This is a genomic window from Natrinema sp. 1APR25-10V2, assembly GCF_031626495.1.
Taxonomy (GTDB): Archaea; Halobacteriota; Halobacteria; order Halobacteriales; family Natrialbaceae; genus Natrinema.
In genome coordinates, this window is the sequence record NZ_JAMQOJ010000010.1 from 55,979 (window position 1) to 113,649 (window position 57,671).

Consider the following 57,671-nt stretch of genomic DNA (forward strand, 5'->3'; position numbering starts at 1 on the left):
CAGGCCCCGTAGACGCTGGCCGCGCCGATGGCTTCGATGGATCTGCCACGAAGCAGATCCTCGTTCTGGGCGCTCCGGAAGAGCTGGCACGCCTGGTCACGGACCGAATCAGAGAGCTCGAGCGCACTCGCCAACCGGCGAACCTCGCCCAGTCCATGGGCGAGATTCCGTTCTGCTTTCGACCGCCAGCGACCGCGGGTCTGTTCACGGCGCATCCGCGCGAGTCGCCGTCGCTTCTGCCCGGAGATCTCGTTCCCCTTCGCGTCGGTGCCGCGACCGATTTCCGTCGACAGGCCGCGATCGTGGCGAGCGGCAGTGAGCGGGGCGCCCGTTCGTTCGCACTCCTCGTCGTCATACGCCCGCCACTCCGGCCCGTGATCGATTCGCTGTTCGTCGATGACCAGCCCACAGTCCTCGCAGACCGTTTCGACCGCGTTCGTCGTTACCCGGCCGTTGCACTCAGGGCATTGGTTCGCGCTCGACTCAGCTCGGGCGTCTTCGTCGAAGCCAGTTTCGTAGATGTCTCTGGTTGCCATCGTTCTCACCGTGATCGAGGAACTCGTCAGTACAGCGAGCCCCTCGCCCATTGAGGGGCCGATAGAAACGGATGGTATCGGTACTCCAGTCAACTAGAACACAATCCAGCTGATGTTCTACATATAATGGTAGTAATGGATGTCCAGACTGGTGTTTTGAGCTTCAGCTTCAGCCAGAATGTTCCCAACGGCATCTGAGATTCCGATTGTAACCGGAAGCTTCGTGCAGAAATCCGAAGTGTTCCAGTCCAGTTTCGTGAACGCCAGCATTTCTCGGCACAGCTTCTGTGGCGATGAGTCACTGACCTCTGGATCCGGCTTGACCACGATCGGCTCCGGGATGTTCGAGGCCGGATACGTCGACAAGGCCGGGATGTACCCCTTCGTGTACAGGTAGTGCTCCTCGTTGTTCGGTGCGGAGACCATCGTGCCTCGAAGCGCCGGATAAATCCCGGAACTCAAGGCCCGGACTGGGTGCCGCTCTCGGACCGTGACGAAGTCCATCAACTCGATGTTCCCGGCACCTTTGATGAACCCCTCTCGCTCCTCTTCCCAGAACTCCGACCGCTTGTGAAGCACCAGTCGTCGCGGCTCAGTCTTTTTGTGGCTACGGTAGTGCCTGAGAATCTTCTTTACCAGTTGCTTGGCGTCGTCTTCTGCGAGGTGGTTGTTCCCTGGGCCGTGCTTCTCTCCTTCGACGGGGTCGCCTCGAAGGATGAAGTTCTCCCCTGTCTCCAGGAAGACTTGGGCCATAGCTGTCCGTGTCCGGGATTGGTCTCCGCCTCGCTCTTTGTAGAAGGATATCCCGGCGAAGCACGTTCCGTCCTCCAGCTCGGTTAGTTTCCAGGGATGGCCGCGTTGCGCCTTGTACAGTGTTCCGACCGCGATGTTCCATGCGATCTCGGACTTGTCCTGGACGCCCTCACCGCGGAGGGTCTTCGGCTGCATCAGCTGCGTCGGCAACCCGACTTCCATCCCTAGCAGCTTGATCCGGTTGTGGAAGTCGCTGGTCTCTGACTGCATCCGGGCATGGTCCTGGTGGGATGGAGTGCATGCGTCCCACATCGCTTCTGGAATCGCGATGAACACGACGTCAGGCGGCGTTTCCTTGGCGTACAGGACTTCAAGGTTGATCTTGATGATCTCGACCGCTTCTTCCAACCGGTCTTTCCGGCTGCGGATCTGTTTCAGGTCCCGGATCTCGCCTCGAGTAATCGTCTGCCGCCACCGCTTCTGCGTGTTGAACGTGAAGTTCAGCGGCGACCGTTCGCCGAGGCCGGGGAACGGTGGTTTCCACCGCTTCGACTTGTCCTCGTCGGCGGTGATAGCCAGCTCCATGTCCTTGAACAGTTTCTCGAGGCCGCCGAGAGACCGGCCAGACCCGATGTATCCGATGTTGATTACCTGGTGTTCGGATTTGCCGGATGGAGTTCTTGGTCCGTATTTCATCAATCCGACTCGGGGGTCGATGGATTCCTCGCCGTCGGCGAACATCAAGCCGGGTTCGTCGAGGACTTCGGCGGTGAACTCGTTCATTGGAAATCTCCTATCCACTTGTTCTGCATGGTACCGTCCCGTTCGTCGGTGTCTTTGGGCGGCCTTTTGTTGACTTCGAGCATCACGGGTTCTGTCCCGATGTCCAGATTGTCCTGTTTGGGGTCGCCGTAGTCCAGGATTTTCCACCAGTGGTTGATCCGGCTCCGTGTTTTCCGGTTGTTTCCGTGTCGGCTGGGGCTGAACCTGTCGTGTAACGGTTTGGCTTGTTCCCCGGTGATCCGGTTTTCTTTCCCGTTGGTGGTGAACAGGATAGCTGGTTTCAGGGTGAGGAAGTACTGTCCCGAGTATTCGAGGATGCCGATACGGAGTGAGTGGTGGCGGAAGAAGGGTGATTCGGCCTCATCGTAGTGTTTTGTGACCTGTCGCCCCTCTTCTTTCCGGACCTCCGCTTCGGGGTCTTCGTGTGGGAAGTAGAGGTGGTAGTCGCTACGGTAGTTTATCGCGATGCAGCCACGGTCTTCACCCTTGGAGAGGACAACGGCCCGGATCAGCCGTTTACCAATATCGGCGTTCCCTTGGTCGGCTTCTACCCACGACCGGAACCCGGTCTCCTCGACCGTGTCCGGATCAATGAACTGTTTGACCGCTCTCGGCATTTCCTCCGGCGGCAACAGGCTATACACCTTGTTCGACTTGAACCACGTCGGTACCGTGAATGGGCGTAGCTTGAATGCTACCTCTTGTGTCGCGCCCTCCACCTGGTCTCCGATGTACAGATTTTCAGGGTACTCTGTTATCTCGACGAGGTTGGTGGTCAGCTCTGACCTGTCGGTGATGGGTTCGGCTTCGCGCTGGAAGAAGTCGGGTTTGAACCGGTCGTCTTTCTCGAACTCCTCGATCTTCATCAAGAGCGAGTCGTAGTCGGCTTGGTAGACGTGGGTGTCACTCAGGAACTCCTCGAAATCGTCCATCGAATAGCTCTTAATCTTCCTTCGATGGTCGTCCGAGAGTTTGTCGTTCTCGCAGACCCGGTCGTAGAACTCCTGGATTGCCTCGTCGGTCTGCTTGGTGACGTCGAAGATCTTCCGCCACTCTTTGAAGTTCTCGAGGTTCCGCCCGAAGATGGCCACGTCGAACCGTTTCTCAGGAGACCGGTCCATGTAGTGGAGGAAGTACTTCCCCATCTCCTCGAGGAATTTCTTCCCGTGACGGCGCTGGTCTGTCCACTTGAGCTCGACCCAGACCTCTCGGTCACCCCTGATCTCTGGGAGTTCATATTTCTGGTCGACAAGCCCGCCATGGGTGGGCGATGTTTCCGTGATGTAGTATCCCATCGCCTCCATGTACTCCTGGACCTTGTCACCGTAGATCTCCGAGTTTTTAGCGAGGGCCTCGCGTTCGCCTAGGAGGTTGGTGAGCGCCACGTTATGCCGAACCTCACAATGGAGTACCTAAATCATTTCGTCGCAGTGAACGGTCCCGGACTCAGGCCGAGAATTGGATGTCAGGCCACGGTATTGGGGGTTCCTGATTCAGATTCACTGTTTTCAATACAGTAATTAGAGGTGGTGCTGTTAGCCTCGAATAAGCATGACCTCTACACTGAGCGTAGGGGAGGTAACGGCCCTTCTCTTGGACGAGAGATTCTACTCGAACCCGTTACGCCCTAAAACCTTCTATAAACTGCTCTACTTCGCAGACAAGGAACTCAACGATGTCGGATTGGACACGGATATCCAGCACTTCTGGTACAAGTTCGGAACCATGGCGAAGACCGGTGGATCCCCGGTCACGGTAGACTGGAGTGACGATAGCCGAGAAGTCCGTTGTAGCCTTTCAGCTTCTCAGGTCAGCCTCCCCCGGGAGGAAGAAACAAAGGCTCGACTCGCACTCTCCCGAGCACTCAACCGTCTGTACGAACAAAATACGGAGGGGCTGACCGATGACATGTACGAGGACGCGCCTTACGACGTCCAACGCCACTACCGACGACTCGACAAACAGCTCAGTGACGCTATCGACGACAAACCAGATTACCCAGAAGTAGACTCCAGCAGGGAAGCAGTCATCAACACGGTCTTCGATATCATCGATACCTTCCCGGTCGACGACTACCCGTGGCTGGTGCAAGACCTGGATCTCTGGTACTCGGTCGTAAGTGCTGAACTTGATGCCGAAGAGTACCGGTCGCAGAAGGCCCTGAAGGTCTCTGAATTGTTCTGGACCATCTTCTGCATCGACCTCGCCCAACGCGAAAACACCGGGTTGACCCCCGAAGAGATCGCCGAGGAACTAGACACGCAGGACCTCGAAGGCCGACAAGAGGATATCCGGAAGGAACTCGAACTGATAGAGCGAGAACGCTCCCGGCTACACACAGACCTGGAAGAGAACCAAGTAGTGTCCGAAGCCGCTGACGGAGTCGCAATCGCCCTCCTCGGTCTCTCACCCGCCCCCTAACCAACCCCCTCCATGACCCGGTACTTCGTAGACACCAACTGCCTGCTCGGACTCACCTTCATCAATGACCGGTGGTACCCTGACGCCAAACGATTGTTCGACACCGACAACACGATCTACACCGGGAAGAACGCCGTCTACGAGTACTGCTCCAGCACCGGGGACAACAGTCGGCGTTCCGCCGACATCCGGTTAGACCGGGACGAAGGCCTGTACGGGGAGAAACGGGCGAAGCTCCGGTTGAAGCTGAGGCAGTTCGGGAAGATGCTGCAAACCTACAGTGACGACGAGCTCGATATTGAGACGGTGATGGACGAGTACGTCGAGCGGTTCGACATGAAGGAGTCCGAGGAGAAGGAGGTGCGGCCTCGGCTCCAGAAGTACTTTGAGTGGTACTTCGAGAAGGAGGGCGAGCTCACTCGGCGGACAGCTCGGGAGGCTGCTCGGAAGCTGAAGGACGTCTTGATGGAGCGGTCGATCAAGCATAAGGACCAGATCGAGGCCCGTGTCTATCTGGAACCGATGCGGGACCGCGAGTATCCCGACGTCGAGAAGCGGTTGAAGGAATGGCCAGTCCACATGAAGAACAACGCGGATATCGCGTTGATCTGTGACGCCGTGTTCCTGAAGGAGGAAATCGGTATCAGCCACTTCGTGACCGGCGACTTCACGGACATCTACTCGAATCAGGACTGGATCCATGAGAACCTCGGGTTTAGCGTGCTGTACTTGCTGGAGACGTTCGCGGGCGAAGAGAAGTCTACAGCAGGACTGGACTTGGACGACTAGTCTGTATAGGCTGAAAAGGACTCAAGCGAACGGGTCTGCTTCACAGTCTTCGGTGAGATGAGTCTGTACATCCATCGTCACTTCGCCACAAAGCTCGCACTCGATGGGGCCGTGGCCAGCCTCTTCATCGATGACCTGGAGACGAAGAGAGTGCTCGATATGCCAGAATCCGGACTCCCCAATGGAGTAATTGACCAGAATGTCCGGTGGCTGGGTTCTGTCGTCCCTGATTGATAGAGCATCAATGAAGGGTTCGACATCGTCCACATCCTCCTGCAATTCCTGAACTAGCTCGTCGAAGGATCCTGAATACCCTTCGAGACCGAGGGTGAACTCGTCGCCTTCTTCACCCCACTCCCGTTCGAACTCTTCAGCCATCTCGTCGCTCTCGAATTCGAACCCGAAATCGAACGCACCCCAGATACTCCCTACCAGCTCGGACTCTAACTTGTCTCCCGCTCGGGTAACACGGTCAACGTAGACTCCAGTGACGACGGCGTCCTCCCCGATTTCACGGAGATTTTCAACAGCTTCTATCGCATCATCCCGTTCGAGATCCGCCTCAATTGCTTCCCGGATAACTTCGGCGTGGGACTCAGCCATTTCGAGAGGTACCGGGATTTTCGTGCCTGTGATCAGCTGAAGGTAGTACAGCTGTTCAATGAGCTCCCGTTCAAACGGGTCATAAAGGGAGGGAATGTTGAACGAGGTTGGTGAGCCGACTTCGAATTCTTCCCCTCGATCCTTATCGTGAAGCTCTGTGTTGTCGACACCCTCTCCTTGCTGGAGATCCTCCAGTTCGAGGAGTTCGTAGTACTGCTGGACATCGATCTCGTTCAGAGTGAACGTGAAGTTGAGACCGAAGAGCGGCTGAGGAGTCAGTCCCTGAACCCCCTGCTGTGCCAGCGTTACCATCACCGGATACTCTGGAGAGATAGAATCCTCGTTTTCAGTGATTATCTGGAGGGTCCTCCCGTCCAAACTGAGCCGACTGGCGACGGTACGTTCAGATGTGGATTCCGCCAGTAGCTCCGCGATCTCCTCTGTCCGCGGAAGAATTAGGACGCTGTGTGGATTCCAGACTTTCACCCATCTCTGCGGCGATTCCTCACCGTCTGAGGGACCGTAGAACGGAACGCTGAACTCGCGTTCCTCTTCTATCGCTGCCTTTGCTATTCGCCGGAGATACGTGAAGAGGTCATGAACGCGTTCAGCTATGTCCAGCGAGTGCTCAATGAGGTGGTCAACCGGGATTCCGGTCAAATAGGCCTTGCCCCCGTGCTTGCAAAGGAAGAGTGCGAAGTCGAGGTCAACCGCGACATCTACATCTTCTTCCCCATCTCTTGAGATTTGGAACTCGTTGTCTGTCTGGGGGATTATCCGATTCCCGTGTTTGACTGCGTTATACGCGTTCTCGAACTCTAGATAGAAGTTCCCGATATCCTGTATCTGGCCGTCCAGTATCTCGGCTGACTGCTCAACGAGGTCTTCAATCGAGTCTGCCGATAACTCGTCGAGATCTATCTGTTCTAACTGCTCTTCGTCTGCGTCCTCTGTGATGAATCGGTAGCCAAACAGCGATTCTAGGAGGTCTCGGTAATCGGCCTCGATATCATGGTCGTCCAAGTACTCCGCAACTTCTCCATCGTTGAGTTTGGTGTAGAACGTCTTCACCTCGCTTGGGTAGGTGGATATGAGATACTTCACTAAGCCCTCTCGTCCCTTGATGTAGGCGAGATAGTAGATACTGAATGCTTCCACGTACTGCATCACAGACTGGAAGATCTCGACCTTCGAGTGGACGAGTACTTCATCGTCTTTCCCGTCGGTATCTACCTCGACTCCCCGGTTGAGTTTCTGTTTGGAGTCCTGGATATGGTAATAGAGGATATCAGGATCGTGGGTTAGGTCGATGAATTCCTCGGGGGTTCGGTCGTCTGATTCTGACGAGAACTCTATACTCCCAAGAAAGTCCTCTGGCATATTTGACGAGACGAGGAGGTTTGTTTAAATAGTTCCGCAAGGATGGAGTGACGCGTTGTCGAGACCAGTTCGTTCGTGTGCTTCTGGTCGTTCTTCAGACATTGATGCTTGGGGACATGTTTTGGTGTGACCTCCGCCCCTCCAGGGGGCAAATGAACAGACTGCGTCGCGACAGCGGTCTTGTTTCTGGGTACACCACTCCCAAAGCTGTGACTCCGGTTGTGGCTGCCGGCCGACCGGAGGGAGGCCGGCAGCGGAGGGTGGGGCGGTGGGGTCTGGGTCGGTTCGGCACACAGAAAAAAAGAGGGTTACCCCGACTGCTACTCTTCCCACCACCGACCGCGCTCCGGGAACTCGATCCGTGACCACCCGGTCAGCGCGATTGAACACCGGCCTTCGTACCAGTTCTTGGCTACTGCCCGGAACCGCACCTTTTGACCTTCACGCACCACGGTTTGATTGCTCTTCTCCCAGCAGGTGAACTTGATTTTCCCGCTGTCATCCGCTATCAGCCCGACTTGCTGGATGCTCGTTGAGGAAGGCTCCCAGAGCGTCTCGATGGTCCCTTCGACCGTCACCTCACCGACCGGGACGTCCGGCACGTCCGCGATAGGCACGATCGCCCCCGGCGCCGCCTTCAGTTCTTCGAGGGTCTCCAGCACCGCCTTCGTGACGTCCCGCCCGCGCTGCACCTTCTCGGCCAGCTGCTTCGCGACGACCGCTCTCGACCAGCCGCCCTGCACTTCGTCGCTGATTCGCATCGCCTGCTCGTTGACCTCCGCGAGTTCCTCTTGCGTCAGCATCTCTCGGGGATCCGTGCGCTCCGCCGGCGCCGGCTCGTCACGGCCACACTGCTCGCTGACGACCTCTCGCGTGCGCTGCTCGCGACCGTCCTGCTTTCCCAGCTCGGCCTGGGCACTGATGCGCTCCAGTTCGGCTTCCCGCGCCCGAATGCGCTCCTCCTGTTCGAGGGTGACACCGTGAATCCGGTCCTGGCTCGTGTCCGCGATCCCGTCCGGGTGGTTCGCATCCACCTTCGCCTGCGTCTCCTGTTCGACCGCGGCCTCGAACTCCGGCGTCTCGTCGACGACCGGGAAGCCGTCTTCATCGACCGCCTGAACGCCCGCTTTCTCGAATGCCTGTTCATCGACCGAAACGACCTTTCCGCTAGCGTTGTTACTAGACATTGGAATCACACCAGATTCCGAAGGCGCTCACGCGCCGACGCCGCGATGCTACTACATCGCGGTTTTCCGACGACAACGACCGACAGAACCATCTGCGCGCTCTCGCTCGCGCCTTCGCGAGCGCCCTACCGGGCGCGAGCGAGAGCGCGCCTGCATGAGGTGGCCCCAACCAGCACCGCGCGCCGACCCGCCCGGAGCGAGCAGCCAGCGGAGTAAGCGTGGGGGGTGAGCAGCTACGCAGCGCAACCCCTCGCGCTTACCCGCTGGCGTCGAGACCAGATTCATTTTAGCCCGGAACGGGCGCGGGCGGTGCGGAGAGCGCCCGCACGCCCGGAATGGTCGGTCGCGAGCGACGCGGAGGGCGGCAGCAGCGAGCGGGGCGGGCCGCTACGTACACACCTGTTCAGCCGGCTACGTCGCTCGGTGAGGCATCTACAGTCCTGGCGGACTCAGAAAGGGCGAGGCCGCCTCGGCCGTCCCCCGACCCCGCAAGCACCGCAGGCACGAGGCGCGCAGCGGCGGTCGCGGGCGTCGAGCGGCCGAGGGCTTTCAGGTGTCATCCCTGATGTTGACCGCGATCTAGCTACTGCTACGTAGAATTCGAGTCTTCGTCGTCGATCAGGACGTCGACGCTTTCTGGTGTCACCGCAAGGCGGATTCCTTCCACGGTGAACTGGACTTCCACGTTCCCACTCGATGAGTTCAAGATCTGCTCGAGTGCTTCGACGTCGACAGCGTCGTACAACTGGTACTCGTCCCGATCCAACCCACATGCTTCGAGCGTCTCGATAATCTCGACGACGAGGTCCGGCGATGCCCCGGGTCCCGTCCTTGAAGAGCAATTCATCTCAACGCTCGAACCTTAGGACGGCCGGCAGTTAAAGACTAATGAGTCAATTGCAGTTGCTCGACGCGTTTCTGGTTGACTTAGCGCGTTCGGGATAGCGTCGGCGCAACCACAAGCGATTATGCGCTTTGACGCCGACTGGATGTCCCGCGCTGATGACCGCATTCTAGAGCATCTTGCTGAAGCCGGCCCCGATACCCCAAAGGAGATGGCGGACAGCGATCGAGTTCGCTTCTCCCGCCAACACATCAATGCCCGCTGCAAGACGCTGGTCGAATACGGCCTTCTCGTCCACCTCGGAAACGGCGTCTACGATATCACACGAACGGGAGAGCAGTATCTCGCCGGCGACCTCGACGCTCGTGAACTCGAAGCTGACTGAACCTACTCCTCCAGAAGCGCCACTAACTGGGCGACGTACGGGCTGTTGTCCCAGCTCCTGTGGGGGCTGATCACGCTAAATAGCGTTCGCGCCTCCTCGTGGGTCATATGGCCGTTCCGGGCGTAGTCACAGATAAGCCGCGGTGTCGGGACGATACGCGGCCCTTGGAGCACAGCGTGAATCAGTGGGAAGTTCGTCCCACCAAACTCGTCGGTGAGAAAGCCGTTGACGTCGAGTGCGTTCGCGAGGACGATGCCATCAGTTTCGCCGTCATCGAGGCCGAACGTCGGTCGCGCGTCCGGGGTGTCGTCGCGCGCATACGGATCTTCGACCGTGTAGTGGCCACGGGCCGCGAGGACGTTACTCGCGGCTGCGGCGTGGATGTCCTGATACTGCGTGATGTCGCGGAGTTCTGCGACTACTTCCGGAGGGACGACCACATCACAGGAGGTGAGCAGGTATTGGAACGGATCGGGAACATCGGTACCGATGGCTGCATCCGCACGGGGCACCGCGAGGCTGACGAGCGCACTCGTGTCGGCGACGACTGTTCGCAGTCGCGGACCGCTCATCGATCGTCGTCGACCGCGGTGTCGACCGTCGTCACATCCCCATCGTAGACGTCGACGTCATCGGGGGCAGCGAGATCGAGTGGTTCGTCCTCGAGATCTGCTTTGAGGAGGCGGAGTCGCTGAGCGGTCTCGGCGCCCACTAGTTGCTTCACCGTCTCGAACTCGAGTTGGTCGTCGTAGTACTTTGTCGCAACTAATTCCTGGAACGTCTCGCTGTCGGCAGTGTCTTCGATGTACTCCCGGATAGCATCGACGAGGAGATCCGTCCGGTCTTTGTCGAAGAGCTCGGCGATGGCATCGAGCCGGTCGACGAGATACTCCGGCGACTGGAAGTGAACCCGTCGCGGATCGTCGCTTGCGCTCATTGTATGTGCAAGTTTTGCACACAGACGGATAACGGTTTCGGCGTATGCACAGAGCTTGCACATTAACGCCCGTGGAACAAGAAGAGTTTACGCCGCTCAGCCGTCGTCCTGTGCGTTCAGTTCGTCGAGGAACTGGCCAGCGGTCGTCCCGATACGAACACCGTCGACATTGCGTACCTCGAGGTCCTGGGTGGCGGTCCGGAAGGGCGTGCCGTCGACAAGGACACGGTGAATGACGGTCCGGACAGGGGCGGTACCGTATCTGTCGACGACAGTCGCCATCAGTTCGTCGAGATGCCCGTCGTGATGATTCGTACGGGGATGCTGCGCGCGCTCGAATACGAGTTCGACCACATCGTCGACCGATGCGTGCTCGGGATTCCCGGTTCGCTCACGAACGTCGTAGAGGGCCTCGAAATCAGACATCACCACTCACCCTGGGGTGTCCGCCCCAGTGTCAGTGGTCGATGGCTCCAGTCGTCGGTGCTGGCGAATCCCAGCAAGGGAATCTTCGAGCGTAATCGAGGACCTGCAGCGGGGCAGTCCATATCATTCTGGATGTCGTCCCCGGTGTTCAACGTACTGGGACTGCGTAAGTCCGTTACATCCGAGAGTGTAGGAGGCGACCACAGGTAGTGCTACGCTAGAACATTGCCTCAACAGTCGGCGACGAGATGTTCCTCGAGGTCACGCGTCCAGTATATCGCGAGCCCGTCCGGGCTACACTGTTCGCACAGCTGCAACGGGCCTTCCAGATGCCTGAGTTCGACCCGGAACCGGGTCAGTGCCGCGAGCGTGTCGACGACCAGTCCACATCCGTCACAGGCGACGTGATCGCACTCGTCGGGATCCGGCTCCGTCTGAATCGCGCAGTCGACGCAGATCGGGTGGGTGACCCGCTCGTCCTGTCCCTAGGTGTGGGCCTCGCCAGTCTCGGTGCCGGGCGGGGCATCGCAGAACGTACAGCCGACGAGGGTCTGCTGTATCACTCACCCTCCGCGTCGGCGTTGCATGCGGCCGTCCAGCCACGATGGAAGACGGCCAGCTGCGTCGATGAGTCGAACGTGGTGCCGCTGGGCTCGTGAACCAGTATCTGGTCCTCCGGAACCGGAGTGACGACGTCCGCGTCGACGAGGTTATTGACCAGGCTCTGGGCTGTCGCGTCGTCGACGTCCGCCGTGTCGATGCCGGCGGCGTCGCGGTCCTGGGCGAGTTGCGCTTTCTCGAACTGTTCGTAGTCGCGACTCGTGTCGTCGTGAGGATCGGGACCAGGCATGGTGAGTCAGGCAGCGCACGCTGTCGCGCGCTGCACGCCTCCCGGCGCCGACAAACAAGCCGTGACGTGTAGATTCAGTACCTCTTGCTCACCCGTATCTGTCAGGATACTGAGAAAACTGAATAGTCGCGCGAAATTCGCTACTTGTGCCAGTGCGAAGCCGTCACCGGTACAGTAGCTACTCGATATACTGTGATTCCCACGCTCGTCGGTCCTTGATAGCTTCTTCGCCGTCTTCCGTGATTGTGTAATAGTTTGTTCGCCTATCGAGCTGCCCTTTTTCGACGAGGCCCTTGTTGACGACGGTATCGAGATTCGGATACAGCCGGCCGTGATTGATCTCGTCACTGTAGTACTGCTCGATCTCTTCTTTCACGTCCTGACCAGACGGTTGGTTAGCACCAGCGATCACGTATAGCAGGTCTCGTTGGAACCCTGTGAGATCATCCATGTTGTGGCAATTCAATTGTTCTAATGTTTGTTATCAGATCCGTATATGGCTGTATGTCAACGCTAGAGGCCATCTCTTTACAAGTTTCCTAGAGGGACTCACAGAGTGTCCAGCCTGTATGTTTGTCTATATGTTATATATCGGTCTCTCATGTGGACTCCTAACTTCCGAATGTATATCCAAGAACTCATAGCACCTCCAACAGGGAATACAATTAAGCAGTATCGTATAGCATTACATATGCGGATGAAGTGATACATGTATCTGGCCGATGACCCTCGTCCCCCGCTCCCCGAGTGGATCATTGAGACGTACGCTGTCCTTTCTGCTGAGATATCGAACTCGAACACCGAAGACAGCAACCAGCAGGCCCCGTCAATCGATCGATATCGGGCGATCGATATCCTTTGCACAACTGACCAACTGACACTCGAGTCAGCGGATGCAGAGCATGCAATCACACGGCTCCTCGAGCGCGGGTATTTTTACGAAGTCGGCGCTGAACTCCGCGTGACTCTCCCATCTGCGGAGTGAAGATGTTGCTCCGTCACTTGGGTCCGGAGAGGAAGCCGCTCACGTACTGGTCTTCCCACTTGCGACGGGCTTCGAGTTCACGGTGGCCGCGGGCCGTGATCGTATAGTAGTTCGTTCGGCGGTCGAGTTCACCTTTCTCGACGAGGCCTTTGTTGACGATCTCGTCGAGGTTTGGGTAGAGCCGCCCGTGGTGTATCTCCTTCTCATAGTACTTCTCGAGTTCGTCTTTAATCGCGAGACCATGTGGCTCGTCCTGATCGGCGATCGCGTACAAGAGGTCACGCTGAAACGCAGTGAGATCGTACATATATGAATGTGTGTATATTGGCTGATGAAGGTTCTGGGATCATCCTTTGGATCTGTTGGTTCGTATCTGTTGCCCTTCTGCAGAACTGCAAAAGAGGACATAAACTCGGGAGAGACAGGGATCTACCACCGACGAGCGGCTACGCTACAGACGGTGACTTAATCCCCACCATTGCGGTGCTCAGAATCGAGCCGAGCATACGCGTCTGTAGTGGCGCGTAGTTCAGTGAGTGACCTGTTGAGCGCCAGTGGCTCGGGAAGTTGTTCGTCGATCTTTCTTAGCGTCTGTTCGGCCTCAAGGAGTGCCTCATGCAGATCGTCGACGGGAATCTGACCGCCATCCTCGGCGCCACGTTCTGGGTGATGCCTCTGATCACCGTACACCGGGTCAAGAACCAGATCGTCGACACCGAGAGCTCGGTCGAACTCAGGGACGTCCTGAGGATCAGGATCATCTGGCGTCATCGGTCGAGCACCTCGACGTCAGGATTCGCACCGGCTGGACCAGCGACTGCTTTCGCACGCTCGCGTTCGCGGCGCTCTCGCTGGGTCTGCCGTTCGAGGGCGTCTGCCCGACGACAGTGGTCGATTCTCTCATCTTCGACGTCATCGATCGTAAAACGCTTACCACGGTGGTCGATCTGTTCGAGCATCAGGATGAAGCCTCCTGAGCCGCGTCTCGAGCGTCCGCCTGCAGGTGGTCGTATTGGACCGCACAGCTGTCCGAGCAGAACCGGCCAGCGTATCCTGCCTGACCGCGAGTGAGTGCTGACCAGTTCGGCATTCGGCATGCGTTGCGGTTGGTCATCTGGCGATACCTCGCTTCTGGAATTGAGTCGTCTCCGCGTCTGGCGACGCTGTGGCTATATCAGTTACTCGCATGGGATTCTGCGGCAGGCTTCAGGCGAGCCCCCGCACCCCTCTTGGGGACGATAAACCATCTCAAGCGAACTGCCAGTTCAACTCATAGTTTATCTGTAGATAGTCGCACTGTTTCTTTATTTAGAAGGATTCCTGAAACCGAATCAGGGCGATTCAGTAACTACAGTTGCTCACTGAACGGGTAGACACGACTGATGTGCTGTCCGTTTAAATCCATTAAGTCAAATACGTGATAACTGTTAGCGATGCCAGCTACAAAGGAAATCTCCCTGCTAATGCGTTAGTTGGTGTCATGCCCTTTCGTGGATTGAACCAGACCGTTTTCGAGGCGATAGAGTGAGTTATACGATGATGTACTATCGAAAACCGGTCCTTGTGCTCGCAATAATTACAACGCTGATGGCCAGCGCAGTCGTCCCGGTTACAGCCCATGAAAGTCAAAATGTCGAAGGTTACGATATTACCTTCGGCGGAGCAGAAGAGCCCGTAATCACCGGCGAACGGATGTGGCTACAATTCGAGATTGTCGATAACCAGACGGGAGAGCCGGTTGCAAACCAATCCGAAAATCTAATCGTATCCGTCCAGACCGAAGGAAGCAATAAAACGGCTCTCGAATTGAGTGAGAAGCACGGTGATCCCGGCGTGTATGAGGCGCCAGTGATCTTTACGGAACCTGGAAACTATACCGTCCACCTCGAGGGCAGTCTCGAAAATACCGAGGTCCATACCCACTTCGAAAAGGAAGTTCACGATCACACTGAGCTCGAATATCCCGGCGACAAATCTCAGACCTCAGACGACGGTACCGGATCCTCAACCGAGGATACACAGACCGAGGAAGCCGGTTTCGGCTCCTTGAGCGTTGCCATCGCTGCAATGGGAACCATGGCGGCTATCGGTGCATTCCTCTTGCGTCGGCAACGGTAATCCGCCTTATCAGCATTTCCTTCGCCTGTACTTATCGCGAGTTTCCTGACCAACTCTGAATAAAGAAATCGGATTGCCAACTACTGTTATCGATTGTCCCATCTGGGCCGGTGGTGATCCCAGTTTGGATTTCGAGATCAACACATCTGAGATGTTTGCAGCCACCGGCAGGCTGGCGTTGTTCACAATCCGGGCAGGTACACGTCTCTGCCTCGGCATCGACCATATAGGTGTTCCCGCTCTCGCTGACAACCTTGTAGATGGAACCCACTCTGGCGAACCGGATGTCCATCTCTTCGCTCAATGCACGCCGGGTTTGCGGATCCTCAATCGAGTAGCCACGGCCTCGAGCGGAGTCGGTGGGTCTGGTGTCGCACAGTGGTCGATGAACTCGCTACGACGATTTCGTTCTTGACCGCAGTTCCGGCAGTGCCAGTACCGCGTGCGGTACTCACAACCATCGGTGAGGTCGATCTCGTACGGTGTTGGCTCCGTGCCTGGCAGCCACTCGTCGATGGCGACGAGTTCGTGCCCGTTCAGTCGAGCAATGTCGCCGGAATAGCGTCGCTCTCAGTTACTGGTATCGTTGCAGTCATGGTGGTGGTCCTGGTGTTGCTCGCGAGGGATCGGTCGATCTGTACTCATAGATACTCTCGAGGCACACATCGTCGCGCCTCACCCATCAGGCGCAAAAAACGGCTTCGAGAGCGGGTTGTCGGTGGAGGAGAGTAGTTTCTGACTGGAACGAGCGATCTCCGTTCCTTCAGATTCTTTCCTCGAGCAAGATCAGGTCCAGACGGCAAGTCCTTCGTCGAGGACTCGAGTAGGGGACACCCAGACGATGACGATCGACGCGCCGGAAGCGGCGGGTTTCGAATCGGTGACACATTCCATCTAGAATTGGCGGCTATCGTTCGCCGCCTACCAGGACGATCGCTGGCGTATCGAACTCGCAGAAGAGTAGCTATCCGATCTCGGCGGGATTTGGATGGGTCAGTGGGACGGTTCCGACACACTTGGAATCGGAGCAGGGTTGATATAGGACAAGACGAACATATTCACTGTCGCGTTCCCACCGCGCGACACGATCCAATCAGCACCCAACCCTACTGATCTAGTTTCCATGCCGCCAGGCGGCCATCCCCTTGTGCCTATCCGGGCGGCATTTTGAGGTCTTTCGAGGCGATCAAACGCCGAGCGATAGCTATCCCATCTCGAGTGCGTCGACGGCCTCGGCGGGCTCGATGTCGTGATCGACGAGGCGGCTCGCTGCGAGCTGCCATGCGTGTTTCGCGAGCTCGGGATTAGCTTGATCGTAGTGGACGCTAAACTCGGTCAGTGCGACGGCGATCAGGAGGTCTTTCTGTGGATCAGTGAAAGGCATCGCCGGCGTTAGCCGCGGCTTTGTACAAAAACTCACGTATCACAGAAACGCCGACAGGGGATGTCAGCGTTAGAGCCCCCATCCCCTTTGTGAGTGCCTCTGAGGGTGGGTCCGAGATCGGTGTGCTTGACAAGTTGGCTATTGACTTGACGTCGGAACATGATCCGATCCCGGAAGGCGAGGTACTGATGTCACGGAATGGACTGGTTGTGGGTAAACGACCTAGTCCTCTCCCCTCGCCATCATCATTTCGAGTCCGTTCTTTAATAACTATACTGTCTATATAAGTTGGTATCAATGATGTTACCGGCGGGTGAGCGGAGGAGAAGTCCGTTTATTCGCTGGCTGATCCGTCGCTGTCGTCCTCGCCCAGATACCGTTCTTCCTAGGCGGCGTCGGTAACCGGCCAGCCTTCCCGTAGATACTCTCTGGAGTGTTCAATGCTGACGTGCTTGAGGAGCGCGGCTGCGCCACCGGCCGTAAAGTCGCAGTCGTCAGGCGATGGATACTTGTGGATCCGAATGATAGAATGGCTGCCAGAGTCAGTCATCCTCCAAAGTTCGTCGCAGGCCTGCTTGAGCTCCTGGAACTACTCAGACGTCTCACCGATCTCAGGGCGGCCCTTACGGTCCCGTAGAATCGGACGTGAAACTGACACGTCCAATTCGATCTCTACAGATGTGAACTGAGCATACCCGTGAAAAATAGAGGTTCGTCTGGATGGAATTGAGTGGAGTTCTACGCTGAGGCCATCTCTCGACAGGAATCGGCGCACTCACGAAGCACGTCGGCACAGACCTGACAGTGTTCATCGTCATGCTGTTCACACTCGTCTGCGCACTCCTCACAGGCATCGGCACACGTCTCTGCGAGATCGCTGCTGTAACTGGAATTACGCGCCATAAAGCGGGCGTGCATCGTTGTGAGATCGGCGACATCCCGACAGAGGCGAAGACACTTGGCCATTTCTTCTCCCTCTTCGGCGCACTCGTCGGCGCACCACTCACACGCTTGGGCGGCTTCGAAACAGTTGTCGATGCACTCTGCCATCTGGTCGTTCTCGTCTACGTGGTCAATTTGAGTTACTACCATCACTCACTGTTAGACCAACCTACGGCGTAAAACAGGGGCCGGAATAAACAACCGTTCAGTGAACTATCTGTACTGAGCGATTGGTGGTGTAGAAACTATCAAAGTTAAGGATTCCAACAAAGCCAATCTATGGATTCGTGAGGATCCGTACACCGGACTGCGTGACGAGGACACGAAACTCTCCGATCGAGAATCTAACCTCGAGATCATCGTTCGCCGAGTCCACGAGGTGCTTGAGTGCTTCAACATCGATCACTCGTTGCAGTTGGTACTCGTTACACCCGAGCCCCTCCGTTTCGAGCGCGTCGACGATTTCGAAGAGGAGGTGTCGATCACTCAACTGTGATCACCTCGTCAACGACATCGATAATCTCCGCAGCGGTCGAACTGATCCGCTCGAGTCGATCGAGGATGGCCTCCGACTCTTCGCACTCCCATGCAGCGAGGTAGAACGCCGACCCACTCGTGTCCAGCCCGAAATACCGACCGACGATGTAGCCGACGGCTTCCGCCTCGAGTTCGCGTTTCGAGCGTTCGGTCTCGTCATCGACATCACCGTGCAAGAGTGCGTGAGCGTACTCGTGGACGGTCGTTACGGCAAGGTCGGCGCTGTTCTCACGATCGCAGACCTCGATTAGTGGTCGCTCCGCAGGAGAACGGTACTGACACACACCTCTGGCATCGCCGTGAGGCCACTCCGCTGGAGAAACGACCTCGACTCCCACTTCAAGCATCGAAGCCCCTTCGAGGAGCGCTGGCACCAGCTCGTCGGCCTCCCCGGTCGCCTCGGTCTCGAGTTCGGGCAGTGGCTCTCCCTCTGTCTGAGAAATGTCGAAGACTGGCGCTGGCCGAAAGCCGATGAGTCCTTTCGACCACTCTTCTGGTGACGTCTCGTCGTACTCACAGTCGCTTCGATCGTGGTACGACGGCGAGTTTTCGCACTCGGGGCACTGCTTTGCGATGATCGGTGCCCAGATCCAGATTGCACTCTCGCCTTCTTTCACATGCCGATCGAACTCGTTTTGCCAGGTTCGATAGCCGGAAACGCGAGTCGCGTTCGGACACTGACGAGTGATCAGCAGCGTATTTCGGTAGGAGTAGTCGTGGAAGTGACTCTGGACATCGAGCCACTCCTGGAACTGCTTACTCGAGACTGCGTCATCAACCTCGTCGACGAGGTCGTCGACCCAGGTTTCCATTGTACTGTGCATCTCGTCACGTCTGGTGTCCGAATCATCGAAGGACACCTGTCTACAGTCGCTCGTAGTCATTGTTCTCGACGATGGACGCTCACTTCGGAGAACGCCCTCACCCCTCAGGGGGAGAAAAAACGAACTCAAGTCAGCGTTTGAGTAGATCTCATCGCGTTTCCCTCACTGGTTATCTGCTAGAAATACAGACTTCGATCCAGAGTAGTTCGTCTCGACGGCTGCGAAGAATATTCGGCGAGGTTCCTGCGACATCAGCGATCTGCTTCGTAGGATCGCTAGACGAAGCTCGATTTCGGCGTACTCACTAACTCAGCCACTAGTCAGAAACCGAGAGACGACGGTCACTTCTACGGATATCTAACCGTCCGACGAAGATTGTAGACAGCAGATTTCAGCACCGGCTCCCGGAATTCGAGGTACCAGCTTCGCGCACGCTCGGCTCTGCCGTGCGTGCGCTTGATGCTTGAAAAAACGGTTCAACCATCACTGGCGGTTTGTACCAGCGACGATTCAGCCGGGCGTTGTGCGCTTTATCCAGCGGGGAATAGATCCGATGCTTGATCAACGGGCGGATGCCATCGGCACAGAGTTCGTCGCAGAACGGCTTCCCGTCGTAGATATGTATATCGATATTGCGTGCTTTTAAGGATCGAGTTACTACCCGTTAACAATGAGATCATCAGACGATGGTGGTTCTACAGTCATCTCTACCGCTACTCGATTTCTGCATTACCGTGCTCCTCGATTGGTGATGCGATTATGATGCCATGGGGGCATCTCGCCTTCGGCTATGTTCTGTATTCACTTGGTCATCGTTTTGTGACACGTAAGCCACCAGCTGGATTTGGAGTCGTTCTCGCAATAGTAGTCGGCACTCAGTTGCCGGATGTCGTAGATAAAACGCTCTCATGGGGACTCCATCTCTTTCCACAAGGCTATTCTATCGCTCACTCCATACTCGTTGCTGTCCCCGTTGGGCTACTTATTCTCGGTGTAACAGCTTTCAGAAGCCGAGATATCGGTATCGCATTTGTCCTGGCATACTGGTCGCATCTCGTTGGTGATGCGATGCTCGCCGTTCCAAAACGTGGTGTTTCGCCGGGCGATCGGCTTCTTTGGCCAATCGTTACGCTTCCGCCATACCGAGGCGAACCAACATTGTTTGGGCAAATCGAGAGAATCTTCAGTACATTCTTCAACGAGATGCTGACTACCGAACATTTTCTCTTTCTCGCTATTTACACAGTACCGTATCTACTGGTATTCTCGCTCTGGGTAATTGATGGCTCACCTGGCATCGCGTTTCTTTGGCGAAAAGAGAACCACAAGTGAGCGTATCAGCGCATCATTCGCACACCCCCGAAGAGATCAAAGTGGGATCGAGTGACTCTGCGCTACCGCTTCAATTGTTTCGAACGAACAGGGGATTCATCTCATAGATACTGCTGGCAAAGTACATCGGTGCGCCAGAGTAACTCGTCGACCACGTGTAGCGAGAACAGAGAGTGAGGGCTTCGGTTTTCGGATATCCAAGAACAGGATCTTTCAGGGTGCTGCTGAACCGATACTCCCATTCGATTCTGCAAACAAGATGTCAATTTCAAGACTGTCATAGGCCAGTTTCGGTTTCTTTGCCTGACCAGGTCTGTCGTTTTTCAACTCAATGATGCCAATGTCTTCGAGCTCGGAAAGGTTCCGATGGACCTGCTTGTAGTCTCGCTCCACCAGGTCAGCGGCTTCGCGGATGCTCTCGGGCTCGTGTTTGGAGACTGTCACCAACAGTTATAGGTTTTTCGGGCTAAGCAGGCGACTAAGTTCTGCATACGATCCGAAGTTCAACACTGGCTGGGCATCGTCAAGGTCTTTACCCGCTTGGGCAGCCTTGATGTGGCTATGCGTGCGCTGATTGAGACGATTACGTTCACCGACGGTAACTTTGAACGTGGGCATGATGTATACTTCCTGGAGACGTCCTACCCCGACCAGTTCCATGAGACAGGCGACATCTCTTAGGTTTCGCGTTTAAAGCGATTATAGAGCGTCAACATTCCGGGGAACTCGATGGTTCAAATACCGTGACAAATACAGGTGAAATACATATCGCCTAGGTCAGTAGTTTCACCTGCCGTTGTGGATTTAGAACTCGCCCATTTCTTATACCAATAATTCTCCAGCCAACTTCCCCATCTTATGAAATACAGTAGGTGGTAGTAGTGACAAGCATGTTCTCTCGATTCCCATCCGACAGGAACGGCCCTCACCACTATCCATGAGAGGTTTATACGCTAATATGTATTATGAACGAGCGTAGCGAGGTGCTTGGAACAGGTGTCTCACGCCGTAAACTTCTCTTGGCAACCAGTGCGACAAGTATCTCGGCTATTGCAGGCTGTTCAGCACCGAGCTCAACGGAGGAACCAATACCAACTACTGTATCAGAGCATTCGTCGCCAGACCTCGAAAAATGGGTCGACCAAGTTCCACGCCCAGGAGTTATAGAGCCAACTGGGACGAAAAACGGACAACCTTATTACGAAATTGGGATGCGTGAGGTTGAACAGAAACTCCACAACGATCTTCCCTTGACGACAGTCTGGGGATACGACGGCCAGTATCCAGGGCCGACTATCGAAGCCCAACAGGGCGAACCAATCTATGTGCGGTGGCAAAACGAATTACCAGACGATCACCTCTTACCCGAAGATACGACGATCCATAGCGATCTTATACCGTACGATACGCTAGGCGTACGCGTCGTAACGCACCTTCATGGTGGGAACGTCGAATCCGAGAGCGATGGTCATGCTCAGGCGTGGTTCACTCGGGACTTTCAGGAGACGGGACCGAAATTCGAGAAAAATGACTATTACTATGTGAACGATCAGCCTCCAACGACTCTGTGGTACCACGACCACTCTCTCGGCATCACACGACTAAACGTGTATGCCGGTCTGGCGGGCTTCTATCTCCTTCGAAACGAACACGAACAGGAACTCGGGCTACCAGAGGGCGAGTACGAGATCCCACTCGTTCTTCAGGATCGAAGCTTCAATGATGACGGATCGTTGTTCTATCCGACAGCCGTCTCGGATGATCAGATACGTGGAGATGATCCACAACCGGAGCCAAGCATCGTTCCACAGTTCTACGGAGATACGTCAATCGTTAACGGGAAAGCCTGGCCTCGACTGCCTGTCGAACCTAGAAGATACCGGTTGCGGCTTCTCAACGGGGCAAATAGTCGATACTACAATCTTACACTCCTTGAGTACGACGAAACCTCCGGCGAGACCGCTGCCGATGGTCCCTCATTCATCCAGATCGGGAACGATGGTGGTCTCCTCTCAGAACCGGTCGAGATCACTGATCGCCTCGAACTTGGATCGAGTCAACGTGCCGACGTCGTCGTTGACTTTTCCGACTACGCTGGCCAAACGCTGCTCCTCCACAACAATGCACCATCACTGTACCGAGGCACGCTAGAGAGAAGCGAGGAGACGAAGCCACTTCCGGAGGTTATGCTCATCGACGTTGACGACGCAGGAAATGTTCAAGATTCAAGCCAGGTCCCGAACGAACTAACGACAGTTCCGAAACTCCCTGCTGACACGGTTGACAGACACAGAAAGCTCTGGCTCTCTACGCGAACCGATGACTATGGACGGAGGCTCCACCTACTCGGGACACAGGATCAAATACGAGGGTACAAACTGACTGATCCCGTCACCGAAAATCCAATGCTCGGTGATACCGAGATCTGGAGTATCGCTAATAACACCGGGATGTCGCACCCAATACATATCCACCTTATCCACTTTCAGGTATTGGGCCGACAGTCGCTGGCCGACTACGACGCGACCGCGGAGACCATCGATACGGACACATTCCAGTCACCAAGACCCTTCGAATTGGGCTGGAAAGACGTAGTGACTGTTGATCCTGGTGAGGTGGTTCACGTGATTGCACACTTTGGAGAGTACAAAGGGTTGTTCAACGACCAGACTGGCGAATACATGTGGCATTGTCACATGATTGAACACGAGGATCACGACATGATGCGTCCCCTCAGAGTAGGGACGGATTCTGATGACTAACTGGACTTAAACTGTTGTCATTCAGTTCGCAGACTTACTTACCGAATTGGGTGCCTCTATTATCAGTCGCTCTAAGTTGAAGAAACCCTTTTCTCAACGAGTTACTTGGAACTACCTCCAAATAATCGTCCCCACAGAGAGGATGTCTCTGAAGCGGTGTCACAGTCGGACATCGTCTCGGCTTGTCCTTCTCGAGTCTGCTTGATCTCTCGGTTACGCTCCGCAAGTTCGGTTTTGAGATCCTCGATCGTTGCCTCGAGGCGATCAATACGCTCATCTTTCTGTTCGAGCGTGGCCTCAAGTTCGTCGACACGGACAGTCAACAGTCGATTCTTCTCGACTAGATACGCACGATTCTGATTCTGCTCCAATTCGTCACGGCTAGCAGTGGTGGACGACTTGCTTGTTCTTGGAATAGATTCAGTTGACGTATCTCGAGTGTCCGGGTCGTAGAACTCGGAGGAACTCGCAATCGCTCGTTCGATGGTCTTCTCGCCATACGTAGAGCCGTCTGCGTAGTGGACCTCATCCCACTTGTTTCGGAACAGCCCTGATTGGCGGAAGAGCCGATCTATCTGCTGCTGGTCACCACCAGTCCAGAACGCCAGCAAACAACACAGCGCCATGTCCGCCTCTGACTGACTCTCGTAACCAGCAGTCGAACCACGCCACAACCGTTCGAACTTCTCACCGTTCGATGCGTTCTGCGCTCGCTCGAGCAGCTCCTGATCCTTGAGATCAACGCCAGTATGAGCTGCACTGCCTGTCGTTTCGGTCTCGTCCCTATTGCGATGGTTCCCAGATTCGTGCTCTGAACGTGGGTCAGAGTCTTGGACGTACTCACGATGGATTGCTACTAGTGCGTCCTGCCGGCGTGCAACGCGAGGTGGCGTGTCCTCGAGGCGGTCGCCGGTCACGGTGAAAAACCGGGCAGTGTCGTACAGTTCGATACTGCCACGGCGGTTCCGCCCATCTGGGAGTTCTCCCTCAATGAGTACGTGGAACCCAGTACCCGAGGGAGAGATCTCCGTATAGGAATCGAGTCGCTCGATGATGTCCAGCGCTATGCCGTCGACGTCGTCGCTTGCGGGATCTCGACAGTCATCCAGATCCACACCGACGATGGGATCGTCGTCGGTAAAGACGAAGCCAATGCCATCGGTGTTCCCTGTGTCAGCGTACTCGAGTGCTGTCTTGAACGACGCCCATGTTTCGGGATCCGTTGACGACGCGAACGCACCACTGCCTGGCGTCACGGGTATCTTTGTCGTCTTCCCATCTCGAGGCTCTTCTTTCCAGCAGACCCACTGGTCGCGCTCACGTAGTTCTTCGGGGAATACCGAGACCGCACTCTCAGACATCATCGATCGACCTCGTAATATGCGTCCAGTTGGACATCGTGCATCCACTATCACGGTGCTGACAAACACACCGAAATCCAGTGGGCTGTTCGCTACCCTGTCCAACGGGGGCTACCCCTTCTATACTAGTTGGTTTTGACCCTCGACTTGCCATGAACATCGCTTCCGTCCTGCGGTTTTGCCCTGAACATTTTTCAGACCTTTGACCTGAATAATTAATTTGCCCTGAACAAATAGTGGTGTAAACAGGAAATTGGCGTGTGACTGGCCTGATGAGCAGAGATCGGAATACTAGTGCTAGTGCAGAGGTATCCAATGTTTTATTCTCTTTAAATATAGACATATTTATGATATGAATCTCATTCAAGGAGCTTTGATCCATCGCTGGTCAGGTCAATTCCAGTGTAGACTGTTACCAGATTATCGCTGTCTCTGATACGGTCATCTTCATACTCAACGACGTTCGCAAGCTTCCGACCGAACCAGCTCGCGTTTGTCCCATCAATGTCCTGCTGATCAGTCCATCTCGAGTACGCCTGAAACAATTCTTCCTTCGGTATCTGCACACCATCTGCCTCTCTGATGTACATCGCTGCGAACGCCTCGATGCCATCACTATCTGGTTCGATCTGTACAGATTGCTCTCCTGTGGAGCATGATTCTGCCGGCTGGGACGGCTCCACAGCCTTGGAGTGTTCAGCAGAAGAAGCATCTGGCCATAGCTCCTCGTTATCCGGCGATTCAGACAGCTCGTACGTGTCGCCCTGCTGGAAGAGCAGGGGACTCCCGTCTGTCGGGTGTATCAGGATGAGATAGCTCTCACGCGAATAGTTCGCGTCTGGCAGGTCAACGTCGGGAAGGAACGGCCGTTTGATCGGCGTCCACTCTGTCTCGAACTCGCTTTTCGAGTTGTAAGTCAGTGTCTCACCGGGTTGGTGGACGGTGTACTGACCGGACTCATGATCATAACTGTAGTAGGCCGGCACATCATCTTTCGAGGTCGGACCATCATCCGGCACACGGGTAAATTCTGTCTCACCATCTGACAGCACACGCTCTCCGTTGTCACGTACCCAGACAGTCCGATTTGCATCCGTCGTCTGTGGACGAACCGCAGTGACGCCACCATGAGCTGTCGCGCCACCACCGAAGGTCACAATCTCATCACAGTTGTAGAACTGCTCAGTGCCATCCGATCGTTCGTGCAGTGGCTTTGAAAGGATATTCTCGACTCGTGATGCCACCTGTGTCTCAGATTCTCCAGGTCGAACAACGAAGATCGGAATGCGGTCTTCCTCGTGAGCGCGTTTGAGATTCTGCAGAACCTTCGCCGGTCGGTCGGGCGTTGTTGTCTCAGCCTCGATGTTAAACACCACATCGCGATCTGGGTGCGTGGCAACTGCGTCAGGTTGCTCGCTCCCATCTTGCTCGAGGATCTCGACACTAAACCCGCATTCAGTGAGCGATACCTCAGCATCCAGGAGCACTGCATCGTGGCTAGTTCCACCAGCTGAGCCGACAGTGCCCGTCTTGGGCCGGACTAGCTCTTCACCCTTGTCAGTGAGGCGAGCGACGATCTCGTCGTTCTGCAGGTCGACCTCGATCAACTGCGAGGTATCACGCACGTCCGGCAGGTCTTCGTATGCATAATCAATCTCAGGCTCGGTCTTCTCAAGACGGGCCATGAGTTCCTCGTCAACAGCCGTGACGTCGACCCAGCCGTTTTCCGCCCGCACACCTTCTCGGATCTGGACTGTACGTAGCGCTTCTGCCATGGTCTCATCCAGTATCTTCGTCGGATTGGCGGCTTCATTGGCGTCGCTGTAGATGAGGTTCTGGAGGATCTCCGCGTCAGTCAACGGCTTAGTACCATAGCGCTCTAAGCTCTGTTCGATAACATCATCAACGTCGTCTGTGCCACGGAGAGGCGGATACGGCGGAAACGTCCGAATCAAGACGGGTTCGGAGTATCGTCCTCCAGAGAGGGGAAGCCGCGTCCACACTTTGAACTGGTCGGTCGTGATGAGGTCTTCTGCTGTGTAGTCGCGGAACCGTTTCATCAATAACTTAGCGTCATCACTGTCGTTGACCGAGAACGTGAGGAGGTTGTCGCAGTTGTTCTGCATCGCTTTCAACGTATCCTCGTCAAACTGCGAGGGATACTGTGAGGCAAGGGTCACGGAGAGCCGCATCGACCGGGCTCGAGCCAACATTGACTCGATATCGAGATTATCGCTGGCGATATCATCGAACTCATCACAGAGGACGAAGTAGGGATCCGGCGTCGTATCTATCTCGTACGACCGCCGCTGGATAGCACTCCAGAGATTGCGCATTACGCCGAGCGTGACCATCTTCTTGATGTCTGTGTTCTCGACGGGCGTTCGGACAATGACAATTCGGTCGTTATCAATGATGTCTCGGAAATCGATCGTACTCTCACGATGGGCAATGATCCGACGAATCACCGAATTCTCGACCCACGACTTGATCCGTTTCAGGAGCGGGCGGATCGTCTCCTCTTCCATGTTCGCGATCTCGAGGCAGAACTCTCTGATATAGGGGTCCTCAACGTCGAGTGCGAAGTCTTCGCGCCGCTCGGCGTTGAGTAAGGTGAAGTACATATCGATGATCGAGAACGGCTTCTCCGATTTCATCATCGCTCGCGCCATCGATTCGGTGATCGCCTCCATGTTGATACCCCAGTAATCGGAAGTATCGAAGACCGCTTTCAGGTTCTCAACTCGGTTTTCGATCTCGTTCTCGAGTTCCTCGGTAGTCTCACACTCGGGCACCTCGAGGAAGTTCATCCCGATCGTCTTCTCGTGGGTGGTCGAGCCAGGTTCGATCCAAACCACGTCCTTGAGACGATGTTTGGGGAGCATCCGGAGCAACTCTCGAGAGTCACGACCCTTGGGGTCGAAGTACGTGAAGCCATAGCCGGAGTAGGCCCACTGAACCATCATATTCAGGAGTTCGGTTGTCTTTCCGTAGCCAGTTGTTCCAGCGATCCAGGTGTGGCGAAAGAGCGACTCGAAACGGAACGGCGCCTCACGAAAACCAGTCTGGGGATCCTCTGAGTAGCCAATCCAGAGTGGGGCTGGTGCGTTGTACATCCCAGCTTCGAACATTTCTCGAACGAACGAGCCTGCAACTGTTCCCTCGTCGACTGTTTCCGTGATAACCGGCTTCCCACCAATACGAGTCGTGTTCTGTTCCACGATATTATATTGGTCACCGTCATCGAGATCGGGTTGCTGATGAGTGGACGATTCTGAGATCGTGTTCTCTTCTGTCTGTTCATCGCCTCTAGCAACTCGCTCCTCATGTCGGTCGTCGCTGGAAGCCTCGTTGCCGGGTCCGAAGAAGCGATCAAGCACCATCGAATCCCTCCTGCTCTCGAGTGGGCTCTTCAAAGCTGACTGCTGTCTCGTTCGGAATGCTAGGGGTCTGCCCATCTACCGGTGATTCGTCAGCTGCGTATCGGCTTCCATCTGCTGGCAACCGATCACCACGCTGTGTATATCGCCAGTCAATCTTTGGTGTCTCAATCTCCGAATTGGGGATGTGTGCGACACCGGCAAGTTCGTCGACGGTCATAATCATGTGCTGATTGATCCACTCGCGGTCACGCATTCGCTCGACAAACTGCCGAAGCCGCGTTGCGCGTTTGCTCTCTCGGCGATGCCAGACGGGCTTGTCGTCGAGGCCCTGCTCAGTGATCGCGTTGTAGTACTTCCTGAACATTCCCGCGACGCCACGAGCACGGGCCTCGGCTTCGTCTTGTTCGCTCGAGGCAGCGAGGACGCGAATGTTCACGTGGAACGCCTGCTGACCACGCTGCTGTTCGATGGTTTTCGCGGCCTGTTTGTCCTTCTCGCTTGGCGGTCGCGTACGAGGGTTGAGCCAGCCGACGGACGTCCCTTGCCGAAGCGCGTGAGCGAGTTCGTCGACGCTATTATGTTTGAACCGGTCGCCGTCGGTCCACGACTGTTTTGCAGGCCGGAAGACGACCTGCGTAACGACGGTACTCTCATCGAGCGACAGCATCTCGCTCGTAACCTCGCCGTAGGGATCCGTCTCGAACCCCTCGCTATTGTGATGGCGAATCGGGTAGTAGGGGATCTTCTCCATCTCGAGCCACGCACCAGCGACGTACTCGTCAGAGTTGATAATGGGGAACGCATAGCCCTCTTCAACCGGGAAAACCTCGCTGTTGGCGTAGTTGTTCCCAACACGACGACGGAACTTGTCGACAGCTGCCTCAGTGGCAGCGTGCATGTAGAACTTGATCTTCCCTTTGTCGAACCAGACCTCAAACGAGTGGTGGTCGCTCGTATTCTTTCCGCGGAAGTTCGTCGTCACATCGTGGACTGACTGGAGAACCCCAGCCCCGTCCGCTATACCGTTGTTCTCTTTGTAGGGGCGGATCCGCAGCAGCGTACCTGGCGTATCCGCTTGCTGTTGGACGAACGAATCGTGTTCACCGAAGTCGAGTTGTGTCGCCTCGTACTGTGGCGACGAATCCAAGATCGTCTTGATTCGCTTGAGCCTAGTCATGGTCTTAGGTATCACACGTAGTTTCAGTCGTCTCCTCTGCAGTAACTGACTCTCCTGATTCTCCACCATCAGGCCGGACAGCCGACTTCTCACTGTCTGTCTCGAGGGAATACTTGACGAGCGCATCGAGAACCTCCTCTTTCGTGAGATTTACCTCAAGAAGCCGACCGGCCGCGTCTGCGCTGAGATCGAGACGCGTTGCAAGCGCGTTGCGCTGGGCTTCGTTCTCGACAAACTCTTCGAAGGCGAGCAACTCCGCTGGCTCTTCACGAATTGCCTGCTCGATGAAGGCCTGGTCCTCTGGGTCGTAGTTGATGACGCGCTTCTCGAAGTCGTCGGCGACGAGATGCAGCGGATACGTTCCATGTTCTTCGACGCGAACAAGCGATTGACTGTATCCGAGGTCTTCCTTCCCTGCATCAGCCCGTCGAACGTACCGACGTTGTTCCTCTGTGAGGCCGATTTTGTCGGCTGTCTCGTCGCCTAGGTCGGGCAATTTGTGAAAGACCTTGATCGGACACATCCCGATGATCTTCTCGGCCTGCTCGGTCTCATAGAACTCCTGGGCAGTCTGCGAGAGGAGAACCATTCGAAGGCCGGCGTGGCGCTGGTGACGGAATGCCGTCTCGAGGAAATCAAGGTTCGCCTGGTCCTCGAAGAGGTAGTGCGCTTCGTCGATCGCGAGTTCGACGTTCCGTTGGGTGTTCTTCGCCTGCTGATAGATCGTCGAGAGCAAGAGTTGCATCAGGAACGTCTGGCGGTCGATTCCTGATGCGCTGCCCTCGATCTGCCCGAGATCGATGTAGACGACCTTGTTGTCGCCCTCGAGGATATTGATCTCCGAGCGGTGTGAGAGATTTTCGTAGGCACCGCCCTCTCGGAAGGGCTGAAACGCGATTGCAAGTTCGTCTGCATATTGTGCGGCACGCTCGCGAGCGGATTCGGATGCCGCAATATTGTGCTCATCTGGATTCTCGGCGATATCACAGAGAATCCGATGGACGTCCTGGATCGTCGGTGAGTTCTTCGAGGTATGCGTCGAGACATCATCCTCGACGATCCCTGCTTGTCGGTAGGCCTCGTCAATGACGTACGAGAGGACACCCGTCTCGGCACCGAGTTCGATATCACGAGCGTCGAGGAAGTTCTCGAGAATGGCGTAGACCTCGTCTTTCTTCGCCGAGAGAGGTGAGATACCATCGTTGGACTTGAGGACGTGCCGTGGCGTCTCTCGGATCTCGAGCGGGTTCAGTTTCGTGTCGCCCCCGACGGTGATCGTCTTCGCGTTCAAAGCATCCGCGATACCACGGAAGCCGCCGACTGGATCGACGAGGACGAGCATCGTGTCGTTGCGCCGCTTCATCATCCGCAGGTGGCGCATGATATCACCGAACGTTTTCCCAGCACCCGGCATCCCGACGACGAGTTCGCTGTGCCCGGTCTCGAGTTCCCACGGGTTGATTCGGATGGGAGAACCGTTGTGGCCGTGATAGCCGTACTCGATACCGTCGTCCATCATCTGGTAGTTCGACGAGAACGGGAACATCGCGCCGATCGCCTGATTCGTCAGTGTGGACATCCGATCGCGACCGAGTTCGTTCGTCCCGAGCGGTGACACCGTTGCGAGGCCACGTTCTTGCCACCGGCTCGCGACCTTGAGCGTACAGTTCGCCGGGGCATCCTTGACGATCGACCGCAAGCGAGTCGTCTGATTGTCGAGCGCTTGCTCGCTGTCAGCGGCGAGGCGAATGAACACGCCACCGCGGTAGAACGACGCTTTGTTCGCACGAACGAGCGACCGCATGTATTTCGCCTGATCGATATCGTCCTGAAGATCCTCGGATTGGAGGCTGTTCGAGTCGTGCTGATTGATCTTCAAATCCGAGATCCAGTCCGCCATCATGTCTTGGGCCGACTGGCTGTCGAACGGGTCGAGGTGGATGCTGATATCCGTCTGAAGGTCGGTCTCGAGCAATAGACGCTCGAGGAGGCCATCCGAGGGTTCCTCGGGGAACTGTTCGATCCAGAACGTACGGACGTACGTCTCGTCGTTGATCACGGCGTAGGTCGTCTCCCAATCGACCGTCGTCGGGGCGATAACCGACTGGTGCATCGTCGACGTATCTGGCAACCAATCGCCGGATGGAATCGAGAGACCCTCGTCGATATTCTCTTCAGTACGATCGTCCGAGGCTGATTCCGACGTACTGGTCTGTTCGTCCATTGCATCGAGGACGTCATCGGGATCGGGCGTTGCTGGAACACCATCGCTAATCCCGTGGGCGACGACTGGGAACGTACCCAGTGTATCCGTGATATCAGCGTACTCCTCGGACTGACACGACCAGTACTCCTTCGTGATCCGAGCAAGGTCGTATGCGTCAACCGGGCCAACTGAACACTGGTAGAGCGACGAGCCGCCGCGTCGAAGCTGTGTGAGTCGTGACTCGAGTTGCTCTGCTTTGAGTCGCTCACGCTCAGGGTCAGTTAGCTCATCGGTCTGGAACCGGTCGAAGAATCGACCTACCATAGGCATCTCTGCGAGATAGGCGAGGACGCTGTCACCCGTCTCATCGAATTGTTCGACATCGTCATCGTTCACTGCAGTGATGAGGTAGTACTCGCGAATCGTTGTCGTCTCTGAGTCGATGTCTCCGCTTTCGGTCGTATTCGCGGTGACGTATTTTTCGAGAAGCCGCTTCAAGACCGGCCGTGACCGAACATCAGCGTCACCGAGTCGGTCTTGGTGTGCACGGACGACATCGTCATCGTCGACCTCTCGGCTGGTGATATAGATCTTCACTGGGAAGTCCACAGTCGAGTTAACGAACTCAGAAAGCGACTGGACAGCCTTCGCCCATGCATCGTCGTCCTCGAGGGCCATGTTCGCTGGCTCGACTTGCATCGCTCCGACGAGTGCACCATCCGTTCGTTCGACAGCGTGGGGGTACACCCGTTGTAAGCGAGTCAGATACCGAACCTCGCTGTTGTCCTCACCACCGTGGGCATACTCCTTGTTCTGGATCGCCCAGCCGAAGCGGGCAGCGAGCCACTCGGTGAGCCAGAGGTATCTGGGCTTCACCTTATGGAGCAAGAACAGGAGGATCGTGAGCATGATTCCGAATCCCAGTACCGGGATCGTCAGTGCAGCAGGGACGAACGTCGCTGCGATGACAGTGACGAACGCCACTGAGAGAAACAGCATGAGTTCGCCGATCGTGTACCCTCGAAAGAACGCCGTAGTGCCGCCCAGTGATTGATGGATCTTTCTCGTACTATACTCGCTATCAGCTGTATTCGTACTCATACGAAATTACCACCGTGAGACCTTCTGTTTCGTGTTCTTGAGCCCGCGCTTTGCTCGAGTCGATGTCTTCTGTGTGGCTTTACGAGCGTCATCGGCGGCTTTGTCTCGCATACGGCCCGTCTTCGACTTCCGAAGATTATTGTACCGACCAGCGTGAGCCTTCGTCGAGCGGGCTGATGATCCGAGCTGGTAGGCTTTCGAGTTGCCACCCCCGAGCGTCGTCTGGCCACTCTTCGTGACTGCGCCAACCTGATTGTTCGCATATCCTCGATGGACGTTTCGGGCCCCCCGGACAGCCTTTCCAGAAGTACGTTTTGCCTTCGCAGCCCCGGATGCGGCTGCTGTAGGATTCGTTGCCGAGACGCCCTTCTGTGCGACGGTCCGTATTGCCGGGCTGCTCCAGTACACCGTCATGATCATCGTGATAATCGCTGCAGGAATCAGCGTTAATCCGATGAACAACGAAAAGAGGCCCTTAACAGATGTTTCGAGACCGCCAACCTCCCAGCCGATTCGGAAGAGAATAGCTGGCGGAATCCCAGCGAGCACTAAGCCTGGATAGATCCCTGAAGCTCGGCGTGCCATGTTTGCCGCAGGACTAAACGGCCAGACTTCCATCGACCAGAGGACGCCTAGTAGCGGCATGATCGGCGTCAAGACGCAGAGTGCAATCCATCGGAGAGCGACGACAAACCCTGCGATAACTAAGAAGAAGTTCGATATGACGACCATCGCAAGGATGGTGAACACGCCCCCAAGCGAGGATTGGATGAGGCCACCGAGTCCTGCCGACATCTCGTCGATTGGGGCAATCGTCATACCTACTGCGTCGATGAACTGTAACGGAATCGATACAAGTGGAAACCAAACAAAAGTCCCCATAAATACGAGACCAAGTCGTCGCAGGAGCTGTTTTCGTCGGTACTCACTCATCGAACCTGCCCGGAGTCCAACAAACGCAAAGGCGATAACCGACAGCATGATCGCCAGCGGCATGATGTATGAGAGGTATACGTCCTGATACAGACTCTCCCATGGCGCATTGTCCGGGGTTCCGACAACCATATACCCCGAATCTGATTTGGGGGTTGGAACACCGACGATTGGACCTAAGATCGCTTCATAAATGTCATTGACAAGGCCGAGAAGCGCATCGGTGAAATCCTCGATGACGTTCTCAATTGCAGTCTCAACTTCGTTTTGAAGCCATCCCATTCAACTCTCACCCTCGCTAAATGAACCTCTAGTAGAGTCGCTATTGACGATGGTAAGACTACACGATTGATCGCCCCCATATTCAATATCCTGAGTATATGATGGATCTGGTCCGACTTGAACGACGGCCGTGACAGTCATCGGTTCTGTCTCGAGATCGCTACAGTTCAGCGAGTGAACTGCACCATCTGTAGCATAGACCGACCCCTTAGAATAAACAGTAGTCTCCCCCGGCGGTAAGCGTGCCTCGTGGTAGTATGACTGCGATTTTTTCGACTGCAGTCGAGCAACCGGAGCTCCTTCCCACTCGAGTTCAGTGAGCAACGATGGAATCGTCCCCGTGTTCTCAATAACGACTGCCGCATATGTCTCCCAAGTAGGCGAGTTTTTGTCCCACCCCATGTCGGGATTCTCTGCCGCCCACAGGACATCTGTGATTGTACAGTTAGCCTCGAGCGTGAGCGTCGTTGTATCGACCTGATCGTCTCCATCGAGGGCGACTAGCTCGTATTTTCCAGTGGGGAAGTCATCTTCATATCGGCCAAGAATTTCGAACGATGTCTCAGTCTCGCCGTTCTCGAGACGCTGTTGATCATACAGCTCTCCACTCGGATCAACGAGATTGATGAACTCAACCGACGTATCATCAGCAACTTCGATCTCGAGGCTCTCCTCCGCTATCTCGACGGACGTGAAGACATCACTATCTCCAGCACTGATTCCGTTTCCATTTGTACTATTGTTCGATGGGTCTGACCCTGACGCACAGCCAGCAAGAGTGGCTGTACTAACGCCGAGGGTAGCAAGAACTGACCTGCGAGCGATACGACTGCCATCCGTATTGGAATTTTCTGTCATTGTTGATCTGTAAGTCCGAGGAACGTGCCTCCGGACAGGTAGTCGAAACCGTAGACAGCCAGAGCGACCGGCAGAAACCAGAGCAGTGTTACGAGAATCAACTGAACGATCTTCTGGAAACCGGGATATTTCGGTGGGATCTTCGCCCGGTCCTCCGCTGCGGAGTACAGTTGATTCGCGCGCCACCACTCCGTTGGAATGTACTGCCCATCAACGACTACAGACGGCCGATTCTCGAGTTCGAGAACGGCCATTCCACTAGCGTTGACAGTAGTGGACTGATTCCCAACTTCGACCCGGCCGGTTGTGATCGGATCACCGGTCGCCTTCTCTGTGACAGTTGCCTGAACGCGGGCCCCTGACGAGTTCGCTTCGAGGACCGTCAATTCGAGGTTCGTTTCGCGAACGGTTCCGTTGTCATCAATCGAGATGGATTGCGACTGGCCACGGACGATGCCGTGAACGGTCACCTCGTCAAAGGTCGCTGCTGGAAGCGTCTCCGATTGGACGGCGACTGACGTTGCGTTCACGTAGCGATCGACAGTCGCAATATCGATCTCGTTCGGGAGGGAGGGACCGTCTTGTTCACTCCCCCAGGCTTCTTCGATAACCAACGGTGGCTCAGCAGTATCCGTCGCCTCGCTTGGCATATCTGGCCGTTTCTGCGCCGGTACGGCGTGAATTTGCGCTGGGCGGACGGATGAGTTCTTCCGGGTCGTGTCCCCTTCCGTTTGGGACACCATCGTGCGCCAGCCGTCTACTCCTGCAGAGTAGAACCGCCAATTTCCACGAAGACGAGCGGTACTGTCAACATCGATTGCTGTCCACCTAGTGCCCGGGTGCACGACGACGCCAGTGCGATTCTCGTTACTCTCGAACGTCACGCGCTTCCCGGCACTATTGTCGATCCGAGTAACGACCGTCTGACGGGATTCGGTTGCCGTTACCCGCTCGCTCACATTCTCGGTTTCAGTCTCCCACGACTCATCACAGGAGTCTGCCTCACTGTCGTAATCATCGCACGTTCGTATTTCATGGCGAAGACGAACGGAGATGGCAACGTCCACGGAGAGGTTCTGTGTCCCTGACAGTCCACTGAACTCGAGAGTGGAGCGATGATCGTCACCGGAGTCGAGTACCTGACCGTCTGCGCGTAGTTCGACACTGTCAATATCTGTCTCAGCAATCGACCACTGATTGCGGACCGAGCCAGTGGTATCGTCATCTGGAACACGGACTCGGTAATCGGTTATCGCGAGGATCTCACCGTCTGGAGCGATGTACTGTGTCGAGTTGTTTCCTGAATGCAACACCGTCGACGGCTGTACTACAAAGATGCTCGCGTACGCATCCCTGATGTAGCGCCCGTCCTCAAGCTGTGCTCTCTCGGGATGAACTGACGTCTTCTCATTTCCAGGGGTGAAATCCTGGACGTCACCACTGTTCCAGGTTTCGACGTCTTCAACCGGTTCTTCGAACGGAACATCCGTCGACCCTGCGAGCCGAGCGGAAAACTCCGCGTCGGAAGAAACGGTATTCGTGAACTCCTCACTTGAGCGGTCCTCCCTATCGATGTCTTCCGACCACAACAGCGGGAACCGCGTTTCGTTTACACCGTAATCCGGTCCGTCAGCAGGAATCGCCGTACTCGAGTTTGGGGCAGCTGCAGCGACACCTACAGTCAGACTCGCAATGCCTCCGCTTACGGCGAGGAACGCAACGGCGACGGAGATCGCACGTGACGTGGTCATTGGATTTCGGTGAAATGGTTTGTCCGCTGTGTTAGAACGGTTTCACACAGTCAGAGAAGCCGAATCCCATCTGACTACCGACTTTGTCGATAAGTTCCGGTGAAATGAGGGCAAGGACGATGATGCCGAATCCGATACCCGACATTACGAGCTTCTCTTTGGCTTGGTTCTTCTTTTCAGGATTTCCACCAGCACGCATGTACGAGAGGCCAGCTCGGCCAACATAGAGACCAGTTGCAGGGAGCCCGAGACCAGCAACAGCGCCGAAAACAATACCGATACCAGTCTCGACACCGGTGCCGCAGTAAACGTCTCCGACATCGCTTTGAGCGGTCGCTGGACCGACTGCAACAATTAACAAGAGGAGTCCAATTGCGAGTGAGACAAGCTGTGGTGGAACAGAGGTGAAAAGCAACTGCACTCGCGGTCTCGTTTGACGAGATGTCGGGGACTTTTCGTTGGTAGCAGGGTGTTCACTAGACGATTCAGTTGCCGTGGAGGATGAACGGTTACTCATGGGAAACTGAGTTGACGCTTGGTGTGTCGAGAAGGTTTTCGAGGTCCTCGAAGCACGAGGTCTGTTCGATCAGGTCGTCGAGGTCACGATCGTCGTCGCGGAGCGCTTCCTCGAGAAGTGCAACGAGCCTGTCCCGCTCGATGTCACGGTACGCCATCTGTTCGGCGAGTGCCTCGCGGAATAGCCCCGATGCGTTGATACCGGTCGCCCAACTGAGGAACAAGGCGTCGGCGGGCATAACCGAGATAGTCGTAGTGGTGGTTCGTTTCACCATTTTCTTACTCACAGACCGGTCGCTGACTGAGGAAACTCGAGAGAAGGTCCTCATCGTGCGGGGTACTGATCACAGAGTCACCGTTTCTATCAGAGTCTCGATGAATCAGTAATCGCGTGACTCGAACGCTGAACCGAAGGAGTTCATCGCTACCATCAATGAGCCAGGTGGAGATGAGTGAAGGTGCTTCTCGAGCGAGTCGGTCCTGAATTATCTCCATTGACTGTTTTTCCACTGGTTCTCACCAAGCGAAATTTCGAGGAGAACGATTATATTTTCACTGGCGTTTACACCGTCAATATGTATGTAACCCGTACTGTTATTTAATCCTCAGATGAATCTATCTGTAACCCGGAAATAATCTCGATAGACGGGCGTTTGATGAATTCTATACCGACTCTGGTTCCAGTTCGGAGGCAGGTCGAGCTTGCGCGCGATAGGACTCGTACAAGTTAATTCCCCATTCGACGAGTCGTTTGTTAGAACTGACAATCATCGCAATGTGCTTTCCACTACCGGATTCATTGTACGCTCCAATAGCGACCTTGCGAGTATCGTAGATTCCGATACCGAGCGTATGCGCACGATCGAGGACCAGGGGCTGGTAGTTGTTATACGTCGAGCTGTGGACCACATACTGGGTTTGAGGGTTTTCGGCGGCTTCAACATAGGTTGGCAAATCAAGGATAGCCTCGCATTCAATGCCAAGTTCAAGTAACCCTCGGTAGGCGTGGAACAGAACTGGATTAAAGATAGAGCAGAACCCTCGAAAGCGACTTGTTCGTCGGTCATAGAGCTTGAGAGCTGCCCAAAGTACTGAGGAGGGGTGAGTGGGGTCAGAAATGATTAACTCAGCGTCAGCCAGTTCTGAAATTGGAAAGGTCGCATCTTCTCTCGGGAGGCGCTGTAGCCATGGCGCTTTCTCTATGAGTTGCTTAACTGCCGTCGCTAAATCAACATAGGCATTCAGGGCTCGTGTTCCAGCAGATGTGATCTGCTGTTGTCCCCCGCCATCTTGGCTCCATCCATACTCTTCGAAGACCTTGAGGATACGCCCAATTGTGGGACGTGACGGGGAACTGCTTACTGCTGATTCTAGCTTACTCGGACGGTATGATTGTCCCTCAAGTGCTCTTAATACGCCAATTGGATGGACAGAGCGAGTCAGAAACGATAGCCCCTCAACCGAGACCGTCTGAAGACAGTTCTCGATAACATCCAGGAGTAAGAGACCACCAGCGGTTAGCTCAATCCCCGTGTTCTGATTCTTGATGAATCCACGATCTCGGAGAACCGCAAGATGATTAGAGGCGGCCTGTCGGGAGATATCAGCCTGTTGGGCAATATCAGTCTGTGCCACGGGGCTCGAGAAATCTCCCATAGCTCGTAAAACTTCCAGACGCGCCGAGTCGACTGTCTCATTGATAACGTTCCGGACAACGAGTTTTTCGCCTGTAAGGAGGTTCTTTGCTCGGCGTATATTTCCAGTCACAGTTGTATCCCCCATATTGAGTTTCCAATCTGTCTCTTTAATCTAATAGTTATTCAATTTTATTGGTTCTCGATATAACCAAGCTCAATATGGAATCCACACCACATAAATAACTACCAATTGAGCATGGATCTACAGTGGATTTATTTATGTTCTGTATGGATGAATTACTATGAATCCAAACGCTCGTCTCCCTCCCACGCCCTCAGGGCATCCAGTGATCGGTCATACGCTCGATTTTGCTCGAAGTCCGTTTGAGTTCGTTGACCGCGCGACGAACGAGTGTGGAGACCTCTATCGGATGGAACTTCCTAGCGTCGACGTTTACGTCTTAGCCCATCCGGAGTATTTCAAACAAGCGCTAGTGACTGACATCGACGCATTCGGAAAGACCGCGGACTTTCGGCGGGTGTTTGGCAATGGATTGCTATCGACAGAGGGAGAGCAATGGAGTCGCCAGCGAGGAATCCTCCAGCCATTATTTCATCGGGATCGAATCAGGGGGTATGGCGAGTATATGGTCGACGCTACGCAACGGCGACTCGCTACGTGGAAACCAGGCGAAACTCGAAATATAGAATCGGAGATGCAAGATCTCACAATAGAGATTCTCTTTGCAACACTCTTTGGCCGCGAATTACCTCCGGGGGAAGGCAACGATCTCCGTGCAGCATCGGAAGGACTCAACAAATGGTTCGCGCCGACGTCATGGCTCTTACCGAACTGGATTCCAACACCATCACGACGGGAGTTCGGCAACTCAGTAGAGCGTCTCCGAACGGAAGTTCGACAACTGCTTGCGGAGTACAGTGCAAACTCGGGACAAGCGGACAGTTCACAGTCGAACGACCTCCAGCAAGAGACGCTCTTATCGAAGCTCCACGAGGCACGCGAGGCAAGTGGCCAAGACCGTCTGAGAACGGAGGAAGTCGAAGACCAGATGCTCACAATGATCTTTGCTGGCTACGAGACCACCGCCGCGGCGCTCGGATTTGCTTGGTACTCGCTGGCGATGAATCCTGATATCCGGCAAGCGTTCCACGACGAACTCGATGCTGTTCTGGGGGATGAACCACCGACACCGGAAGACATTACAAACCTCAATCTCACAAACCGAATCGTCACTGAGACCCTCCGACTGTATCCCCCTATCCATACGATCCCCCGGGAGACGACTCGAGATGTCCAGGTCGATGGCTACCAGATCCCGGCCGACGAGGAAGTTCATCTGTCCATTATCTCGGCTCATCGTGATGAGCGGTTCTACGACGATCCACTCTCATTCCAGCCCGACCGGTGGACAGAAAAATTTGAAAAGGAACTCGCTGACCATGCGTTCATCCCATTCGGTGGTGGTCGCCGGACGTGTATCGGTCGGGAGTTTGCTCGTCTTGAGGCGATGCTCGTGTTAGCGACGATCGGCCAACAGTGGACCCTCGAGTGGGCTAGTGGAGATCCAACAATCACGATCGAACCGGAGATTACCACACAGACAAAGAACGGCCTCCCAATGCAGATTCGGCAACGGTAGGTGAAGACAGTCGTTTTTGGTCTACTCTGCGAGCGATCGAATCCCATCTGGCACTTGTCCCGCGTCGGTCCACGTCCCGTTCGCATCGCGGCTAATAAGTCGGCTTTCGTTCGTGCCCGCTATAGTAACCGTTAGAATTTTCCGCCGATAGCTTGTTACTTGTACGCAATAGACCATCTCGACAAAATTTCCGTCGAAGATCTCCAAGATGCCCTTGACAAGGTTGAGGGAAACGAGCCGACACAACGGTTGTTAGCGGCGATTGCATACAAGAACGGGGTGACGCAGACCGAACTTGCGGAGTGGCACGACACCGGTCGAAGAACGGTCTACAGCTGGCTCATTCGACTCGATACGGACGAACCGCTTGAGCAAACTGTCTCTGATGCCCATCGATCCGGAAGAAAAAGAAAACTCTCAGAACCACAGCAAGAAGAGTTCAAACAAACCGTTCACCAACCTCCTGAGGAAGTCGGGATCGACGCGCCGGCGTGGACACCGGCGCTCGTCTAGGAATTTTTATCAGGAGACCTATGGCGTCGAGTACTCCTATCCGAGTTGTCGGCGGTTGTTGAAAGAAGCAGGATTGAGCTATCAAAAATCACGCCGTTCAGCCGCCGAAGCCGGTGAATCAGATCAAGAAGAATTCCACGACGAACTCAAAAAAGCGATCGGAGATGGACGCCACAGTAGTCTGTATCGATCAGACCAAGAATTTCACTACGAGTGGTCGCAACCTGTGTAGCTTCAGCAATGAGACGATTACGAAGCATTGGTGAAAATGTTGTCCCAGACGGATTCGTGAGTGCGTCTGCAAAATCGGATGGGAACACGTTCGCAAGGCTTTCTTCGACCGTGTCTTCAGCATACGTAGTTTGCCAGTGATCAACGTCAAGCACAGTCTCGTGGTACACCGTATAGACTGTATTGAATGCCGACGGCTGGTCGGCATTCATTGGTCGGCTCGTAGATAAGCTACCGAGTGTGCCACTAGTAGAGATTTGCCGTTGAGACCAATGAGGCTCAATATCAGAGAGCCGCTCGGCAAATTCCTGAAACGCAGCGACCTCCGCGCGTAGTCTCTGTTGTTCACAAGCGACGGCTGCTTGTCCGGCGGGAAGTGGAGTGTCCTCAATGATGGTCATCTGGTTTCATCTAGTTCTCACGTGCTAACAGTGACGCTATGGGGCAGATCCACTTGCGAATGTCGCGGAAGAGAGCATAGCGGAATACTTCTGTTTCCGTACAGCAGCCTGCCGTCGATTGTCGACGGCCTCCTTCACAGGACAGATAGTGTGAATAGAGTTCACACTGTATCAGGCCATCAAGGTCGGAGCTGTAAGGCTGAGTAGGATGAGAAGTGGGATACCGAGATATACTGACACGATAATCGGCTGTGGCGCTTACGTTACTGTGAGCCCGCTGAGGTGGACCTGCACCGGAAGGTGGAAGATCTCTGCAAGCGTCGCGGCCTTCACGACAACCGGCCGCTCTCGGGGACCGATCCACGTGACTCCACCTGTTGCAAAAATCAGTACGCCAGCGATCATCGTTATCCATTGTCAATCCTGCTCAGCGAATACGTCAAGTATTTCTGTATAATGATTTCGAATTGTGACACAACTCACATGGGCGGCATCGCTCACTTCATCTTGTGTAATCTGCTCATTCGATAGTCGAGCAGCTGCATAAAGCGCTGCAGCGGCGATACTTGCTGGACTCTGTCCGCTGTGTATGGCTTCTGCTTTCGCCGTCTCAACTAATTCCCGTGTAAGTTGTTCAGCTTCCCCACTCACATCAAGTGCCGAAGCAAACTGCGAAACATACTGGAGTGGATCGGCTGGTTCAAGTTGTAAGCCGAGCTCTTGGGACAGATAACGATATGCCCGCTGTATACGTACCTTTTTGACGCGGCTCACTGTCTCGAACTCAACCAGTGTACGTGGCGTTCCATGTTGGCGAGCAGCGGCATACAAGCTAGCTGTTGACATTCCTTCAATCGATCGGCCTGGTAATAATTCGTGTTCAACGGCTCGCCGATAGATAACACCAGCAGTTTCTCGACAGGATTTTGGAATCCCAAGTGCTGATGCCATTCGATCAATCTCACCAAAGGCATGCTTGAGATTACGCTCCTGTGCATTCTTCGTAGCGAACCGCTTATCCCAGGTTCGAAGACGTTGAATCTGTTTTCGTTTTTCCGAAGAGAGGTGATTTCCGTGCGTATCTTTGTCGCGCCAACCAATCATCGTACTGAGACCATTATCGTGTCTAAGTTCGGTTGTCGGTGCCCCAACTCGACTACGCTCTACACGCTCTCTATCGCCAAACGCTCGCCACTCAGGGCCACGATCAATCATATTCTCATCAACGACAAGCCCGCATTCACTACACGTTGTCTCACCATGTTCAACATCGCTGGTAATCTGTCCATCACATTCTGGACATACTATACTTGACTCAGTTGATTCTGTTTGGTCTGATGTCTCATGAGATCTAACCGTGGTGTGTATATTATACATTATTTGAGATGATTATAGTTATCTGGTTGTATCCTGGCAGTGGCTGTCTAGCAAGTAGCATTAGACCAAATATGAGTATAGGGGGGATTCCCACTGTTTAGGAATAATCCAATTTACCAAGGATTATCAGTTCCAAATAGCTAATTTGAGAAACTCAATTGACGTGTAATTTGAGCCCCACACCGGAACATGTTTATTCGTCTGTTCTTGCATTCTTCTACGCAGGAATGTCAAACAGAATAGATTGTATTATATATATATATAAACTATCATAACGACTTTCGACCATTCTAAAGAGGCAGGAAGGCTAGATAAAGAGAATGCTTTTATATTCACTATTTATATATAGATAGTATCCTATTGTTATATAACAAATTTTTCCTGAAGGCTTTACACCGAAGTACATAGATAGCCTTCTAACCAAATACGGATCACATCTGTATGCTCGCTTTAAGTTCACTCAGTAGTGGATGGCTAGATCCACAGCTAGCGCCAGTTCTCATCGCGATAATCATCCTCGCTGTTATCGGGACAATCCTTCTATTCGGTGTAGGCCTTATATCATATCTGAGGCGACGAACGGCCCGCTATCTCTTGATTACAGTTGCGCTTGGAATGCTCGTTGCCCGCTCTATAGTTGGGCTCGGTACTGTTTTTGGACTGGTACCGATGACCGTCCACCATCTTGTTGAACACAGCTTCGACTTTCTGATCGCTATTATTGTACTCTACGCCGTATACCGAAGCGGGCCAACAACTAACCTTCACCCTTTCAAAATTAACAGGGAATAAGTATGTGAAACTCGACATCTCCTGAGCAAAAAGTTTCACTTTTGAACATTTCTGTGACTGTTGAGCCTAAATTGATGATATAGCAGTTGAAGATCACGCTACTCGTGGGACTAACGTGAATGCGATCTTTGATCTCCATCTCAACACGACACGAAAAACGATACACAGATTGCGCCGCCACTTATTAAACGAAATTTTAGAACGGGGGCAATGAGACCAGGTCGAAGACGACAATGGCGAGATATAGCTGGCCAAGGCCAGCGATAATCATCACTGCACCCGCAATCCGCTTGAGCAGCCCAGAGTAGGCAGCGAATCGACCGGCGCTGGCGACGAGGCCCATCCCTGTCACGACGGTCAACGAGACCATCAGGACGACGACGCTGCTAACGTAGATCCCGAGGAGGATCACCGCATCAGTCGTTGACAGCGAGAGCGCGCGGGTGACGATGCTGATGAACAGCGGCGCGACACAGCCGGCCGAGGCAAGCGCATAGCCGCCACCAAAGATGGCAAAACCGAGTACACTTGAGCGCCGCTTCGGGAGTGGGACTGAAAGCGACGGGGCACGATCGATGAGAATCAATATGCCGAACCCGATCAGGAGGAGCCCGGCTATGCCTTCGAACCACTTGACTGACGACAGCGTTGACTGACCCACCCAGAAGGTCGCTCCAAGCAGGGCCGTAAAGGTAACGAGGACGCCAAGCCCAGCGAGCAAGCCACGGCTTAGCGCACCACTGAGAGATGCCCGCTCGCCGTCGGTCTGGCTCACGTAATAGCCGACATAACCAGGCAGTAGCGGATACGCACACGGGGAGAAAAACGTCGCGATACCAGTCGACAGCGCGAACACGACTGAGGTAGTAAGCGTCGCGTCGACCATCGTTATTCTCCCTCGGCCCCGTCGCTCTTGAGTGCTCGTTCAATGCCGTCAACGAACTCGCTTGGGGATTTTCTCCCACTTGCCGACCACTGTACGCGCCCGGAGGCGTCAATTGCGACGGCATAGGGGATGCCGGTGATGGAGTACTGGGCGCTCAGTTCTGCGGTCGGATCGATCCCGAGCGTCCAGTTTCCGTTGTGGTTTTTCCACCAGTCGACGACCTCCGCTTTCGTCACCGAGCGCCCGACCGCCTCGTTTGTGACTGATATGAACAGCACGTCGTCACCAAGCCGATCATGGGCCTCAATGAGCGCGGGCATTTGCTCCGAACAAGGGTCACACCATGTCGCGAAGAAGTCGACGAACGTCGGTTGGTTGGTTGCCGGTACACGAACCTTGCCGGCCTCGCTACCAGGTGCCTCGATTGTCTCGACTGTGAGGGGATCGACCGGCTCGCGTTCATCGTCGGATTCGTCGTTGACCGATGGCAGGCCGTAGATTGCCACCGCTCCCGCACCGCTGATGACGCCCAGACTGCCGATCCCAGCGAGGACGTCACGCCGGCGCATCTACTCTGACACCACTGTTTCGACATCACCAACGACCGTCGACGGGTCGATGGAGCTGCCCTTCGGATACGCTCGTTCGACGATTCCACGCTCATTGGCTAGCAAGATCAGGGCGAAGTGAGGAAATACGTACTCAAGGTCGTCGTACTCTTCGGCATCAGTCTTCTTGAGGGGAAGGCCAATATCCTCGGTCATAATCTTCTTTGCACTGTCGTAGGTCTCCGGTCTGAGGAAGTGCCAGTTTTCGGCCTCGGCATCGACACCCTGCTCATTGGCAAACGTCCGCAGTTTTGATTCGGTGTCACGCTCAGGGTCGAATGTCATCTCAAGGAGTGCGACATCGTCGCTGAAGCCCTCTTCGGCAGCGACTTCCTGAGTACGGCGCAATCGTAGTGTCAGCGCCGGACACACCCCGTCAGGGCAGTTTGTATAGACGAACGTCATCAACACGGCCCGTTCGCCCTCGAACTGCTCGGTTGAGATCGTTTCGCCAGCCAAGGGATCAGGAAGACTGAGCGCAGGCAGTTCGTCGCCGTAACTCGGATGTGATGCCTCGCTCAGGTCCCTCTCTGGCGGCTTAAGGACGGTATCGGAGTTGCCTCTGCCTCCGCTTCCGTTTTCGCTTCCGTTTCCGTTCCCGTTATCGCTGCCAAACGTTCCTCCAAGGCAACCAGCAATACTAGTGAGTCCCGTGATTCCGGCTGTGCCGAGATATGTCCGTCGATCCATATCTCACCTGTAGAACCAACGGATCAAATGGTCGTTGGTTCACTTCACGAAAGCGCAGTGTCACAGAAGTGTTTATCTGCAGTATTTTCAGGATCGAATCATCTAATCAGTAGACGTGCTCACATAATACGGATAAATAAATATACTTGTCATTTTGTGGCTCTCGCGAGATAGTGGCGACGGACTCTATATCCGACTATTCTTGGTCGTCATTTCTTCGGCGTTGATAGTGATTGTCTCGTCCTATCGGTCGAAGTCGTTTCGCCACGTGTTGTAGCCGGTAACCTTTGTCGCCTCGGGATACTGGAGTTTGAGGAAGAGTGTATTTCGATGCGGGGTAGTTATGGAAGTGGCTTTGGACCTCGAGCACTCTTTAAATTGGCCACTCGAGACCGCTTTATCGACCTCGTCAACAAGGTCGTCAATCCGTTTTCGATCATGTTATACATCTTGTTGTACCGGGCCTTTGAATCATCGAAGATTCCAGGGTAGCGCTGCTCATAGTCATTTTTGAGTACTGCTTCCCGAGTCGAATCCGAGAAGGGCTCCACCCTTTAGGAGTCTCAAAAAATACGCCAGTAATCAAGACTTGAAAAATTACTAGTTTATGAAATATTATACATCATATTATCATATTTTAGGTTCTATATTTTACTAGTAGGTGTTGAGAGCCCTTCGGAAACAAGTCCTAAAATGCTCAATCTGAGAATGTTTATAGAGGTGGTAATATTCGGATCTGCAGCGGTATAGGCTATATATGCATCCTTAAGCTTATACGGCAGATTCCATTTAACACACGTATATTCACAATCCTTAGTCTATAAAATGGGTATCACCGATGACGAACCAACAGAATACTCGTCGCCAGTTTCTTGCAGCATCTAGCGTAACTGCATTTGCCGCGATGGCTGGCTGCATGGACCGGGTGAACTCTGCGATTTCGAATGTCGACGGCAACGGAGGCGACAGTTCGCCGAACGGAAATGAATCTAATTCCGGTAACGACATAGACGAGATCGAATCGCCAGAACTCACGGTCGAGACGGAGTACAACAGCCGCGAAAAGTTCAAACAACCCGGCAAGCAACTTGATGACTTCGAGAACCTCGAGCCATGGGAGGTCATTCGGGGATCCGGTGAAGCCGATCAAAACATTACCTTTGACGGCTCTCAAAGCATCCGACTCTCCGCCCAAAATAGCCAGAATATCACCCTCTCACGCCAGATTGAGGAGACTGATATGAGTGACCTCGATGTCTCGATGGCCGTGCGTACCTCAACGCCGTCGAATATTGCTATCGATATCCGACTCGTTGATATCTACGGCGGTTACGCTCACCATCAACTTCGATCTGTTACTTACGGAGACTCCGATGTCGACTGGTTCCGGACCTGTCCTGGCGTCTTCGAGCAAAGTTCGGTGCCTCTTGAACGGGAAGTTGTTGAGGAAATCCAGATTATCATTTACAATACTGGTGATGCAGAGGTATGGGTTGACGATCTACGTACTCACAAGAAACCCGACAATGGATACGTCATTCTCAGCTGGGACGACGGCACTCCTGACTTCTATGAGCGAGCAAGTCCGCTGCATGATGAGTACGATGTAAATGCCGTTCAAGCGGCCGTCCGACAATGGACGCGTAATCAGCGTGAGGGGGTCATGACAACCGCACAACTCAAGGAGCGGCAAGAGGCCGGCGATCAGATCGTCGCTCACGGGACTCATACGCGGCTCGCGGAGATGGAGGAGAATGATCTTGAGAACGCGCTACGGCGAGATAAGAACTGGGCTGTTCAAAATGAACTCGAGGGTGGTCATTTCCTTGTCTATCCCCACAACAGCTTCGACAAGACTGTCCATGATATCGCGTCTAACTACTATTATGCGGGCGGGTTCAACCAGTCTGGTAACGTCAACCTCACTGGTGTCCACGGATTTGATCCGCTAGCGTTGCCGCGAACAATCGGCAGTAATCTCGATATCGCAACACGATGTATCGACCTTGCTGCCGAACACCGACAGTGTACGATCTTGAACTTCCATGAGTTCGGAATTACTAATACAATTGACGAAAGTGAGTATGAGAAACTACTTCAGCACATTAATGATACCGACGATGTTAAAGTCATCAATTATGATGACCTCTGGAAAATGCGCCGTGCAGGCCACTGACCCATACTCAATACTTCACCTGTACTGACCGCGAGTTTCAGAAGTTCTTCTAGATAAACTATGCTACTATTTATTGTTACCCGAGCAAGCCGAGATCCGTGAGTCGCGCTTCAACAGCCTCCGTTGTCTGTATGATATCCTCGATTCTTTTTGCTCCAGTGATCACGGCTTTTCCACTCCCGAAGAGCAACGCAACAGCCGACGGTTCCTCGAGTCGATACACCTGACCAGGGAATTGTTCTGGTTCGTACTCGACGCTTTCGAGGCCAAGCCCGATTGCGATTGCGTTGAGGTTAAGCTGATGTCCGAAGTCAACACTGCCGACGATGTTTTGAATCTCAATCGTAACCGATTCCGTGACTGCGATTCCGAGCTCTCGCAGTGCAGCGAAAACGATGGTCAGCGACTCGTGAACAGCTTCTTCACTATTGGCCCCGGTAGAGACAATTTTCCCCGACCGGAAAATGAGGGCAGCGGCGTTCGGATCTTGAGTCCGATACACAAGTCCAGGGAATTGCTCGGGATCGTATTTCACACTATCTAGATCCTCTCCTAACTGTTCGAGATTGAGTTCCTGGTCGATCCCCGTCGACGCAACCACGTTCTCAATCTCAATCGTCTCCGTGGACCCGGTCATGGTACAACGTATTTTCTACTGGACTGATATCAAACCAATACTTTTAGCTCATAACGAAGCTCAGACCCTTGCTATAGTACATTCTGGACGTAAAGATCATTCTTCGACGCAGACCCGCTCTGAATCGACGATCACAGAATAGTCTTGATATTTAAAACAACACAAGTATCAAACCTATTTTTGACGAGTTTGTCAAGGGCTTTCGGGTTAATAGTCTTGTATAATGGTTCAAGAGCTAAGACCGGTGTGTTGCTGTATGCGGCTATAGCGTTGATGACTACTTGGCTTGGACAATCGCTTGCATCGATTTGACGTGTATTCATTGTTTGCATATGTATTCGAGTTTGCCGAGCACCGCTTCAATTCGGGGTAAACCAGCGACCGTGTTAAGAATTGCGGACAGGTCAATCATACAATTACTTATGTACATTTTACGAAATATGTCTGAAAAGCTGTATCTGTACATCCTTCTCATTTTAAGTCAATGGCGAAGAAGACGGTGAAGGTGCGTGGTCGAGAAGGGACAGCAACGATGGACATCTCTATTCCAGCGGCTATTACTCGAGAGTATGATGTGGAACGTGGCGATGTCTTTTCTGTTGAGACAGAGACTGATGTTAAGGATCGTTTGATTCTGCAATACACGAGAGTCTATGATGGCAAGTGAACTGTCCCAGCCCACTCGCCCTCTGAGGAAGGGGAATTCTCGCCTGTTCTCTGTAAAGAAGTGGTCTTCTTAGGGCTATTGCGGCGTACACCTAAGGCCAGTCGCCGTTACTCTTGACAGCAGTCTCATCAATGGTGACCCGCGATGGCTTTGCCGTACTCAGAATCCGTTGTTTTTGATGAGCTGCACGAGAGCAGCGCTCTTGTGAACGTCGGCGGGTCTGAGACGCTGTCAGCCGATGTACCCAGTGCCAGATTGTCTAATGAGTGCATTTCACGCCGATCAAGCGAAGAATTGCTTGTGTTTCTCGAAGCGAACAACCGATCGCGTGAAGACGGACGACGAACACTCTGACGCAATCGCCGTCCGCTCGCGCTCCCAATAATCATCTTATTCCGCCGAATAGCACTCGCTGAGCGGATCTACGGGCCACATGGCCAAACGCGCACTACGACCTTCTCGCTTCTCAAACTGGCCTAACTAGACACTGCCCTGAAGACCATTACACCAGGATACACGAGATAACTGCCGTCTAACGGGAGTACTTGCCAGCGCTTGAAGCCATGTTCACGTGATCGCCAGTAAATGAGGGCCGCATACAGTGCTGCATCAGCGCGACAAACGCCAGGTTCACCCAGAAGAGGTGAAAATTGCGTGCGACACTGACTCCGGAATGTAATCACCAGTGGCATAACGGTTTTCCAGCCACCCGCCGAATATCGAGGAGATTGCTACCGTGGCCACAACCTATCTGACGGCACTGCTCTTGAGTTCGCTGCCCGCCCTCGGGAATACCTTCGGCGGCCTCGTCGCCGAGCGGTTTGAAATTTCAGAAAAGGCCCTCAGCCTCGCACTACACCTCGCAGCCGGAATCGTTCTCGCAGTCGTCGGCATTGAACTCATTCCGACGGCCATCGAAGCAGACCCGCCATGGCTCGTCCTAATTGTGTTCCTAGCTGGGGGCGTCTTCTCAATCGGTCTCGACCGAGTCACAGATCTGATAGCCAGCCGGACAGGTGGAGAAGCCAATGCCGGTGCGTGGGGAATCTACGCTGGCGTCGCCGTTGACCTCTTCAGTGATGGTGTGATGATCGGTGCCGGCTCGACGATCAGTCTCAGCCTCGGACTCCTGCTCGCACTCGGGCAGGTTCCCGCCGACGTCCCGGAGGGGTTCGCGACGATTGCCACCTTCAAAGCGAAAGGAATCCCGCGTCGAACCCGAGTATTGTTGTCCCTGTCGTTTGCACTCCCGATCTTCCTCGGCGTCACGGTCGGCTACTGGCTCGTCCGTGGACGACCGGAGATTCTCAAACTCGGCCTCCTCGCGTTTACGGCTGGAATCCTGCTGTCGGTGGCCGTTGAGGAAATCATTCCGGAGTCCCACAAGGGAGATGAAGCACGACTGGCTGCCGTCGCCCTCGTTGGTGGCTTCGCCCTCTTCACACTTATTTCGGTCTATCTGGGATAGCGTTATTCCTCTTTAGATACCGTCCTTCCGAGGGCAGAAGAACCAGTGGAAGATTCAGCGGATGATGGTCACACCTTGCCATGAATTGCTGGCCTCTCGGATATCCACCAATCTGATGCGATCTATAGGTCGCTTTAGACGGATGTCCCAAGTAAGAGAGAATGAGACGTCACGAACTTCGTTTGCCAGCCACTACCCAGTGTCAGGATATGCTCCGGGCAAAGAGAACTTCCCCCACGCGGCCGTACCTCCACGCATGACAACGACTGAGGAACTGGCCAAGTTCGTTCAGGACGTGACTATCGACGGGTTCTCGGCGGACACGCGAGAGGAACTAAAAATGCGGGTGCTCGATTCAGCCGGCATCGGGATCGACGCGCTCGGCCACGAACCGGTGGACATCGTCCACCGGACGGTCCAGCGTGCAAACCCAGGTACCGACTGTACGCTGTGGGGGCACGGCTAGACCGCGTCACCGGTCGGCGCCGCAATGTACAACACGGCGGGCACCAGATTCGACGAGGACCGCCGTGACGATGTCGTCGTAACGATCAGGGATTTTGAGTCGCATACCGTCGACTACCTTGTCAACCTGCTTGCGTAGGGCGTTGCACGACTCGTTGAACAGGACTTGTCAGACTGTTCGCGTCGCTAGGTCTTTGGGAGGTGACGGCCCTCAAGATCCGATTGAGCTGGCCATTGCCCCACTTAAGGACACGGAGACCAAATCTACTACCGCATTATGGTCGATCGCACCTTCGAGTTCTTGCACCACAACGAACGCGAGGAGAAGCCATGAGAGAAAGGAATCTCGGAGATCCGGGGTCCGTACTACGACCTGATGGGGCCATGCGAGCTACAGGACATCCTGGAGACGATGGGGCAGTACGTGGACATCTACAAGTTCAGTGGCGGGTCGTTTGCGCTGATGCTAGAGGAGGCCGAACGGCTCGGGTTCGACATCGTCGAGCTATCGAGTGGATTCCTCGCTATCGGAACCGACGACATGGTGCGGATGACGGAGATTGTCGCCGAGGACTGCGAATCGACCCGAAGCCGGAGATCAACGTTCAGTTCGGGGCTGGCGGCGCTACCGATCTGATCCTCGAGGAGCAGGGCTAGCAGGATTCTGAGCAGGCCATCGAGGAGGGCCGTCGCCACCTAGAGGCGGGCGCGACCTCCTGATGGTCGAAGCCGAAGGTATCACCGAGGAGGTCACCGGGTGGCGAACCGACGTCGCCTACCAGATCGCGAATGAACTTGGGATCGAGAACCTCGTGTTTGAGGCGCCGGGACCAAAGATGTTCGAGTAGTACATCAAGAACTTCGGGCCCGAGATTAACCTGTTCGTAGATAATTCCCAGATCTTCGAACTGGAGTGCATGTGGTCCGGCCTCTGGGGGAAGGCGACTACCTGGGGTCGCACCGTCACCTAGAAGGGCGACCGCGAGTAGCTGAGCTACAGGTTAAGAGTCATTGAGTTGCTGGGCACTGTCTAGTTGAGTCAGTTTGAGAAGTGAGCAGGTCGTTGAGTTTCTTGTCCAAAGATGCTCGCAGACCTGCTCAGTAAGAGCTATGCGGCGGATTTAGAAGAATCTTGGGAGAATGAGCGGACGGCGACGCCCGTCAGGGCGTTCGCCGTCCGTCTCCACGAAACAGGTTGTTCTCTTCGAGAGACAACAACGATTTTAGCTGAATTAGGCGTTGAACGCTCACATGGAGCGGTCTGGAATTGGGTACATCGGCTGGCTGACAGCGGGTGCGACCCGCCGACGGCGAAGCCGTCAAGGGTCGCGGTTGACGAGACCGCTGTCAAAATCAACGGCGAGTGGTCTTGGCTATATGCTGCAATAGACACCGAGACGAAGCTGATTCTCGATGTCGCGTTGTTTGGTCGGCATGGCACCGATCCGGCAGCTGCGTTTCTGCATCGACTCGACGAGAAATACGATCTCTCCGACACCGTATTTCTCGTTGATCAGTTCGGGTACCGGACTGCCCTTGCTCGGTTAGGATTGAGCGGTCGGGTCAACTACACCGAGCGAAACCTCATCGAAAAGTGGTTTCACACCCTCAAAATGCGGATCGACCGCTTCCACAACTCGTGGGTGGGCAGTCGGTCGAGCGCACGCGAATGGTTTGAACAATTCATGCACTACTACAACCGCCAGAGACCGCATCAAGCTCTCGACGGAAAGACGCCGATCGAGGAGGTGCAGAACTAGACAGTGCCAGTTGCTGGATAGGTTCCGTGTCTCGGAGCTTTCTTCTTTCGAAGATTAAGCCGAGCAGCGGCGAACACTACTGGGTCTCGTATAACTCGTTCCGTAGCCCTCTCTAATGAAGTAAATCTCCATTGTTCAGTGGGGGATAGTTTTCAAATAGGCCTCCTGAGTAGTTCTTCAAGCGAAATTGATTAGGATGGGAAGTAATTAGTCACGCTCAAACGAACTGCCACGTTCGAGAGCCAGTTCGAATTAATGGCGCCGCTTGAGGTCGAGATTGCCACATGAACGAGGATAATCATCCGGTTGCGATCGATGAGACAAGCGACCAACTAGGGTGGAAGGCCATGACGCCCACGGCCACAAGTTTATTCTCTGCCCTGCCACGGTCGAATGGGTTGTGGACCACTCGCCGATCGATGCCGTTTGCGTCACATTCGCGGCGGCACACTCCAACGCCGACTGGACCGATGAGCATCTTCCCGCCCTCGAGCCGGTCAGTGATCGCCTTATCCTCTCAACGGTGACATGATGGAGAGTACTGAAAGTCATCACGGTTGATCCGTTCTGGCTCATAGTAGACGTTTCCCATCTCCGGGTCAAGGAGCCTATATCAATGATCTCGATGTGGCATCTATCGAGATCCTCTTGCTCAGCCAGTTCGATGACACCTTCAACGGAAGACTGGGCGTACGTCTCCGCAACGTACGCTTGGTCATAACATCGTCGACTTTTGTGCAACCGGGGCTAGGGTCGACCTTGAACTTGCCATTGATCACCTGTTTCTAGCCCTTCCGTCCTTCAAAGAGGTTCAGGGTCCTCCACCCCGTATTGGCCATTTAGTATCTTCGCGACACCGCATCTGTACTCTTATCTGGACTTGACTTCTCTGCAAGAGACGGGTGTTCTATTATCCTTCTTGACTACAAAGTAGAATTGATGACACAAGATCAGAAGGTTTCCCGACGGCGGCTGTTCAAGTTAGCAGGTGTCGCGACATCGACGGCGCTCGTCGCCGGTTGTGGTGGCGGCGGTAATGGCGGTGGTAATGGCGGTGGTAATGGTGGCGGTGGCAGCGACGGTTACGAAATTGAACCCGGAACGCAACTTGATTTTAGCGGTCAAACGAGTTACTGGGAAGGTCTTGCCCCATCCTCAATCGAGGGCGAGCAGAATCCGACGCTTATCCTTCAGGAGGGTGAGGATTATACGATCGGCTGGTCGGAAGGCGATGGTGCCGCCCACAACATGCAGATTCGGAACAGTAACGACGAAGTCATCGATGACCTCACGACGGGTGAACCGGTCTCAGACCCCGGTGACGGACTATTCTTCGATTTCACGGCTAGCAGTGAGATGGTCAGATACCGCTGTGAACCACACCCCCAAATGGAAGGGGACCTCCAGATCCAAGGTGGTGGCAGCGGTGGCAACGAAACTGGCGGTAACCAGAGTAACGAAACCAGCGAGTGAAGTCCTTTGACGGTCGAGCATCTCCCGATATTAAAACTGAGAATTGTCAGTGAACGAGTTCGTCGTATTGCTCAACGTGCCCAAGTATATCTGAATAGTAGTTGCAGATCAGGGCCAGTCCAGGAAGATCAGTCTTTTCGTGATGGAGTACCCATGCGACCATTCTATTCCACAATTTTAACCTAACGTAAACTCGGTAATCAATCAGCATTAACTCTCCTCTGAGAATGGTGTTCGTCACCGTCCGGCCGTGTACCAAGTTTCCGGAACGCTGAGCTCCAGTCGTGGCCCATCAGACACAACGGACAGGGAGATCTCCCGCAGATGGATCTCCACCGCAAGGATCGCTCATAGCCTAGAAGCAGGCTGTATACCCAAATATCACCTCTGATGGTGGTCACCGTGATTAAAAGGAAGATCGTTCTCACGCTGAAAGCGGTGATGTGCGGCAATTGTCTTATATCAGAATCAGTCTTCTAGCTATTGCCACAAACTTCTTAACATCTGATCTAACAGTTTAATTCAGACCTGCTATAGTAATCGCCAGAAATGTCTACTCATACCTCTCGTCAGGTCTTCGAGAAACAACGAGACACGCCAATCTTCATCAGGTAGCACTACAAAGACTTCCAGATTCTACTATAGCTAACCTTCGACAGCGGCGGGGCCGGGGTAGATTATGATGGCAGAGACGGTGGTGGCGGTGATCCCCGTCAAACCCCGGCAGAGATACGGACATCTTTAACTGCAATATTTATAGTGCCTACAACAGCATGGCCTATTTCCGTAGTACCAACCAAGATGTTCTAGGCACGAACGAGACGGATCCTTCCTACGAAGGATCATTAGTGACCCACTTGTGGATAAGTTCCACTGCTATATTGACGCTTCTGGTGACCGCACTCACCAGCCTCTTCATGGCATGGATCATCGGTGCTGGTACAAGTAGATTGATACCCTTTGCTCCGGCACTGGTGACGGCGTCACCGCTTGCAAGATGGGGGTACGTTCTTGTGTGGATCTCTCACTCGTCGGTTCTATGGCGTCACATAGGGTTCACCGTGATTGACGCCATGCTGCTCTGAATAGTGCCAAACATTAGATGGTATTCATATGGTTGATAGTGAGTTTCTATCTAGACGAGGATTATGACGTGATAAGGTACGGGTCTCTGCATTATCGGACTTTCGAAAACTGCACCAAAAGCACTATCCTGCGGAGACTCCAACGACCGCCCATGACTGGCAAGAGGGGCATTCCCCGTAGGGACTTCTTAAAATCAGCCGTCGCTATCGGTGGAATGGCGGCCTTTAGTGCCTGTCTTGAACGCGAAGATATAAATGTCCCGACCGGCCCAGCTGACCTATCGTCGTTCCCTCAGCGACAGCATGCTTGGAACGATGAACTTGAGACGGACGATGCAGGGAATCCGCTTGCACCTCGGCACCGCGTTTTACTCTTCCTTGACTACACGAAGGAGGGAGTCCCGACGGAATCGGACCGTAGTGCCATGGAAGAGGCATTACAGGGTCTCGAACATGCCTACCAGCGGAGCAACAACGGCCTGCTGGTCACGGTCAGTTACTCTCCTACCTACTTCGACCGGTTCGACCAGGAACTTCCCGAGACCGTCGACCTGCCGGACCCCGAAGCACTCGCCCCGTTTGAGGACCCCAAATTCGACACGCCGGACGTGGTCGCCCATTTGGCCAGCGACTACGCACAGGTCGTGCTCGGTGCCGAAGAAGCACTCCGTGGAAACAAAAAAACCCTGAACGACGTCGACCAGCCCTCGACGCCGCTGACTGACATCTTCGAGGTTGCCGACCGCCGGACCGGGTTCGTCGGGGCGGGACTTCCCACAAAGAATCAAGATGTAAACGGCATCCCCGATTCCAAGCCCGTCTCCGATGACGCGCCGCTATATATGGGCTTCAAGTCTGGCTTCAAGGGGAACCAAGCGAGCGAGAACCAGGTGACGATTCAGGAAGGTCCATTTGCTGACGGGACGACGCAGCACCTTTCGAATCTCTCGCTAAACCTGAACCAGTGGTACGAGCAAGATAGTCGAGACCAACGTGTCTCCAAGATGTTCTGTCCATTCCACGCCAAGAACGACGCCGTTGACGGCACGGGCGCGAATCTTGGGACCGATTCGGGGATGGACGAGTGCCCAGACGCCCGAGAAGCTGCTCGGACCAAAGGCGTCGTCGGACACTCCCAGAAGATAGTGAGCGTCCGTGAGGATGACAGCCCGCTCATCATCCGCCGCGACTTCAACTCAACTGACGGCGGGGAGGCAGGCCTGCATTTCATTGCACTCCAGCAGACTATCAGTGACTTCGTCGACACGCGAGAGGCAATGAACGGAACTGATCTTGCTAAACAGTCGGCGGTTGGCCAACACAACAACAATGGAATTCTCCAGTACATCGAGGTAAACCGCCGAGGAAACTACCTGGTCCCGCCACGCCGACACCGTGCACTTCCTATCGCCCGTCCAGCGGACAGCGGGAGCTGATGCGTCGTCGAAGGTTCCTCGCAACGGCTGGCGTCCTCGGTGCTGGCTCGTTCGCCGGCTGTACCGGACTATTTGAGATGGGATCGACTCCGGCCAATGAGCCACCACTTCCGGAGAATCGTCCGAACGCTGTCTATTATCCTACACATGTCGAGGGGATGCAGGTGTCCGGGATGGCCAAACAGGGAGACCTCACATGCGCCCTCACGTACTCCTTCCCCCACCGCTTCTGGCTTGTCACCGGGCAAGAGAAGAAGAAGGTCGAAATACAATCTGATGACTCGGTGTACATGATGCCGGTCGTTTGGAATCGGAACACGACGATCGTGCCACCCGATATGAACCCTCAAATAACAATCACACAAAATGGCGAGCAGGTTACCCAGCTCTCGCCATGGCCAATGCTCTCGCAACCGATGAGCCTCCATTTTGGCGACAATGTACAACTTCCGGGCGATGGTACATATCAGGCAAAAGTTCGCGTGGGGAGTCCCTCAACGAACCGGACGGGTGCCCTCGCAGAGGTCGATAACAAGCCAACAACGTTCTCGTTCGAATTCGAGTTCAGCCAGGAGAAGCTCAACGAGGTTATATATGAGGATATTCCCTCGGAAAAAGAGGGCACGAAAGGGGCAATTTCGCCGATGGATGTGGAGATGGGTCCCACAAAACAGGTTCCGAAGAAGGAATCACTTCCAGGTATCATCCGCGGGGCACCGACGAGCGGTGATGCGACGTTCATCGTGACGACTCTTGATGATGCATCCCGGTTTGGTGGCACGGATAGCGAGACATACTTGGTAGTATCGCCACGGACTCCCTACAATCGGTATATGCTTCCACTCATGTCTCTCTCGGGGAGGTTAGAAAGGGACGGCACATCCATCTTTGATGGCATCCTTCAGGCAACGATTGATCCTGAACTAGACTACCATTATGGCGCAATCGTGTCGGACGTGCAGTCGAGTGACGAACTGACAATTACGGTTGATGCTCCGCCACAGATTGCTCGGCACGAGGGCTACGAGATGGCGTTCATAGAGATGCCGGAGATGACTCTCACGGTCTAATTGCTTTTGAGATGTAAACAACCCCACCCTACCACTCGCCTGACGGCTCGCGCTTGAGGGTGGGGCTTCCTACTTCCAAGACGCGCTTTGCAGGAACCGAATGGGTCCCCGTAGGGAGCGCAGTCTCCACAAGCGTTGATTCGGAGCGTCCCCGCTCCTACCTGCTTGATACCGCGAGAAAGAATGTTCCAGTCCGCGTTTCAATCCCTGTCCGCAGTGAGGCCGCAGGAGGGACAGGAGTGTTCACGGACCCACAGTGGTTTGTCGGTCGAAACGCCACAGGCCGCACACT

General features: G+C 54.6%; 50 protein-coding genes and 8 pseudogenes (2 of these 58 running past the window's edge). 18 read left to right on the forward strand and 40 right to left on the reverse strand.

Features of this window, described 5'->3' with window-relative positions; all coding sequences use genetic code 11:
• The 3 genes from NDO75_RS25595 to NDO75_RS25605 all read right to left on the reverse strand — a co-directional run.
• Positions 1-536, reverse strand: the 5' portion of a protein-coding gene (locus NDO75_RS25595) for a transcription initiation factor IIB family protein (RefSeq protein WP_310909407.1). The gene continues 391 nt to the left of window position 1, outside the view; only the first 536 of its 927 coding nucleotides appear in the window; the start codon lies at positions 534-536; its stop codon lies off the left edge, out of view.
• A 117-nt stretch (positions 537-653) separates the two neighbouring features.
• Positions 654-2,072, reverse strand: coding sequence for a hypothetical protein (locus tag NDO75_RS25600; protein ID WP_254538710.1), 1,419 nt, complete (start codon positions 2,070-2,072; stop codon positions 654-656).
• Positions 2,069-3,457 carry a hypothetical protein gene (locus NDO75_RS25605; RefSeq protein ID WP_310909408.1) on the reverse strand — a complete coding sequence of 463 codons (1,389 nt, stop codon included), beginning with the start codon at positions 3,455-3,457 and terminating at the stop codon, positions 2,069-2,071. Before NDO75_RS25605 ends, NDO75_RS25600 begins: the two co-directional genes overlap by 4 nt.
• A gap of 166 nt (positions 3,458-3,623) precedes the next feature.
• Here NDO75_RS25605 and NDO75_RS25610 point away from each other — a divergent pair, with 166 nt between their 5' ends.
• Positions 3,624-4,493 carry a hypothetical protein gene (locus NDO75_RS25610; protein WP_310909409.1) on the forward strand — a complete coding sequence of 290 codons (870 nt, stop codon included), beginning with the start codon at positions 3,624-3,626 and terminating at the stop codon, positions 4,491-4,493.
• 12 nt (positions 4,494-4,505) lie between these two features.
• Entirely contained in the window at positions 4,506-5,282 is a 777-nt protein-coding gene (locus NDO75_RS25615) for a hypothetical protein (protein WP_310909410.1), read from the forward strand.
• Between the two features lie 21 nt (positions 5,283-5,303).
• Here the strand turns inward: NDO75_RS25615 and NDO75_RS25620 are convergent, their stop codons facing one another.
• The 3 genes from NDO75_RS25620 to NDO75_RS25630 form a co-directional block, all read right to left on the reverse strand.
• Complete coding sequence (locus NDO75_RS25620) at positions 5,304-7,265, reverse strand: hypothetical protein (protein WP_310909411.1); 1,962 nt, start codon at positions 7,263-7,265, stop codon at positions 5,304-5,306.
• 320 nt (positions 7,266-7,585) lie between these two features.
• A complete protein-coding gene (locus NDO75_RS25625) occupies positions 7,586-8,452 on the reverse strand; it encodes a DNA-binding protein (protein WP_310909412.1) in 867 nt (288 codons plus the stop codon).
• Between the two features lie 589 nt (positions 8,453-9,041).
• Positions 9,042-9,299 (reverse strand): HalOD1 output domain-containing protein, encoded by a 258-nt coding sequence (locus tag NDO75_RS25630; RefSeq protein WP_310909413.1) that lies wholly within the window; start codon positions 9,297-9,299, stop codon positions 9,042-9,044.
• A 121-nt stretch (positions 9,300-9,420) separates the two neighbouring features.
• On the opposite strand from NDO75_RS25630, the gene NDO75_RS25635 reads away from it, so the two are divergent.
• Positions 9,421-9,681: a helix-turn-helix domain-containing protein gene (locus tag NDO75_RS25635; protein ID WP_310909414.1), complete on the forward strand. Its 261-nt coding sequence runs from the start codon at positions 9,421-9,423 to the stop codon at positions 9,679-9,681.
• Positions 9,682-9,683: 2 nt separating this feature from the next.
• Here NDO75_RS25635 and NDO75_RS25640 read toward each other — a convergent pair whose 3' ends face one another.
• From NDO75_RS25640 to NDO75_RS25680, 9 genes and pseudogenes are all read right to left on the reverse strand, one after another.
• Entirely contained in the window at positions 9,684-10,253 is a 570-nt protein-coding gene (locus NDO75_RS25640) for a hypothetical protein (protein WP_310909415.1), read from the reverse strand.
• Positions 10,250-10,618 carry a hypothetical protein gene (locus tag NDO75_RS25645; protein ID WP_310909416.1) on the reverse strand — a complete coding sequence of 123 codons (369 nt, stop codon included), beginning with the start codon at positions 10,616-10,618 and terminating at the stop codon, positions 10,250-10,252. The genes NDO75_RS25640 and NDO75_RS25645 overlap by 4 nt, the downstream gene beginning before the upstream one ends.
• A 96-nt stretch (positions 10,619-10,714) precedes the next feature.
• On the reverse strand, positions 10,715-11,044 hold the full coding sequence (locus NDO75_RS25650) for a hypothetical protein (protein WP_310909417.1): 330 nt from the start codon (positions 11,042-11,044) through the stop codon (positions 10,715-10,717).
• Between the two features lie 230 nt (positions 11,045-11,274).
• Positions 11,275-11,604 (reverse strand): annotated as a pseudogene (locus NDO75_RS25655) (hypothetical protein).
• Positions 11,604-11,894, reverse strand: coding sequence for a hypothetical protein (locus tag NDO75_RS25660; RefSeq protein WP_310909418.1), 291 nt, complete (start codon positions 11,892-11,894; stop codon positions 11,604-11,606). The pseudogene NDO75_RS25655 and the gene NDO75_RS25660 overlap by 1 nt, the downstream one beginning before the upstream one ends.
• A 178-nt stretch (positions 11,895-12,072) precedes the next feature.
• Positions 12,073-12,345, reverse strand: a complete 273-nt coding sequence (locus NDO75_RS25665) for a helix-turn-helix transcriptional regulator (RefSeq protein WP_226778737.1) — start codon at positions 12,343-12,345, stop codon at positions 12,073-12,075.
• A 547-nt stretch (positions 12,346-12,892) separates the two neighbouring features.
• The gene (locus NDO75_RS25670) at positions 12,893-13,186 is read right to left on the reverse strand and encodes a PadR family transcriptional regulator (RefSeq protein WP_277524623.1); all 294 of its coding nucleotides are present in this window, start codon (positions 13,184-13,186) and stop codon (positions 12,893-12,895) included.
• Positions 13,187-13,344: 158 nt separating this feature from the next.
• Entirely contained in the window at positions 13,345-13,650 is a 306-nt protein-coding gene (locus NDO75_RS25675; RefSeq protein WP_277524625.1) for a hypothetical protein, read from the reverse strand.
• A complete protein-coding gene (locus tag NDO75_RS25680) occupies positions 13,647-13,838 on the reverse strand; it encodes a hypothetical protein (protein ID WP_277524627.1) in 192 nt (63 codons plus the stop codon). Before NDO75_RS25680 ends, NDO75_RS25675 begins: the two co-directional genes overlap by 4 nt.
• A gap of 577 nt (positions 13,839-14,415) precedes the next feature.
• Between NDO75_RS25680 and NDO75_RS25685 the strand changes: the two genes are divergently transcribed.
• Positions 14,416-14,997 (forward strand): FixH family protein, encoded by a 582-nt coding sequence (locus NDO75_RS25685; protein WP_307729478.1) that lies wholly within the window; start codon positions 14,416-14,418, stop codon positions 14,995-14,997.
• 31 nt (positions 14,998-15,028) lie between these two features.
• Here NDO75_RS25685 and NDO75_RS25690 read toward each other — a convergent pair.
• The 6 genes and pseudogenes from NDO75_RS25690 to NDO75_RS25715 form a co-directional block, all read right to left on the reverse strand.
• Positions 15,029-15,642: pseudogene (locus tag NDO75_RS25690) on the reverse strand (hypothetical protein).
• Between the two features lie 559 nt (positions 15,643-16,201).
• Positions 16,202-16,381, reverse strand: a complete 180-nt coding sequence (locus NDO75_RS25695; RefSeq protein ID WP_277524629.1) for a hypothetical protein — start codon at positions 16,379-16,381, stop codon at positions 16,202-16,204.
• Between the two features lie 738 nt (positions 16,382-17,119).
• Complete coding sequence (locus NDO75_RS25700) at positions 17,120-17,473, reverse strand: four-helix bundle copper-binding protein (protein ID WP_277524632.1); 354 nt, start codon at positions 17,471-17,473, stop codon at positions 17,120-17,122.
• Between the two features lie 127 nt (positions 17,474-17,600).
• Positions 17,601-17,813 (reverse strand): HalOD1 output domain-containing protein, encoded by a 213-nt coding sequence (locus NDO75_RS25705; RefSeq protein WP_277525233.1) that lies wholly within the window; start codon positions 17,811-17,813, stop codon positions 17,601-17,603.
• Positions 17,806-18,744, reverse strand: coding sequence for an ArdC-like ssDNA-binding domain-containing protein (locus tag NDO75_RS25710; RefSeq protein ID WP_310909419.1), 939 nt, complete (start codon positions 18,742-18,744; stop codon positions 17,806-17,808). Before NDO75_RS25710 ends, NDO75_RS25705 begins: the two co-directional genes overlap by 8 nt.
• A gap of 287 nt (positions 18,745-19,031) precedes the next feature.
• Positions 19,032-19,300: pseudogene (locus NDO75_RS25715) on the reverse strand (IS5/IS1182 family transposase); the annotation flags it as partial.
• A gap of 143 nt (positions 19,301-19,443) precedes the next feature.
• Here NDO75_RS25715 and NDO75_RS25720 point away from each other — a divergent pair.
• Positions 19,444-20,016 carry a metal-dependent hydrolase gene (locus NDO75_RS25720; protein ID WP_277525229.1) on the forward strand — a complete coding sequence of 191 codons (573 nt, stop codon included), beginning with the start codon at positions 19,444-19,446 and terminating at the stop codon, positions 20,014-20,016.
• A gap of 213 nt (positions 20,017-20,229) precedes the next feature.
• Here the strand turns inward: NDO75_RS25720 and NDO75_RS27845 are convergent.
• A pseudogene (locus NDO75_RS27845) lies at positions 20,230-20,634 on the reverse strand (transcriptional regulator).
• 347 nt (positions 20,635-20,981) lie between these two features.
• Between NDO75_RS27845 and NDO75_RS25730 the strand changes: the two are divergent.
• Entirely contained in the window at positions 20,982-22,778 is a 1,797-nt protein-coding gene (locus NDO75_RS25730; protein WP_277525225.1) for a multicopper oxidase, read from the forward strand.
• 101 nt (positions 22,779-22,879) lie between these two features.
• Here the strand turns inward: NDO75_RS25730 and NDO75_RS25735 are convergent, their stop codons facing one another.
• The 10 genes from NDO75_RS25735 to NDO75_RS25780 all read right to left on the reverse strand — a co-directional run bounded on the left by NDO75_RS25735 (position 22,880) and on the right by NDO75_RS25780 (position 38,128).
• The gene (locus NDO75_RS25735) at positions 22,880-24,142 is read right to left on the reverse strand and encodes a hypothetical protein (protein ID WP_277525223.1); all 1,263 of its coding nucleotides are present in this window, start codon (positions 24,140-24,142) and stop codon (positions 22,880-22,882) included.
• Between the two features lie 356 nt (positions 24,143-24,498).
• Entirely contained in the window at positions 24,499-27,522 is a 3,024-nt protein-coding gene (locus NDO75_RS25740) for a TraM recognition domain-containing protein (RefSeq protein WP_310909420.1), read from the reverse strand.
• Positions 27,512-28,699, reverse strand: coding sequence for a hypothetical protein (locus NDO75_RS25745; protein ID WP_310909421.1), 1,188 nt, complete (start codon positions 28,697-28,699; stop codon positions 27,512-27,514). The genes NDO75_RS25740 and NDO75_RS25745 overlap by 11 nt, the downstream gene beginning before the upstream one ends.
• Positions 28,700-28,703: 4 nt before the next feature.
• Positions 28,704-32,006 (reverse strand): conjugal transfer protein, encoded by a 3,303-nt coding sequence (locus NDO75_RS25750; protein ID WP_310909422.1) that lies wholly within the window; start codon positions 32,004-32,006, stop codon positions 28,704-28,706.
• A 6-nt stretch (positions 32,007-32,012) separates the two neighbouring features.
• A complete protein-coding gene (locus NDO75_RS25755; RefSeq protein WP_277525216.1) occupies positions 32,013-33,221 on the reverse strand; it encodes a hypothetical protein in 1,209 nt (402 codons plus the stop codon).
• Positions 33,222-34,079 (reverse strand): hypothetical protein, encoded by an 858-nt coding sequence (locus NDO75_RS25760; RefSeq protein ID WP_277525214.1) that lies wholly within the window; start codon positions 34,077-34,079, stop codon positions 33,222-33,224.
• Positions 34,076-35,830: a hypothetical protein gene (locus NDO75_RS25765; RefSeq protein WP_277525211.1), complete on the reverse strand. Its 1,755-nt coding sequence runs from the start codon at positions 35,828-35,830 to the stop codon at positions 34,076-34,078. Before NDO75_RS25765 ends, NDO75_RS25760 begins: the two co-directional genes overlap by 4 nt.
• 31 nt (positions 35,831-35,861) lie before the next feature.
• Positions 35,862-36,251 carry a pilin gene (locus NDO75_RS25770; protein WP_277525210.1) on the reverse strand — a complete coding sequence of 130 codons (390 nt, stop codon included), beginning with the start codon at positions 36,249-36,251 and terminating at the stop codon, positions 35,862-35,864.
• 88 nt (positions 36,252-36,339) lie between these two features.
• Positions 36,340-36,585, reverse strand: coding sequence for a hypothetical protein (locus NDO75_RS25775; protein WP_277525208.1), 246 nt, complete (start codon positions 36,583-36,585; stop codon positions 36,340-36,342).
• A gap of 424 nt (positions 36,586-37,009) precedes the next feature.
• Complete coding sequence (locus NDO75_RS25780) at positions 37,010-38,128, reverse strand: ArsR family transcriptional regulator (protein ID WP_277525206.1); 1,119 nt, start codon at positions 38,126-38,128, stop codon at positions 37,010-37,012.
• A 157-nt stretch (positions 38,129-38,285) separates the two neighbouring features.
• On the opposite strand from NDO75_RS25780, the gene NDO75_RS25785 reads away from it, so the two are divergent.
• Both NDO75_RS25785 and NDO75_RS25790 read left to right on the forward strand, forming a co-directional pair.
• Positions 38,286-39,644: a cytochrome P450 gene (locus NDO75_RS25785; RefSeq protein WP_277525204.1), complete on the forward strand. Its 1,359-nt coding sequence runs from the start codon at positions 38,286-38,288 to the stop codon at positions 39,642-39,644.
• Between the two features lie 168 nt (positions 39,645-39,812).
• Positions 39,813-40,357: pseudogene (locus NDO75_RS25790) on the forward strand (IS630 family transposase); the annotation flags it as partial.
• A gap of 849 nt (positions 40,358-41,206) precedes the next feature.
• Here NDO75_RS25790 and NDO75_RS25795 read toward each other — a convergent pair.
• Positions 41,207-42,166: a TFIIB-type zinc ribbon-containing protein gene (locus NDO75_RS25795; RefSeq protein ID WP_277525202.1), complete on the reverse strand. Its 960-nt coding sequence runs from the start codon at positions 42,164-42,166 to the stop codon at positions 41,207-41,209.
• Between the two features lie 441 nt (positions 42,167-42,607).
• Here NDO75_RS25795 and NDO75_RS25800 point away from each other — a divergent pair, with 441 nt between their 5' ends.
• A complete protein-coding gene (locus NDO75_RS25800; protein WP_277525201.1) occupies positions 42,608-42,958 on the forward strand; it encodes a hypothetical protein in 351 nt (116 codons plus the stop codon).
• A gap of 196 nt (positions 42,959-43,154) precedes the next feature.
• Here the strand turns inward: NDO75_RS25800 and NDO75_RS25805 are convergent, their stop codons facing one another.
• The 3 genes from NDO75_RS25805 to NDO75_RS25815 are packed head-to-tail and all read right to left on the reverse strand — an operon-like array spanning position 43,155 to position 45,142.
• Positions 43,155-43,844 (reverse strand): cytochrome c biogenesis protein CcdA, encoded by a 690-nt coding sequence (locus NDO75_RS25805; protein WP_310909423.1) that lies wholly within the window; start codon positions 43,842-43,844, stop codon positions 43,155-43,157.
• A gap of 2 nt (positions 43,845-43,846) precedes the next feature.
• On the reverse strand, positions 43,847-44,413 hold the full coding sequence (locus tag NDO75_RS25810; RefSeq protein ID WP_310909424.1) for a TlpA disulfide reductase family protein: 567 nt from the start codon (positions 44,411-44,413) through the stop codon (positions 43,847-43,849).
• On the reverse strand, positions 44,414-45,142 hold the full coding sequence (locus NDO75_RS25815) for an SCO family protein (protein ID WP_310909425.1): 729 nt from the start codon (positions 45,140-45,142) through the stop codon (positions 44,414-44,416). It abuts the gene before it with no gap.
• 838 nt (positions 45,143-45,980) lie between these two features.
• Between NDO75_RS25815 and NDO75_RS25820 the strand changes: the two genes are divergently transcribed.
• Positions 45,981-47,318, forward strand: coding sequence for a polysaccharide deacetylase family protein (locus tag NDO75_RS25820; protein ID WP_310909426.1), 1,338 nt, complete (start codon positions 45,981-45,983; stop codon positions 47,316-47,318).
• Positions 47,319-47,394: 76 nt separating this feature from the next.
• Here the strand turns inward: NDO75_RS25820 and NDO75_RS25825 are convergent, their stop codons facing one another.
• Complete coding sequence (locus NDO75_RS25825; protein ID WP_310909427.1) at positions 47,395-47,955, reverse strand: TATA-box-binding protein; 561 nt, start codon at positions 47,953-47,955, stop codon at positions 47,395-47,397.
• 131 nt (positions 47,956-48,086) lie between these two features.
• Positions 48,087-48,287 (reverse strand): HalOD1 output domain-containing protein, encoded by a 201-nt coding sequence (locus NDO75_RS27850; RefSeq protein WP_345784929.1) that lies wholly within the window; start codon positions 48,285-48,287, stop codon positions 48,087-48,089.
• 152 nt (positions 48,288-48,439) lie between these two features.
• Between NDO75_RS27850 and NDO75_RS25830 the strand changes: the two genes are divergently transcribed.
• Entirely contained in the window at positions 48,440-48,622 is a 183-nt protein-coding gene (locus tag NDO75_RS25830; protein ID WP_310909428.1) for a hypothetical protein, read from the forward strand.
• Between the two features lie 94 nt (positions 48,623-48,716).
• Here NDO75_RS25830 and NDO75_RS25835 read toward each other — a convergent pair.
• Positions 48,717-48,982 (reverse strand): annotated as a pseudogene (locus tag NDO75_RS25835) (hypothetical protein); the annotation flags it as partial.
• 376 nt (positions 48,983-49,358) lie between these two features.
• On the opposite strand from NDO75_RS25835, the gene NDO75_RS25840 reads away from it, so the two are divergent.
• The 7 genes and pseudogenes from NDO75_RS25840 to NDO75_RS25875 all read left to right on the forward strand — a co-directional run bounded on the left by NDO75_RS25840 (position 49,359) and on the right by NDO75_RS25875 (position 57,379).
• A complete protein-coding gene (locus NDO75_RS25840; RefSeq protein ID WP_310909429.1) occupies positions 49,359-50,090 on the forward strand; it encodes a ZIP family metal transporter in 732 nt (243 codons plus the stop codon).
• Between the two features lie 256 nt (positions 50,091-50,346).
• On the forward strand, positions 50,347-50,556 hold the full coding sequence (locus tag NDO75_RS25845; RefSeq protein WP_310909430.1) for an MmgE/PrpD family protein: 210 nt from the start codon (positions 50,347-50,349) through the stop codon (positions 50,554-50,556).
• Positions 50,557-50,832: 276 nt separating this feature from the next.
• Positions 50,833-51,526: pseudogene (locus NDO75_RS27855) on the forward strand (phosphosulfolactate synthase).
• A 111-nt stretch (positions 51,527-51,637) separates the two neighbouring features.
• Positions 51,638-52,315 (forward strand): IS6 family transposase, encoded by a 678-nt coding sequence (locus NDO75_RS25860; protein ID WP_310909432.1) that lies wholly within the window; start codon positions 51,638-51,640, stop codon positions 52,313-52,315.
• A 939-nt stretch (positions 52,316-53,254) separates the two neighbouring features.
• Positions 53,255-53,788: a hypothetical protein gene (locus tag NDO75_RS25865; RefSeq protein ID WP_310909433.1), complete on the forward strand. Its 534-nt coding sequence runs from the start codon at positions 53,255-53,257 to the stop codon at positions 53,786-53,788.
• 1,237 nt (positions 53,789-55,025) lie between these two features.
• A complete protein-coding gene (locus NDO75_RS25870) occupies positions 55,026-56,309 on the forward strand; it encodes a Dyp-type peroxidase domain-containing protein (RefSeq protein WP_310909434.1) in 1,284 nt (427 codons plus the stop codon).
• 77 nt (positions 56,310-56,386) lie between these two features.
• Complete coding sequence (locus NDO75_RS25875) at positions 56,387-57,379, forward strand: iron transporter (protein WP_310909435.1); 993 nt, start codon at positions 56,387-56,389, stop codon at positions 57,377-57,379.
• Positions 57,380-57,407: 28 nt separating this feature from the next.
• On the opposite strand, the pseudogene NDO75_RS25880 reads toward NDO75_RS25875, so the two are convergent.
• Positions 57,408-57,671 (reverse strand): annotated as a pseudogene (locus NDO75_RS25880) (transposase) (it continues 856 nt past the right edge of the window).

Coding starts and splice junctions, on each gene's coding strand:
- NDO75_RS25740 (WP_310909420.1), bottom strand. CDS start 27,522: ATGGTGCTTGATCGCTTCTTCGGACCCGGCAACGAGGCTTCCAGCGAC.
- NDO75_RS25865 (WP_310909433.1), top strand. CDS start 53,255: ATGACACAAGATCAGAAGGTTTCCCGACGGCGGCTGTTCAAGTTAGCA.
- NDO75_RS25625 (WP_310909412.1), bottom strand. CDS start 8,452: ATGTCTAGTAACAACGCTAGCGGAAAGGTCGTTTCGGTCGATGAACAG.
- NDO75_RS25640 (WP_310909415.1), bottom strand. CDS start 10,253: ATGAGCGGTCCGCGACTGCGAACAGTCGTCGCCGACACGAGTGCGCTC.
- NDO75_RS25730 (WP_277525225.1), top strand. CDS start 20,982: ATGAACGAGCGTAGCGAGGTGCTTGGAACAGGTGTCTCACGCCGTAAA.
- NDO75_RS25745 (WP_310909421.1), bottom strand. CDS start 28,699: ATGACTAGGCTCAAGCGAATCAAGACGATCTTGGATTCGTCGCCACAG.
- NDO75_RS25755 (WP_277525216.1), bottom strand. CDS start 33,221: ATGGGATGGCTTCAAAACGAAGTTGAGACTGCAATTGAGAACGTCATC.
- NDO75_RS25805 (WP_310909423.1), bottom strand. CDS start 43,844: ATGGTCGACGCGACGCTTACTACCTCAGTCGTGTTCGCGCTGTCGACT.
- NDO75_RS25660 (WP_310909418.1), bottom strand. CDS start 11,894: ATGCCTGGTCCCGATCCTCACGACGACACGAGTCGCGACTACGAACAG.
- NDO75_RS25620 (WP_310909411.1), bottom strand. CDS start 7,265: ATGCCAGAGGACTTTCTTGGGAGTATAGAGTTCTCGTCAGAATCAGAC.
- NDO75_RS25760 (WP_277525214.1), bottom strand. CDS start 34,079: ATGACAGAAAATTCCAATACGGATGGCAGTCGTATCGCTCGCAGGTCA.
- NDO75_RS27850 (WP_345784929.1), bottom strand. CDS start 48,287: ATGCAAACAATGAATACACGTCAAATCGATGCAAGCGATTGTCCAAGC.
- NDO75_RS25830 (WP_310909428.1), top strand. CDS start 48,440: ATGGCGAAGAAGACGGTGAAGGTGCGTGGTCGAGAAGGGACAGCAACG.
- NDO75_RS25785 (WP_277525204.1), top strand. CDS start 38,286: ATGAATCCAAACGCTCGTCTCCCTCCCACGCCCTCAGGGCATCCAGTG.
- NDO75_RS25670 (WP_277524623.1), bottom strand. CDS start 13,186: ATGTACGATCTCACTGCGTTTCAGCGTGACCTCTTGTACGCGATCGCC.
- NDO75_RS25860 (WP_310909432.1), top strand. CDS start 51,638: ATGCTCGCAGACCTGCTCAGTAAGAGCTATGCGGCGGATTTAGAAGAA.
- NDO75_RS25875 (WP_310909435.1), top strand. CDS start 56,387: ATGGGATCGACTCCGGCCAATGAGCCACCACTTCCGGAGAATCGTCCG.
- NDO75_RS25695 (WP_277524629.1), bottom strand. CDS start 16,381: ATGCCTTTCACTGATCCACAGAAAGACCTCCTGATCGCCGTCGCACTG.
- NDO75_RS25845 (WP_310909430.1), top strand. CDS start 50,347: ATGACAACGACTGAGGAACTGGCCAAGTTCGTTCAGGACGTGACTATC.
- NDO75_RS25810 (WP_310909424.1), bottom strand. CDS start 44,413: ATGCGCCGGCGTGACGTCCTCGCTGGGATCGGCAGTCTGGGCGTCATC.
- NDO75_RS25680 (WP_277524627.1), bottom strand. CDS start 13,838: ATGCTCGAACAGATCGACCACCGTGGTAAGCGTTTTACGATCGATGAC.
- NDO75_RS25735 (WP_277525223.1), bottom strand. CDS start 24,142: ATGATGTCTGAGAGTGCGGTCTCGGTATTCCCCGAAGAACTACGTGAG.
- NDO75_RS25710 (WP_310909419.1), bottom strand. CDS start 18,744: ATGACTACGAGCGACTGTAGACAGGTGTCCTTCGATGATTCGGACACC.
- NDO75_RS25700 (WP_277524632.1), bottom strand. CDS start 17,473: ATGGTAGTAACTCAAATTGACCACGTAGACGAGAACGACCAGATGGCA.
- NDO75_RS25675 (WP_277524625.1), bottom strand. CDS start 13,650: ATGACGCCAGATGATCCTGATCCTCAGGACGTCCCTGAGTTCGACCGA.
- NDO75_RS25815 (WP_310909425.1), bottom strand. CDS start 45,142: ATGGATCGACGGACATATCTCGGCACAGCCGGAATCACGGGACTCACT.
- NDO75_RS25775 (WP_277525208.1), bottom strand. CDS start 36,585: ATGCCCGCCGACGCCTTGTTCCTCAGTTGGGCGACCGGTATCAACGCA.
- NDO75_RS25780 (WP_277525206.1), bottom strand. CDS start 38,128: ATGGGGGATACAACTGTGACTGGAAATATACGCCGAGCAAAGAACCTC.
- NDO75_RS25645 (WP_310909416.1), bottom strand. CDS start 10,618: ATGAGCGCAAGCGACGATCCGCGACGGGTTCACTTCCAGTCGCCGGAG.
- NDO75_RS25720 (WP_277525229.1), top strand. CDS start 19,444: ATGATGCCATGGGGGCATCTCGCCTTCGGCTATGTTCTGTATTCACTT.
- NDO75_RS25665 (WP_226778737.1), bottom strand. CDS start 12,345: ATGGATGATCTCACAGGGTTCCAACGAGACCTGCTATACGTGATCGCT.
- NDO75_RS25600 (WP_254538710.1), bottom strand. CDS start 2,072: ATGAACGAGTTCACCGCCGAAGTCCTCGACGAACCCGGCTTGATGTTC.
- NDO75_RS25820 (WP_310909426.1), top strand. CDS start 45,981: ATGACGAACCAACAGAATACTCGTCGCCAGTTTCTTGCAGCATCTAGC.
- NDO75_RS25795 (WP_277525202.1), bottom strand. CDS start 42,166: ATGTATAATATACACACCACGGTTAGATCTCATGAGACATCAGACCAA.
- NDO75_RS25685 (WP_307729478.1), top strand. CDS start 14,416: ATGATGTACTATCGAAAACCGGTCCTTGTGCTCGCAATAATTACAACG.
- NDO75_RS25800 (WP_277525201.1), top strand. CDS start 42,608: ATGCTCGCTTTAAGTTCACTCAGTAGTGGATGGCTAGATCCACAGCTA.
- NDO75_RS25650 (WP_310909417.1), bottom strand. CDS start 11,044: ATGTCTGATTTCGAGGCCCTCTACGACGTTCGTGAGCGAACCGGGAAT.
- NDO75_RS25825 (WP_310909427.1), bottom strand. CDS start 47,955: ATGACCGGGTCCACGGAGACGATTGAGATTGAGAACGTGGTTGCGTCG.
- NDO75_RS25630 (WP_310909413.1), bottom strand. CDS start 9,299: ATGAATTGCTCTTCAAGGACGGGACCCGGGGCATCGCCGGACCTCGTC.
- NDO75_RS25610 (WP_310909409.1), top strand. CDS start 3,624: ATGACCTCTACACTGAGCGTAGGGGAGGTAACGGCCCTTCTCTTGGAC.
- NDO75_RS25870 (WP_310909434.1), top strand. CDS start 55,026: ATGACTGGCAAGAGGGGCATTCCCCGTAGGGACTTCTTAAAATCAGCC.
- NDO75_RS25635 (WP_310909414.1), top strand. CDS start 9,421: ATGCGCTTTGACGCCGACTGGATGTCCCGCGCTGATGACCGCATTCTA.
- NDO75_RS25750 (WP_310909422.1), bottom strand. CDS start 32,006: ATGAGTACGAATACAGCTGATAGCGAGTATAGTACGAGAAAGATCCAT.
- NDO75_RS25765 (WP_277525211.1), bottom strand. CDS start 35,830: ATGACCACGTCACGTGCGATCTCCGTCGCCGTTGCGTTCCTCGCCGTA.
- NDO75_RS25615 (WP_310909410.1), top strand. CDS start 4,506: ATGACCCGGTACTTCGTAGACACCAACTGCCTGCTCGGACTCACCTTC.